The 56131-nt window shown below is 70.5% G+C and carries 56 protein-coding genes (2 of these 56 running past the window's edge); 33 read left to right on the forward strand and 23 right to left on the reverse strand.

Annotation, left to right across the window (positions count from 1 at the left end):
- Both OHT76_RS28170 and OHT76_RS28175 read right to left on the reverse strand, forming a co-directional pair.
- Positions 1–503, reverse strand: the 5' end (the start) of a protein-coding gene (locus OHT76_RS28170) for an ABC transporter substrate-binding protein (RefSeq protein ID WP_328873660.1). Its footprint begins 1255 nt before the window's first position; the window shows 503 of its 1758 coding nt (coding positions 1–503); the start codon lies at positions 501–503; its stop codon lies beyond the left edge, outside the window.
- 78 nt (positions 504–581) lie between these two features.
- Entirely contained in the window at positions 582–1610 is a 1029-nt protein-coding gene (locus tag OHT76_RS28175) for an ABC transporter permease (protein ID WP_328873661.1), read from the reverse strand.
- 472 nt (positions 1611–2082) lie between these two features.
- On the opposite strand from OHT76_RS28175, the gene OHT76_RS28180 reads away from it, so the two are divergent.
- The 5 genes from OHT76_RS28180 to OHT76_RS28200 all read left to right on the forward strand — a co-directional run bounded on the left by OHT76_RS28180 (position 2083) and on the right by OHT76_RS28200 (position 7723).
- A complete protein-coding gene (locus OHT76_RS28180; RefSeq protein ID WP_328873662.1) occupies positions 2083–3717 on the forward strand; it encodes a peptide ABC transporter substrate-binding protein in 1635 nt (544 codons plus the stop codon).
- A 6-nt stretch (positions 3718–3723) separates the two neighbouring features.
- Positions 3724–4647, forward strand: a complete 924-nt coding sequence (locus OHT76_RS28185; protein ID WP_328873663.1) for an ABC transporter permease — start codon at positions 3724–3726, stop codon at positions 4645–4647.
- Positions 4640–5617: an ABC transporter permease gene (locus OHT76_RS28190; protein WP_328873664.1), complete on the forward strand. Its 978-nt coding sequence runs from the start codon at positions 4640–4642 to the stop codon at positions 5615–5617. Before OHT76_RS28185 ends, OHT76_RS28190 begins: the two co-directional genes overlap by 8 nt.
- 101 nt (positions 5618–5718) lie before the next feature.
- Positions 5719–6693 carry an ABC transporter ATP-binding protein gene (locus OHT76_RS28195; RefSeq protein WP_328873665.1) on the forward strand — a complete coding sequence of 325 codons (975 nt, stop codon included), beginning with the start codon at positions 5719–5721 and terminating at the stop codon, positions 6691–6693.
- On the forward strand, positions 6686–7723 hold the full coding sequence (locus tag OHT76_RS28200) for an ABC transporter ATP-binding protein (protein ID WP_328873666.1): 1038 nt from the start codon (positions 6686–6688) through the stop codon (positions 7721–7723). The genes OHT76_RS28195 and OHT76_RS28200 overlap by 8 nt, the downstream gene beginning before the upstream one ends.
- 122 nt (positions 7724–7845) lie before the next feature.
- Here OHT76_RS28200 and OHT76_RS28205 read toward each other — a convergent pair whose 3' ends face one another.
- Positions 7846–9960 carry a S9 family peptidase gene (locus OHT76_RS28205; protein ID WP_328873667.1) on the reverse strand — a complete coding sequence of 705 codons (2115 nt, stop codon included), beginning with the start codon at positions 9958–9960 and terminating at the stop codon, positions 7846–7848.
- Positions 9961–10136: 176 nt separating this feature from the next.
- Between OHT76_RS28205 and OHT76_RS28210 the strand changes: the two genes are divergently transcribed.
- From OHT76_RS28210 to OHT76_RS28225, 4 genes are all read left to right on the forward strand, one after another.
- On the forward strand, positions 10137–10331 hold the full coding sequence (locus OHT76_RS28210; RefSeq protein ID WP_186280602.1) for a hypothetical protein: 195 nt from the start codon (positions 10137–10139) through the stop codon (positions 10329–10331).
- A gap of 22 nt (positions 10332–10353) precedes the next feature.
- On the forward strand, positions 10354–11217 hold the full coding sequence (mshB, locus tag OHT76_RS28215; protein WP_328873668.1) for an N-acetyl-1-D-myo-inositol-2-amino-2-deoxy-alpha-D-glucopyranoside deacetylase: 864 nt from the start codon (positions 10354–10356) through the stop codon (positions 11215–11217).
- Positions 11214–11627 carry a DUF6113 family protein gene (locus tag OHT76_RS28220; RefSeq protein ID WP_328873669.1) on the forward strand — a complete coding sequence of 138 codons (414 nt, stop codon included), beginning with the start codon at positions 11214–11216 and terminating at the stop codon, positions 11625–11627. The genes mshB and OHT76_RS28220 overlap by 4 nt, the downstream gene beginning before the upstream one ends.
- Positions 11628–11787: 160 nt before the next feature.
- The gene (locus OHT76_RS28225; RefSeq protein ID WP_328873670.1) at positions 11788–14031 is read left to right on the forward strand and encodes a hypothetical protein; all 2244 of its coding nucleotides are present in this window, start codon (positions 11788–11790) and stop codon (positions 14029–14031) included.
- Between the two features lie 49 nt (positions 14032–14080).
- Here OHT76_RS28225 and OHT76_RS28230 read toward each other — a convergent pair whose 3' ends face one another.
- Positions 14081–14932 (reverse strand): transglutaminase-like domain-containing protein, encoded by an 852-nt coding sequence (locus OHT76_RS28230; protein ID WP_328873671.1) that lies wholly within the window; start codon positions 14930–14932, stop codon positions 14081–14083.
- A gap of 17 nt (positions 14933–14949) precedes the next feature.
- Positions 14950–15969: a GNAT family N-acetyltransferase gene (locus tag OHT76_RS28235; protein WP_328873672.1), complete on the reverse strand. Its 1020-nt coding sequence runs from the start codon at positions 15967–15969 to the stop codon at positions 14950–14952.
- A gap of 140 nt (positions 15970–16109) precedes the next feature.
- Here OHT76_RS28235 and fdxA point away from each other — a divergent pair, with 140 nt between their 5' ends.
- Both fdxA and OHT76_RS28245 read left to right on the forward strand, forming a co-directional pair.
- On the forward strand, positions 16110–16430 hold the full coding sequence (fdxA, locus tag OHT76_RS28240; protein ID WP_003985062.1) for a ferredoxin: 321 nt from the start codon (positions 16110–16112) through the stop codon (positions 16428–16430).
- 108 nt (positions 16431–16538) lie between these two features.
- A complete protein-coding gene (locus tag OHT76_RS28245; protein WP_328873673.1) occupies positions 16539–17633 on the forward strand; it encodes a bifunctional succinyldiaminopimelate transaminase/glutamate-prephenate aminotransferase in 1095 nt (364 codons plus the stop codon).
- Between the two features lie 63 nt (positions 17634–17696).
- Here OHT76_RS28245 and OHT76_RS28250 read toward each other — a convergent pair whose 3' ends face one another.
- Positions 17697–18152, reverse strand: a complete 456-nt coding sequence (locus tag OHT76_RS28250) for an ATP-binding protein (RefSeq protein ID WP_328873674.1) — start codon at positions 18150–18152, stop codon at positions 17697–17699.
- Positions 18153–18464: 312 nt separating this feature from the next.
- On the reverse strand, positions 18465–19406 hold the full coding sequence (locus OHT76_RS28255; RefSeq protein ID WP_328873675.1) for a heavy metal transporter: 942 nt from the start codon (positions 19404–19406) through the stop codon (positions 18465–18467).
- Positions 19407–19490: 84 nt separating this feature from the next.
- Between OHT76_RS28255 and dapE the strand changes: the two genes are divergently transcribed.
- Positions 19491–20570, forward strand: a complete 1080-nt coding sequence (gene dapE, locus OHT76_RS28260) for a succinyl-diaminopimelate desuccinylase (protein ID WP_328873676.1) — start codon at positions 19491–19493, stop codon at positions 20568–20570.
- A 102-nt stretch (positions 20571–20672) separates the two neighbouring features.
- Positions 20673–21431 carry a TIGR00730 family Rossman fold protein gene (locus tag OHT76_RS28265; protein WP_328873677.1) on the forward strand — a complete coding sequence of 253 codons (759 nt, stop codon included), beginning with the start codon at positions 20673–20675 and terminating at the stop codon, positions 21429–21431.
- Positions 21432–21576: 145 nt separating this feature from the next.
- Here OHT76_RS28265 and folP read toward each other — a convergent pair whose 3' ends face one another.
- The gene (folP, locus tag OHT76_RS28270) at positions 21577–22437 is read right to left on the reverse strand and encodes a dihydropteroate synthase (protein WP_328873678.1); all 861 of its coding nucleotides are present in this window, start codon (positions 22435–22437) and stop codon (positions 21577–21579) included.
- 133 nt (positions 22438–22570) lie between these two features.
- On the opposite strand from folP, the gene OHT76_RS28275 reads away from it, so the two are divergent.
- Together OHT76_RS28275 and OHT76_RS28280 are read left to right on the forward strand one after the other, a co-directional pair.
- Complete coding sequence (locus OHT76_RS28275; protein WP_328876638.1) at positions 22571–22915, forward strand: DivIVA domain-containing protein; 345 nt, start codon at positions 22571–22573, stop codon at positions 22913–22915.
- Entirely contained in the window at positions 22912–23487 is a 576-nt protein-coding gene (locus tag OHT76_RS28280) for a DNA-3-methyladenine glycosylase I (protein ID WP_328873679.1), read from the forward strand. Before OHT76_RS28275 ends, OHT76_RS28280 begins: the two co-directional genes overlap by 4 nt.
- A 13-nt stretch (positions 23488–23500) precedes the next feature.
- Here the strand turns inward: OHT76_RS28280 and OHT76_RS28285 are convergent, their stop codons facing one another.
- On the reverse strand, positions 23501–24292 hold the full coding sequence (locus OHT76_RS28285) for an enoyl-CoA hydratase/isomerase family protein (protein WP_328873680.1): 792 nt from the start codon (positions 24290–24292) through the stop codon (positions 23501–23503).
- Positions 24293–24635: 343 nt separating this feature from the next.
- Here OHT76_RS28285 and OHT76_RS28290 point away from each other — a divergent pair, with 343 nt between their 5' ends.
- Positions 24636–24803, forward strand: a complete 168-nt coding sequence (locus tag OHT76_RS28290; protein ID WP_003966491.1) for a DUF3117 domain-containing protein — start codon at positions 24636–24638, stop codon at positions 24801–24803.
- Positions 24804–24889: 86 nt separating this feature from the next.
- On the opposite strand, the gene OHT76_RS28295 is transcribed toward OHT76_RS28290, so the two are convergent.
- Complete coding sequence (locus OHT76_RS28295) at positions 24890–25588, reverse strand: O-methyltransferase (protein WP_315884816.1); 699 nt, start codon at positions 25586–25588, stop codon at positions 24890–24892.
- 234 nt (positions 25589–25822) lie between these two features.
- Between OHT76_RS28295 and sigE the strand changes: the two genes are divergently transcribed.
- From sigE to OHT76_RS28320, 5 genes are all read left to right on the forward strand, one after another.
- Entirely contained in the window at positions 25823–26521 is a 699-nt protein-coding gene (gene sigE, locus OHT76_RS28300; RefSeq protein WP_328876639.1) for an RNA polymerase sigma factor SigE, read from the forward strand.
- The gene (locus OHT76_RS28305; RefSeq protein ID WP_328873681.1) at positions 26518–27501 is read left to right on the forward strand and encodes an anti-sigma factor family protein; all 984 of its coding nucleotides are present in this window, start codon (positions 26518–26520) and stop codon (positions 27499–27501) included. The genes sigE and OHT76_RS28305 overlap by 4 nt, the downstream gene beginning before the upstream one ends.
- 140 nt (positions 27502–27641) lie before the next feature.
- Positions 27642–29552 carry a trypsin-like peptidase domain-containing protein gene (locus OHT76_RS28310; RefSeq protein ID WP_328873682.1) on the forward strand — a complete coding sequence of 637 codons (1911 nt, stop codon included), beginning with the start codon at positions 27642–27644 and terminating at the stop codon, positions 29550–29552.
- A 154-nt stretch (positions 29553–29706) separates the two neighbouring features.
- Positions 29707–30147, forward strand: coding sequence for a sec-independent translocase (locus OHT76_RS28315; RefSeq protein ID WP_328873683.1), 441 nt, complete (start codon positions 29707–29709; stop codon positions 30145–30147).
- A 221-nt stretch (positions 30148–30368) separates the two neighbouring features.
- A complete protein-coding gene (locus OHT76_RS28320) occupies positions 30369–31025 on the forward strand; it encodes a hypothetical protein (RefSeq protein WP_328873684.1) in 657 nt (218 codons plus the stop codon).
- Positions 31026–31070: 45 nt separating this feature from the next.
- On the opposite strand, the gene OHT76_RS28325 is transcribed toward OHT76_RS28320, so the two are convergent.
- From OHT76_RS28325 to OHT76_RS28335, 3 genes are read right to left on the reverse strand one after another with little or no spacing between them, the layout of a single operon-like run.
- A complete protein-coding gene (locus OHT76_RS28325; RefSeq protein ID WP_328873685.1) occupies positions 31071–32204 on the reverse strand; it encodes an Mrp/NBP35 family ATP-binding protein in 1134 nt (377 codons plus the stop codon).
- A 43-nt stretch (positions 32205–32247) separates the two neighbouring features.
- Entirely contained in the window at positions 32248–32835 is a 588-nt protein-coding gene (locus OHT76_RS28330) for a DUF1003 domain-containing protein (protein WP_328876640.1), read from the reverse strand.
- Positions 32836–32842: 7 nt separating this feature from the next.
- Positions 32843–34192 (reverse strand): magnesium transporter MgtE N-terminal domain-containing protein, encoded by a 1350-nt coding sequence (locus OHT76_RS28335; RefSeq protein WP_328873686.1) that lies wholly within the window; start codon positions 34190–34192, stop codon positions 32843–32845.
- A 180-nt stretch (positions 34193–34372) separates the two neighbouring features.
- Between OHT76_RS28335 and OHT76_RS28340 the strand changes: the two genes are divergently transcribed.
- On the forward strand, positions 34373–35104 hold the full coding sequence (locus OHT76_RS28340) for a hypothetical protein (RefSeq protein ID WP_328873687.1): 732 nt from the start codon (positions 34373–34375) through the stop codon (positions 35102–35104).
- Positions 35105–35109: 5 nt separating this feature from the next.
- Here OHT76_RS28340 and OHT76_RS28345 read toward each other — a convergent pair whose 3' ends face one another.
- Positions 35110–35622 (reverse strand): hypothetical protein, encoded by a 513-nt coding sequence (locus OHT76_RS28345; protein WP_328873688.1) that lies wholly within the window; start codon positions 35620–35622, stop codon positions 35110–35112.
- 33 nt (positions 35623–35655) lie between these two features.
- Positions 35656–36783 (reverse strand): magnesium and cobalt transport protein CorA, encoded by a 1128-nt coding sequence (locus OHT76_RS28350; protein WP_328873689.1) that lies wholly within the window; start codon positions 36781–36783, stop codon positions 35656–35658.
- A gap of 464 nt (positions 36784–37247) precedes the next feature.
- On the opposite strand from OHT76_RS28350, the gene OHT76_RS28355 reads away from it, so the two are divergent.
- Positions 37248–37832: a suppressor of fused domain protein gene (locus OHT76_RS28355; RefSeq protein ID WP_328873690.1), complete on the forward strand. Its 585-nt coding sequence runs from the start codon at positions 37248–37250 to the stop codon at positions 37830–37832.
- A 30-nt stretch (positions 37833–37862) separates the two neighbouring features.
- Here OHT76_RS28355 and OHT76_RS28360 read toward each other — a convergent pair whose 3' ends face one another.
- Entirely contained in the window at positions 37863–39086 is a 1224-nt protein-coding gene (locus OHT76_RS28360) for an MFS transporter (protein ID WP_328873691.1), read from the reverse strand.
- Between the two features lie 161 nt (positions 39087–39247).
- Between OHT76_RS28360 and OHT76_RS28365 the strand changes: the two genes are divergently transcribed.
- From OHT76_RS28365 to OHT76_RS28375, 3 genes are all read left to right on the forward strand, one after another.
- Entirely contained in the window at positions 39248–39889 is a 642-nt protein-coding gene (locus OHT76_RS28365) for a DUF6758 family protein (RefSeq protein WP_328873692.1), read from the forward strand.
- A gap of 149 nt (positions 39890–40038) precedes the next feature.
- Entirely contained in the window at positions 40039–40896 is an 858-nt protein-coding gene (locus OHT76_RS28370) for a PHP domain-containing protein (RefSeq protein ID WP_328873693.1), read from the forward strand.
- 53 nt (positions 40897–40949) lie between these two features.
- Positions 40950–41555, forward strand: coding sequence for a MarC family protein (locus OHT76_RS28375; RefSeq protein WP_328873694.1), 606 nt, complete (start codon positions 40950–40952; stop codon positions 41553–41555).
- A 102-nt stretch (positions 41556–41657) separates the two neighbouring features.
- Here OHT76_RS28375 and OHT76_RS28380 read toward each other — a convergent pair whose 3' ends face one another.
- Positions 41658–41810 carry a hypothetical protein gene (locus OHT76_RS28380; RefSeq protein WP_018544351.1) on the reverse strand — a complete coding sequence of 51 codons (153 nt, stop codon included), beginning with the start codon at positions 41808–41810 and terminating at the stop codon, positions 41658–41660.
- Positions 41811–42038: 228 nt separating this feature from the next.
- Here OHT76_RS28380 and OHT76_RS28385 point away from each other — a divergent pair, with 228 nt between their 5' ends.
- Positions 42039–42929, forward strand: coding sequence for an NYN domain-containing protein (locus OHT76_RS28385; RefSeq protein ID WP_328873695.1), 891 nt, complete (start codon positions 42039–42041; stop codon positions 42927–42929).
- Here the strand turns inward: OHT76_RS28385 and OHT76_RS28390 are convergent.
- Together OHT76_RS28390 and OHT76_RS28395 are read right to left on the reverse strand one after the other, a co-directional pair.
- A complete protein-coding gene (locus OHT76_RS28390; protein WP_328873696.1) occupies positions 42926–43804 on the reverse strand; it encodes an alpha/beta fold hydrolase in 879 nt (292 codons plus the stop codon). The genes OHT76_RS28385 and OHT76_RS28390 overlap by 4 nt on opposite strands.
- A gap of 207 nt (positions 43805–44011) precedes the next feature.
- Entirely contained in the window at positions 44012–46639 is a 2628-nt protein-coding gene (locus tag OHT76_RS28395; protein WP_443049934.1) for a DEAD/DEAH box helicase, read from the reverse strand.
- 483 nt (positions 46640–47122) lie between these two features.
- Between OHT76_RS28395 and OHT76_RS28400 the strand changes: the two genes are divergently transcribed.
- Positions 47123–47887, forward strand: coding sequence for a ferritin-like fold-containing protein (locus OHT76_RS28400; RefSeq protein WP_328873698.1), 765 nt, complete (start codon positions 47123–47125; stop codon positions 47885–47887).
- A 40-nt stretch (positions 47888–47927) separates the two neighbouring features.
- Here the strand turns inward: OHT76_RS28400 and OHT76_RS28405 are convergent, their stop codons facing one another.
- The 4 genes from OHT76_RS28405 to OHT76_RS28420 form a co-directional block, all read right to left on the reverse strand.
- The gene (locus OHT76_RS28405; RefSeq protein WP_328873699.1) at positions 47928–48197 is read right to left on the reverse strand and encodes a hypothetical protein; all 270 of its coding nucleotides are present in this window, start codon (positions 48195–48197) and stop codon (positions 47928–47930) included.
- A gap of 195 nt (positions 48198–48392) precedes the next feature.
- Positions 48393–48620, reverse strand: coding sequence for a DUF3107 domain-containing protein (locus OHT76_RS28410; RefSeq protein ID WP_247468118.1), 228 nt, complete (start codon positions 48618–48620; stop codon positions 48393–48395).
- Between the two features lie 134 nt (positions 48621–48754).
- Positions 48755–49399 (reverse strand): TetR/AcrR family transcriptional regulator, encoded by a 645-nt coding sequence (locus OHT76_RS28415; RefSeq protein WP_328873700.1) that lies wholly within the window; start codon positions 49397–49399, stop codon positions 48755–48757.
- Positions 49400–49597: 198 nt separating this feature from the next.
- Positions 49598–49822 carry a hypothetical protein gene (locus OHT76_RS28420; RefSeq protein ID WP_328873701.1) on the reverse strand — a complete coding sequence of 75 codons (225 nt, stop codon included), beginning with the start codon at positions 49820–49822 and terminating at the stop codon, positions 49598–49600.
- Positions 49823–50063: 241 nt separating this feature from the next.
- On the opposite strand from OHT76_RS28420, the gene OHT76_RS28425 reads away from it, so the two are divergent.
- The 5 genes from OHT76_RS28425 to OHT76_RS28445 form a co-directional block, all read left to right on the forward strand.
- On the forward strand, positions 50064–51080 hold the full coding sequence (locus tag OHT76_RS28425; protein WP_328873702.1) for an alpha/beta fold hydrolase: 1017 nt from the start codon (positions 50064–50066) through the stop codon (positions 51078–51080).
- Positions 51081–51087: 7 nt separating this feature from the next.
- Complete coding sequence (locus tag OHT76_RS28430; protein WP_328873703.1) at positions 51088–52638, forward strand: DUF3152 domain-containing protein; 1551 nt, start codon at positions 51088–51090, stop codon at positions 52636–52638.
- Positions 52639–52858: 220 nt separating this feature from the next.
- Positions 52859–54565: a DUF3492 domain-containing protein gene (locus OHT76_RS28435; RefSeq protein WP_328873704.1), complete on the forward strand. Its 1707-nt coding sequence runs from the start codon at positions 52859–52861 to the stop codon at positions 54563–54565.
- Positions 54562–55818 carry a hypothetical protein gene (locus OHT76_RS28440; protein ID WP_328873705.1) on the forward strand — a complete coding sequence of 419 codons (1257 nt, stop codon included), beginning with the start codon at positions 54562–54564 and terminating at the stop codon, positions 55816–55818. The genes OHT76_RS28435 and OHT76_RS28440 overlap by 4 nt, the downstream gene beginning before the upstream one ends.
- A 130-nt stretch (positions 55819–55948) precedes the next feature.
- Positions 55949–56131, forward strand: partial view of an NAD-dependent epimerase/dehydratase family protein gene (locus tag OHT76_RS28445; protein ID WP_328873706.1) — the beginning only. Its footprint extends 777 nt past the window's final position; 183 of the gene's 960 nt are visible here — the first part of the coding sequence; its start codon is at positions 55949–55951; the stop codon falls past the right edge of the window.

The following is a 56131-nucleotide window of genomic DNA, read 5'->3' on the forward strand; positions in this document are numbered from 1 at the left end:
ACGAAGTCGGCGAAGAGGCGCTCGAAGGTGTGGCGGACGTCCTCGATGGTGACGACCTCGCCGTCCTCCCACTTGATGCCGTCCTTGAGCGTGAAGGACCAGGTCTTGCCGCCGTCCTTCATCGTGCCCGCGTCCGTGGCGAGGTCGCCGACCAGGGTCGTGTTGCCCTTGGAGTCGACCCGGTAGCCCGTCAGACCACGCAGGAACAGCACCGCACCGGCGCCGGTGTACGACGAGTAGATCTGCGCCGGGTCCAGGTGGTCGAAGTCGATCTGGTCCAGCGTGTAGATCGTGCCGCCCTTGACCGCGCCGGGCATCTCCGGGGCCGGGCCCGCGGAGTCCGCCTTGGTGCCGACCGCGATCTCGGCAGCCTTGCCCTCGGGGGCCTTCGTCGAGCTGCCGCCCGTACCACCGGCGTTGCCGCTGCTGCACGCGCTCAGGACGGTGGTGGCTCCCGCCGCCACACCGGTGGCGATCAGGAAGTTTCTACGGGAAAAGGACATGGTTTACCTGCCTAGACGTGATGGATGAGAGGGAAGGGCAACCAGCTTCCGGACGACGGCGACCGGGCCTGGGGTGGATCAGCGCTTGGACTTCGGGTCGAGTGCGTCGCGTACCGAGTCGCCGAGCAGATTGAAGGCGAGGACGAAGATGATCATCGATACGCCCGGGAAGATCATGAAGGTGATGTCTTCCGTGTAGAACTGCGCACCGCGCTGGATCATGACGCCCCAGTCCGGGGTCGGGTCGATGATGCCGACGCCGAGGAAGGCGAGGCCCGCCTCCGCGGTCACGAACGCCGGGAGAGCGAGCGTGGACTGGATCAGGATCGGAGTCCACAGGTTGGGCAGCAGTTCCTTGAAGATGACGCGGGCAGGCGAAGCCCCGGTCACCTTGGCCGCCTCGACGAACTCCCGCTCACGCAGGGCCAGTACCTGGCCGCGCAGCAGACGGGCGATGGACGCCCAGCCGAAGGCGGTCAGCACGAGGATCAGGCAGGTGGCCCGCAGCCAGGTCGGGATCTCCTCGTCGGGGGCGACGAAGACGCCGTAGACGACCGGCATGAAGGCGATGAAGAACAGCGTCGACGGGAACGACAGCAGGATGTCGATGACCCGGCCGATGAGGTAGTCGGTCTTGCCGCCGAGGTACCCGGCGGTGATGCCGACGGTCACGCCGATGAGGGTGACCAGGATCGTGGTGGCCGTCGCGATCAGCAGCGAGGTGCGGATGCCGTAGACCAGGAACGTGAAGACGTCGCGGCCCAGCTGCGGTTCGACGCCGAACCAGAAGTCGCCGTCGATACCGCCGTTCGCCTTGACCGGGAAGCCCGCCTCGTTGAGCAGGCCTGCCTGCTCCTGTCCGTACAGGGTGTACGGGTCCTTGCCGTAGAGCATCGAGATGAGCGGAGCGCATATCGCGACCAGGAAGAAGAAGATCACGATATAGGCGGATATGACGCCCGTGCGGTCCCGCTTGAAGCGACGCCAGGCGAGCTGTCCCGGGGACCTGCTCTCGTTGGCCGCCGGTGCGGGAGAAGTGATCGACTTCTCGACGCTCTCGTCGGTCGCCTCAAGCGGGGCAGCCGCTGATGGAGTTGGGGGGGTCATGGTGCTCCTGGCCCAGGGAGGGTCTGATGACTCCGCAGGGCACTCCCCTACGGGCTACGCCGGACTTTTTCAACGCAATTCATTCAAGGTCAATAAATTCTCGGTCGGCTTGGTTTTCTCTTTACTTTCTTTGCTCCCTCTTGACTGATCCGTAGCTACGCGGGTAGCGCAATGTGATCGAGTTGTGCCTTGACTCGGACCAACTGGACTATTCGGGCAAGGAGTTCGTTATGCGGACTCCCCAGTGCCGAAATGCGTACATCGGGGCGTTCAAATCCAACGGTTCGGCATCGGATGCCGAAGATCCATTGCATCGTGCATCGAAGATCCATTCATGCGAGCCCGAATGGGTCTGAGTGGCCCCCCAAAAGGTGGGGTGCGTGTGCGGATTGCCGTTTTTGCCTTGATATTTGCCGGTAACGGAACAGCGCCCCGGCGCTGGAGGCACAGCGCAGTCATGAGGAGGCACTCCATGCGTGGAGCCACGCACGCCAAATGGGCCGCTTGCGCGGCGGCGGTAGCGCTCGCGGCGACGGCCTGCGGAGGCGATGACGACGGCGGCGGCACCGGTGGCGACAGCGGCGCGGTGCTGAGTTCCTCCTGGGGTGACCCGCAGAACCCGCTGGAGCCCGCCAACACCAATGAGGTGCAGGGCGGCAAGGTCCTCGACATGATCTTCCGCGGGCTCAAGCGGTACGACCCGGAGACCGGCGAGGCCAACGACATGCTCGCCGAGAAGATCGACACCACCGACTCGCAGAACTTCACCATCACCATCAAGGACGGCTGGACCTTCAGCAACGGTGAGAAGGTCACCGCCAAGTCCTTCGTGGACGCCTGGAACTACGGTGCCAGCCTGAAGAACAACCAGAAGAACGCGTACTTCTTCGGCTACATCGAGGGCTACGACAAGACCCACCCGGCGGAAGGCAAGCAGACCGCCGACACCCTCTCCGGACTGAAGGTCGTCGACGACAGGACCTTCACCGTCAAGCTCAACCAGAAGTTCTCGTCCTTCCCCGAGACCCTGGGCTACGCCGCCTTCGCCCCGCTCCCGCAGTCGTTCTTCGACGACCACGACGCCTGGCTGAGCAAGCCCGTCGGCAACGGCCCGTACACCATCGACTCCTACGCCAAGGGCTCGCAGATGTCCCTGCGCGCCTGGGACGGCTACCCCGGCGAGGACAAGGCGCAGAACGGCGGCGTCGACCTCAAGGTCTACACCGACAACAACACCGCCTACACCGACCTGCTGGCAGGCAACCTAGACCTGGTCGACGACGTCCCGGCCGCCCAGCTCCAGAACGTCCAGGCCGACCTCGGCGACCGCTACCTCAACACCCCCGCCGGCATCATCCAGACGATCGCCTTCCCCTTCTACGACGACAACTGGAACAAGCCCGGGATGGAGAAGGTCCGCACGGGCCTGTCCCGGGCCATCAACCGGGAGCAGATCACCGAGACCATCTTCCAGAAGACCCGCACCCCGGCCACCGACTGGACCTCCCCGGTGCTCGGCGAGGAAGGCGGCTTCAAGGAAGGGCTGTGCGGCGACGCCTGCGAGTACGACGCCGAGGAGGCCAGGCGGCTCATCGAGGAGGGCGGCGGGCTCCCCGGCGGCCAGGTCAAGATCACGACCAACACGGACACCGGCTCGCACAAGGAGTGGGTGGACGCCGTCTGCAACTCCATCAACAACGCGCTCGACAACGAGCGCGCCTGCGTCGCCAACCCGGTCGGCACCTTCGCCGACTTCCGCAGCCAGATCACCGACCTGAAGATGAGCGGCCCGTTCCGTGCGGGCTGGCAAATGGACTACCCGCTCATCCAGAACTTCCTCCAGCCGCTCTACTACACCAACGCCTCCTCCAACGACGGCAAGTGGTCCAACAAGGAGTTCGACGACCTCGTCGACCAGGCCAACGCCGAGACCGACACCGCCAAGGCCGTCGCGACCTTCCAGCAGGCCGAGGAGGTCGTACGGGACAACATGGCCGCCATCCCGCTCTGGTACCAGAACGGCAGCGCCGGCTACTCGGAGCGGCTGTCCGACGTGAAGCTCAACCCCTTCAGCGTCCCCGTCTACAACGAGATCAAGGTCGGCTGAGCGCCCATGGGACGGTACGTCGTCCGGCGTCTGCTCCAGATGATCCCGGTCTTCATCGGGGCGACCCTGCTGATCTTCCTCATGGTGAACGTGATGGGCGACCCCATCGCCGGGCTGTGCGGAGACCGGCAGTGCGACCCGGCGACGGCCGCCCAGCTGGAGAAGGAGTTCGGCCTCGACAAGCCGGTGTGGCAGCAATACCTGACGTACATGGGGAACGTCTTCACCGGCGACTTCGGCACCGCGTTCAACGGGCAGGAGGTCACCGAGCTGATGGCGTCGGCGTTCCCGGTGACCATCCGGCTGACGATCGTCGCGATCCTCTTCGAGATCGTCATCGGCATCACCCTGGGCGTCATCACGGGCCTGCGCCGGGGCCGGCCCGTCGACACCGCCGTCCTGCTGGTCACCCTCGTGGTGATCTCCGTGCCGACCTTCGTCACCGGTCTGCTGCTCCAACTGCTGCTCGGCGTGGAGTGGGACTGGATCGACCCCTCTGTCTCCGCCGACGCCACCTTCGGCGAGCTGATCGTGCCGGGCCTGGTCCTCGCCTCGGTCTCCCTCGCCTACGTCACCCGGCTGACCCGGACCTCCATCGCGGAGAACAAGCGGTCCGACTACGTCCGTACGGCCGTCGCCAAGGGCCTGCCCCAGCACCGGGTGATCACCAGGCATCTGCTGCGCAACTCGCTGATCCCCGTCGTCACCTTCATCGGCACCGACATCGGGGCGCTCATGGGCGGCGCGATCGTCACCGAGCGGATCTTCAACATCCACGGCGTCGGCTACCAGCTCTACCAGGGCATCCTGCGGCAGAACACCCAGACCGTCGTCGGCTTCGTGACCGTCCTCGTCCTGGTCTTCCTGGTCGCCAATCTGCTCGTCGACCTTCTCTACGCCGTACTCGATCCGAGGATCCGCTATGCCTGAGCAGCCCCACGACGACGGAGCGATCGCCCCGACCGGCATGGGCGGCGCGATGGATCTCGCGACGGCCGAGGGGACGACCTTGGAGAAGACCCCGGGCGGGCCCGAGGGGACCGGCCCTCAGGAGAAGCCCCGCTCGCTGTGGTCCGACGCCTGGCGGGATCTGCGCCGCAACCCCGTCTTCATCATCGCCGGCCTGGTCATTCTCTTCCTGGTCTTCATCTCCCTGTGGCCGGGCGCCATCACCTGGATGAGCCCCCTCAAGTGCGACCTAGCCAAGGCGCAGCAGGGCTCCCAGCCGGGACACCCCTTCGGCTTCAACGGCCAGGGCTGCGACGTCTACACCCGTACGGTCTACGGCGCCCGTACGTCCGTCGCCGTCGGCGTCTGCGCCACGCTCGGCGTCGCCCTCCTCGGCAGCGTCCTCGGCGGGCTCGCCGGCTTCTTCGGCGGGGCGTGGGACTCGGTGCTGTCCCGGATCACCGACATCTTCTTCGCCATCCCCGTCGTCCTCGGCGGGCTCGTCCTGCTGTCGGTGGTCACCAACAACAACATCTGGCCGGTCATCGGGTTCATGGTGCTGCTGGGCTGGCCGCAGATCTCCCGGATCGCCAGAGGCTCGGTCATCACCATCAAGCAGAACGACTACGTCCACGCGGCCCGCGCGCTCGGCGCCTCCAACTCCCGCATGCTGCTGAGGCACATCCTGCCCAACGCGGTCGCCCCGGTGATCGTCGTGGCGACCATCGCGCTCGGCACCTACATCGCGCTGGAGGCGACCCTGTCCTACCTCGGCGTCGGACTGAAGCCGCCGAGCGTCTCCTGGGGCATCGACATCTCGGCCGCCTCCCCCTACATCCGCAACGCCCCGCACGCCCTGCTCTGGCCCTCGGGCGCCCTGGCGATCACCGTCCTGGCCTTCATCATGCTCGGCGACGCGGTCCGCGACGCCCTCGACCCGAAGCTGAGGTGAGGGTGTCATGCCCCGAAAAGTGCGTGGCGGGCTCGTGACCCGCACGGCGGCCGGCCTCGGCTCGTCGCGGCCCCGCCCTCGACCCGAAGCTGAGGTGAGTCGTGCTCCTCGAAGTGCGTGATCTGCACGTGGAGTTCCGGACCAGGGACGGCATCGCCAAGGCGGTCAACGGCGTCACCTACGGGGTCGACGCGGTCGAGACCCTCGCCGTGCTCGGCGAGTCCGGCTCCGGCAAGTCGGTCACCGCGCAGACCGTCATGGGCATCCTCGACGTGCCGCCGGGGCGGATCACCGCGGGCGAGATCCTCTTCCAGGGCAAGGACCTGCTGAAGCTGAAGGAGGAGGAGCGCCGGAAGATCCGCGGCGCCGAGATGGCGATGATCTTCCAGGACGCGCTGTCCTCGCTGAACCCCGTGCTGAGCGTCGGCGACCAGCTCGGCGAGATGTTCACCGTGCACCGGGGGATGTCCAGGAAGGACGCGCGCGCCAAGGCCGTGGAGCTGATGGAACGGGTCCGCATCCCCGGCGCCAAGGAGCGGGTCAAGCAGTACCCGCACCAGTTCTCCGGCGGTATGCGCCAGCGCATCATGATCGCGATGGCGCTGGCCCTGGAGCCCGCCCTGATCATCGCCGACGAGCCGACCACCGCCCTGGACGTCACGGTCCAGGCCCAGGTCATGGATCTGCTCGCGGAGCTGCAGCGCGAGTACAACATGGGCCTGATCCTCATCACCCACGACCTCGGCGTGGTCGCGGACGTCGCCGACCGGATCGCCGTGATGTACGCGGGCCGGATCGTGGAGTCGGCCCCCGTGCACGACATCTACAAGGCGCCGGCCCACCCCTACACCCGGGGCCTGCTCGACTCCATCCCGCGTCTGGACCAGAAGGGCCAGGAGCTCTACGCCATCAAGGGCCTGCCGCCGAACCTGATGCACATCCCGCCCGGCTGCGCCTTCCACCCCCGCTGCCCCATGGCCCAGGACGTCTGCCGCACGGACGAGCCCCCGCTGTACGAGGTCTCCGAAGACCGGGGCAGCGCCTGCCACTTCTGGAGGGAGTGCCTCCATGGCTGAGCCGATCCTCGAGGTGACCGGGCTGTTCAAGCACTACCCGCTGACCACGGGCATCCTCTTCAAGAAGCAGGTCGGCGCGGTCAAGGCCGTCGACGGCGTGGACTTCCACCTGGACCAGGGCGAGACCCTCGGCATCGTCGGGGAGTCCGGGTGCGGCAAGTCGACGGTCGCCAAGATGCTGGTCAACCTGGAACGGCCGACGGCCGGTTCGATCACGTACAAGGGCGAGGACATCACCCAACTCTCCGGCCGGGCGCTGAAATCGGTCCGCCGCAACATCCAGATGGTCTTCCAGGACCCCTACACCTCGCTCAACCCCCGGATGACGGTCGGCGACATCATCGGGGAGCCCTACGACATCCACCCCGAGGTGGCCCCGAAGGGCGACCGGCGCCGCAAGGTCCAGGATCTGCTGGACGTCGTCGGCCTCAACCCCGAGTACATCAACCGCTATCCGCACCAGTTCTCCGGCGGCCAGCGCCAACGCATCGGCATCGCACGGGGGTTGGCGCTGCGCCCCGAGGTCATCGTCGCCGACGAACCGGTCTCGGCCCTGGACGTCTCGGTCCAGGCCCAGGTCATCAATCTGATGGACCGCCTCCAGAACGACTTCGACCTCTCCTACATCTTCATCGCCCACGACCTGTCGATCGTCCGGCACATCTCCGACCGGGTCGGCGTGATGTATCTGGGCCGCATCGTCGAGATCGGCAAGGACGCCGAGATCTACGACCATCCGACGCACCCCTACACCCAGGCGCTCCTGTCCGCGGTCCCGGTCCCCGACCCGGAGGCCCGGGAGCACCGCGAGCGCATCATCCTCGCGGGCGACGTCCCGTCCCCGACGAACATCCCCTCCGGCTGCCGCTTCCGCACCCGCTGCTGGAAGGCCCAGGAGCGCTGTGCCGTGGAGGTCCCCCTTCTCGCGGTCCCACCCCACCTGCGTCTGCTGGAGGGACCCGCGGCGCACGACTCGGCGTGCCACTTCGCGGAGGAGAAGCAGGTGGTGCCGCCGGAGGAGCCGGAGTAACAAGGAGGCAACTCCCCTGACCCGATTCCGATATACGGACGCGTCAGTCTGAACAACGTACGGCCGTGCGGGTGCCGTAAACGGGCCGGGGCGCGCCATGTCGCCCCGGCCCGTTGCCGTACCTACAGACCCAGGGACCGCTTCAGGAAGTCCACCTGGAGCAGCAGCAGATTCTCGGCGACCTGTTCCTGAGGCGTCATGTGCGTCACCCCCGACAGCGGCAGGACCTCGTGCGGGCGGCCCGCCGACAGGAGTGCCGAGGACAGGCGGAGGGCGTGCGCGAACACCACGTTGTCGTCAGCCGTGCCGTGGACGATCATCAGCGGGCGGTGGGGGTCGGCGGGGGACGACAGACCCTCGTCCGTCACCAGGGAGCTCAGCGCGTACGACTCCGGCTGCGCGGCCGGGTCGCCCAGGTACCGCTCCGTGTAGTGGGTGTCGTACAGCCGCCAGTCGGTGACCGGCGCGCCCGCGATGCCGGCGTGGAAGACGTCCGGGCGGCGCAGTACCGCGAGTCCCGCCAGCCAGCCGCCGAAGGACCAGCCGCGGATCGCGACCCGGTTCAGGTCGAGCGGGTGGGTCTTCGCGAGGTCCTGGAGGGCGTCGATCTGGTCGTCCAGCGCGACGGTCAGGTCGTGGTGGATCTCCTTCTCCCACGCGGGCGAGCGTCCCGGCGTACCCCGGCCGTCCGCCACGACCACCGCGAACCCCTGGTCGGCGAACCACTGCGAGGTCAGCAGCGCGTTGTGCGCGGCGACCACCCGCGGCCCGTGCGGACCGCCGTAGGGGTCCAGCAGCACCGGCAGGGAGGTGTCACCGCGGTAGTCCGTTGGCATAAGCACGGCGCACGGGACACTGCGTGCGCCCCCCTGGGTGAGCGTCACGCGCGGGGACAGACCGGGATCTTCGGCGTACGAGGGGATGGTCGCCGTCTGCTTCCCGTCCCGGAACACCCGCACTCGCGCCCCCGGCCGGTCCAGCGACGCGGACACCAATACGGTCACGCCCCCGGCGCGCACCGCCGAGTGCACGCCGGGCTCCTGCGAGACGCGCTCCACCCCGAGCTCGTTGACCCGGTACACATGCACCTCGCCGATCTCCGGCTCCGCCGTGCTCTCCCCGGCGGACGCCGAGACCAGCACGTCGTCGTCCGAGACATCGAGCACTGCACGGACGTGCAACTGCGCTCCCGTCAGCGGGCGTTCACCCACCGCGAGCACCCGCGCGCCGCCCTCGTCGGCGATCCGCACCAGTTGCCCGGAGGGGCTCCAGCACGGCACCCCAGGGAAAAGTTCCAGCCAAATTGGATCTTCGTCCGCGTGCACCATCCGGGTCGTCCCGGACTCCGGGTCCACGGCCAGGAAGAGCTGGCTGCGCTGGTCGCGCGCCTGGACGAGCAGCAGCGGCGCACCCGCCGCTGACCAGTGCACATGCGCCAGATACGGATAGCGGGCCCGGTCCCACAGCACCTCCGTGCGCCCCCCGTCGAGCCCGATCACGAACAGCCGTACCTCCGCGTTGGCGGTCCCGGCCGCCGGATACGCCACCCGCTGCGGCTCACGTTCCGGATGGGCCGGATCGGAGATCCACCACCGGCTGACCGGTGTGTCGTCCACCCGCGCCACCAGCAGCCGATCCGACTCCGGACCCCACCAAAAGCCCCGCGAACGCCCCATCTCCTCGGCCGCGATGAACTCCGCCAGACCGTAGGAGACCTGTTCCGACTCCCCTTCGGCGAGGGTCCGTTCGCCCTCGCCCTCGGCGCCCACGACATGCAGGGCGCCCTGGGCGACGTAGGCGACCTGGCGTCCGTCGGGGGAGGGGCGCGGGTCGATCACCGGTCCCCGGACGGGGAGTTCGCGTGCCGTCCCGGCCCGTAGCTCCGCCACGAAAAGGCGGCCTGACAAGGCGAAAGACGCCAACTCCAGGGCCTCGTCGGTGGCGTAGCCGACGATGCCGGCGCCGCCCTCGCGGCTGCGCTCGCGCCGGGCGCGCTCCTGCGGGGAGAGGTGTTCCGCCCTGCCGTCGAGGAGGGCGCGCGGGTCCGCCGCCACGCGCTCCCGGCCGTCCCCGGGATCGAGCACCCACAGCGCGTTCGCCCGGTCCGTACCGGAGGAGGAGCGCAGGAACGCGACCCGCGAACCGTCGGGTGCCACGGTGAACGCGCGCGGCGCGCCGAGCGTGAACCGCTGGGTACGCGCGTGCCGTCGGGGGAAGGAATCAGACCTCGTCGTCATGGACCGACCATATTGGCCATGCGCCCCCTTGTGCGGCCGTGCGCCATCCGATGCGCACGTACGGATAGTTATGATCAATAGCGCATAGTGGGTATGAACCCGCTGGCTGCCTTATGGATTTATCTGCCCCCTAAGTCCGACCCCCGCGCTCTTGGGATCTTTGGAGGTGAGCCGCCGTGGCACTCTCGATTTCGGCGGTGGTGCTGCTGGCGATCATCGTCTTCTTGCTGATCAAGAAGTCGGGACTGAAGGGCGGGCATGCCGTCGTCTGCATCCTGCTCGGCTTCTATCTCGCCTCCTCGACCATGGCGCCCACGATCAGCGATCTGACCACGAGCGTGGCCAGCATGATCGGCAGCATCAAGTTCTGAGCTCGCGTTTAGGGTGGTCCCCATGACGGAACTGCCCGCCCGGCGCCTGCTGCTGGTCCATGCGCACCCGGACGACGAGTCGATCAACAACGGCGCGACGATGGCCGCGTATGCCGCCGAGGGTGCCCACGTGACGCTGGTCACCTGCACGCTCGGCGAACGGGGCGAGGTCATCCCGCCCGAGCTCGCCCAGCTGTCCGGCCCCGCCCTCGGCGAGTACCGCCTCGGCGAGCTCACCGCCGCCATGCGCGAGCTCGGCATCGACGACTTCCGTCTGCTCGGCGGCCCCGGCCGCTACCGCGACTCCGGGATGATGGGCCTGCCCGACAACGACGACCCCGACTGCTTCTGGCAGGCCGACGTCGACGAGGCCGCAGGACATCTTCTCGAGGTGATCCGCGAGGTCCGCCCCCAGGTCCTGATCACCTACGACGACAACGGCGGCTACGGCCACCCCGACCACATCCAGGCCCACCGCGTCGCCATGCGCGCCGCCGAGCTCGCGGCCGACGCGGGCTGCCCGATCGCCAAGGTCTACTGGAACCGGGTCCCGCGCACCGTCGGCGAGCAGGCCTTTGCCCGCCTCCTGGACGCCCTGCCGGAGCTGCCGTTCACCAAGACGGCCACCCTCGACGACGTCCCCGGAGTGGTCGGCGACGAGCGGATCACCACCGTGATCGACGGCACCGCGCACACGGCCGCCAAGACCGCCGCGATGGCCGCGCACGCCACCCAGATCGAGGTGTCCGGCGAGTACTTCGTCCTCTCCAACGAGCTCGCCCAGCCCGTCTTCACGACGGAGTACTACGAGTTGGTGCGCGGCGAGGCGTCCGGGGCGCCGGAGACCGAGCTGTTCGAGGGTGTGCGATTCGAGGGTGTGCGATGAAGAACGACCGGACCTCCATGCTCGCCCAGCCCCTGGGGCTGCCCTCCTTCGCCCGGTTCGTCCTCCTGCTCGGGCTCTTCGTGCTCGGCGCGGTCGTCGCGGCCGCCGGTGCGCTGATCCAGGGCGCCTGGTTCCCGGGCGGGCTGCTGCTCGCGCTCGCCGGTGAGATCGGGCTCTGTCTCGGCGGCGCGCTGATCGCCCGCGGCCGGGGCGGGGCCGTCGCGCCGGCCGCCGGCTGGATGCTCGCCGTCATCCTGCTCACCGCCAGCCGCCCGGAGGGCGACTTCGTCTTCTCCGCGGACGGCGGCTCGTATGTCTTCCTGCTCGGCGGGATGGCCACGGCTGTGATGTGCGCCACCCTCGCACCGACGCGGCAACCGGACGGCGACGGCGTCCGACTTGGCAAGTGACGTACTACTTCTCCACGCCGCGCACGTGCGAGTCCCGTGTGGGTTTCCCTGGCGGTCGTGGGATACGGGCCAGAAGTGGCCAGTATGGTGGTGCGCGCCGCCGAGCCGCCCGGAGCAGTGAGGTCGAGTCGGGCGGCGGAGCCAACCGGGAGAACCTGCCTTGAGTCGTGAAACTGACAGTCCGTCCTCCGGGCCCAACGGGCGCGGCGGAGCCGCTTACCCTTCGGGCACGCCGCCTTACGGGACGCCTGCGGTTCCCGACGGCGGTCCGGATGCGGGCCGTTCGGCCGCGCGGCCGGAGGAACGCAAGACCGAGACCACGCTGACGACCCGGATCCGGATCAACATCCCCGGGTCGCGGCCCATTCCGCCGGTCGTCGTGCGCAAGCCCGTGGGGGACGCCGAGAGCGCCGACACGGAGACGCCGGTGCCGGCCCCCGCGCCCACGCCCGAGCCTCCCGTCGAGCCCTCGGCTCCGGCCGAGGAGAAGCCGACGAGCGAGTGGTTCGCCCCGCGCAAGTCCGCGGCCCCGAAGGCCGGTCCGGGCGGCGGGCAGAGCAATGGCGCCGGGGTGCCTGGGGGTTCGGGGCCTGCGGGCGCGCCTTCGGGTGCTGCGCCCTCGGGGCAGCGGCCCGGCGCGGGTGCGGCCGGTGCGTCGCGGCCCGGCGGTGTCGTCGGCTCCATGAACATGCAGGGCGGGTCCCGCCCCGGCGCGACCAACGGGTCGGGCATGCCGGGCGGCGCGACCGGCGGACCCGTGGCGCCCGGACACGGTGGCGGCACCGGCTCCTTCGACGTCACCGAGGCGCTGGCCGCGGGCCCGCTCGGCGGCGGCCCCCGTCCCGGCGACGAACCGCGCCGCGACGATCTGCCGTACTTCTCCGACAACGGCCACGGCACGCACGAGGGCCAGAGCGGCTACGGCGGCCAGGGCATCCCCGGCGGCGGCCCGGGCGGGCCCAACGGCCCCAGCGGCTTCAACGGCCCGGGCGGCCCCGGCGGCCCCGGCGGCCGTGGCGGACAGCAGGGCCCCGCGGGGCCGACGACCGGTCCGGTGACCGGGGACGGCCCCTTGGTCCCGCCGGTGGGCGGCGGTCCGGGCGGCTTCAACGGCCCGGGTGCTCCCGGTGGTCCCGGCGCTCCCGGTGGCTTCAACAGCCCCGGCGGACCCGCCCCGATGGGCGCCCCCGGCATGCACGCCCCCGGCGGCGGTCTGAGCGACGACACCGCCATCCTCACCCCGCAGAAGCCGGCCCCCGAGCCCGGCACCCCCGGCTACGGCAACCCCGCCGACAACGTCTCCGGGCACACCGTCACCAGCGGCATCCCCGTCGTACCGCCCGGCGCCCAGAACGCCCCGTTCGGTCCGGGCGCACACACCGACGGACCGCTCCCGCACACGCCCCCGAAGCTGCCCGAGCCCGTCGCCCCGGTGCCCTCGGCGTCCACGCCGAAGAAAAAGAAGGGCCGCGGCAAGCTGGGCCTGCTCACCGGTGGTGCGATCGTCCTGGCCGGTGGCGTCTACGGCGCCGGCCTGCTGATGAACCACTCCGACGTGCCCAAGGGCACCACCGTGCTCGGCGTCGACATCGGCGGCGGCACCCGTGACGACGCGGTCAAGAAGCTCGACGACGCCTTCGACGACCGCGTGAACAAGGAGCTCAAGCTCACGGTGGGTGGCAAGACCGTCACCCTCGAGCCGGACCAGGCGGGGCTCCAGTTCGACGCCGCTGCCACCGTCAGCGAGGCCGCGCAGAGCGACTACAACCCGGTCTCCGTGGTCGGCTCGCTCTTCGGCCAGGAACGCGTGGTCGAGCCGGTCATGCCGGTCGACGAGGAGAAGCTGCAGGCCGCGCTGGAGAACGCCGCCGGCGGCTCCGGCTCGGTGTCCGACGGGACGATCAAGTTCCAGTCGGGCAAGGCCGTCGCCGTGTACGGCAAGGCGGGCCAGGGCATCGACGTCGCCAAGTCGACCGACGCGGTCGAGGAGGCGTACCGCACCCAGGTGGAGACCGGCACGGCGCCCGCGGTGCAGGTCGCGACCACCGCCAAGGAGCCGACGGTCTCGAAGGCGGAGGTCGACCGGATGATGAAGGAGTACGCGCAGCCGGCGATGTCGGCCAACGTCATCGTGCGGACGGACGCCACCCGCTTCATCGAGTTCAGCCCGGAGAACTCCCTGTGGAAGTTCCTCAGGGTCAAGGCCGTGGACGGCAAGCTCGTCGACAACCCCGACCTGAATGCACTCAAGGAGCTCTACGGCCAGACCTTCGACGGCGTGCTGATCACCCGGGGCACCGGCAAGAAGACGGCCGTCACACCCCAGGACGTCTACGTCGCCCTGCGCCAGGCCCTGCTGAGCAAGTCCGACCGGGACGCCACGATCGAGACGAACCCCAGCTGACGCACCCGGAGTGCCGTACGACCGAGGTCCTACGGCACTCCGGACCCCGTCAGTTGAGCATCGCCCGCGCCGCCTGTGCCTGCTGCCGCACGCGAGCGGCCGCCGGCTCGTCCACCGCGGCCACTACTTCGGCGTACGCCTCCAGCTCCGCCGCCCCCTTGACGAAGTCCCCCCGCTGCACCAGCAGCTGAGCCCGCTCGTACCGCAACCGGGCCGGATGCGAGGGCAGCAGCAGCGCCAACTCGACGGCCCACAAGCCCACATCGGACCGTTCGGGCCGAGCCGCGGCCCAGGCCCGGACGTTGTTGAGGATCCGCGAGACCACCTCGAGGGGCGTCGCGGGCACCAGCATCGACGGATGCAGGGCCGTCCCCGTGGCCCCCGCCACCAGCAACTCCGCATCCGCCCCGGTCAAGGCCCGGCCCCCGTTGAACGGATCGGCGAGCACCTGCTCGTCCGGCTCCCCGAACCCGACGATGAAGTGCCCGGGCAGAGCCAGCCCGTACACCGGCGCCCCCGCCCTGCGAGCCACCTCCAGCCACACCACCGACAGCAGAATCGGCAGCCCGCGCCTGCGCCGCAGCACCTCGTGCAGCAGCGAGGACTCCAGCCGCTGATAGTCGCCGGGCGCGCCCCGGAAGCCGAGCCGGTCGCCGAGCAGCTCCCGCAGGGACACGGCCCAGGAGCGCGGCCCGCCGGGCCGGAACGGCAGCTGCCCGGCCAGCCGGTCCAGTTCCATCTGGGCCGCGTCCATGCCCGCCTCGTCCAGCGCGCCGTCCGCCTCGGCGCCCACCAGCAGACACAGGGTCGACAGATCGGGCCGCTCGCAGCGGGCCTCCTCGGCGAACCGCCGGCGCAGTTCGGTCGAGCGTTCGGGGGACGGGGGATAGGGGGGAGGCATAGCAGGCTCGTGCCCTCTCACGGCGATCGGTTACCGGACGGCGCCGGAGTTCCCGGCTCGCGGTAGTGGTGGTACGCGTGATGCGCCGAGAAGCCCATCCCGGCGTACAGCTCCCGTGCCCCCGCATTGTCCGTCTCGACCTGCAGCCAGGCCGCCGACGCCCCCTCCTCCAGGGCCCGCCCGGCCAGCGCGGCCATCACGGCGGAGGCGAGCCCCCGACGCCGTAGCGCCGGATCCACCTCGACGGCGGCGAAGCCCGCCCAGCGCCCGTCCACGACACACCGCCCGATGGCCGCGGGCGCCTCCTCGCCGGGCACGGTCGCGAACCACACCGAGGGCCCGCTGCCCAGCACCTTCAGGGCGACCTCGCTCAGCCCCTTGCGCTGGTAGCGGGCGAGCCACGCCTCGTCCGCCTCCCGGGACAGCACGACCTCGGCCGGCTCTTCCCGGTCGGCGAGCGGCGCCAGCGCTCCGATCCACAGCTCGGCGGTCACCTCACGCGTCCAGCCCCGCCTCTCCAGCTCCGCGCACAGCAGCTCCTGAGTGCCCTCGGCGCCGGTCGCGGTCTGTATGTAAGCGGGCAGCCCGCGCTCGCCGTACCACCGCCGTACGACGGACAGCGCGTCGTCGAGCGGCAGGCCCGGGTCGCCCAGCGGGAGCACGGAGTTGGCGCGGCGGGTGAATCCGGCGGCGGCCCTCAGCTCCCACTCGCCGAGCCGCTCGCTCTCCACCGGCCGCCACGCGCGTGTGGAGACGTGCGCCAGCTCCTCGTACGAGGCGGCGGGCCCCCGGCGACGGGCCGGGGCGCTGGGCACCACCTTGCCCGCGACCAGCGACGATTCCGGAATGCGGACGGTTTCGCCACTCTTCCGTGTGATCACCAGCACACCGTCGTCCCAGGATGCGAGAACACCCACCGTGTCGGTGAACTTCTCACCCGGGCGCGCAGGATCGTTCAGGCGTCGCACGGAGACCCGTTTACCCACGTCAGCAGCGGTGATACGGACCTCAAGGCGCCCCGTCGCAGAGATTTCCACAGGTCAGTTCACCCCTCCTGTTCGGATCATGCCCAAGAACGGAGATACTAGAGGCGGGCATCGACGACGCCGCGCTCCCGCGCGCCAGGCGGCGGAGCCTGAGGAGGCCCGCCAGCGCCCTATCGAGGAGGAACGACAGCGTGACCTACGTCATCGCGCAGCCTTGTGTCGACGTAAAGGACAAGGCGTGCATCGAGGAGTGCCCGGTCGACTGCATCTACGAGGGCTCCCGGTCCTTGTACATCCACCCGGACGAATGCGTCGACTGCGGAGCCTGTGAGCCGGTCTGCCCGGTCGAGGCGATCTTCTACGAAGACGACACTCCGGAGGAGTGGAAGGACTACTACAAGGCGAACGTCGAGTTCTTCGACGAGCTCGGCTCCCCGGGCGGCGCCAGCAAGCTGGGTCTGATCGAGCGGGACCACCCCTTCATCGCCGCGCTGCCGCCGCAGAACGGCTGAGAGCGGCCGGCCCGCATCACCGCGCCGCCTCGGTCCCGTACGGCCTGATCGCCTTGATCGCCGTACGGGGCCGAGGCGTTTGCCGTACCAGAAAGTGAGCCAGAACTCGTGTCCGCAGTCTCCGACCGCCTGCCCACCTTCCCCTGGGACAAGCTCGCGCCGTACAAAAAGACGGCCGTGGCCCACCCGGACGGCATCGTCGACCTGTCCGTCGGCACCCCGGTCGACCCGGTCCCCGAGCTGATCCAGAAAGCGCTGATCGCGGCGGCCGACTCGCCGGGCTATCCGACGGTCTGGGGCACGCCGGAGCTGCGTGACGCGATCACCGGCTGGGTGGAGCGCCGCCTGGGCGCCCGCGAGGTGACCCACCGGCACGTCCTGCCGATCCTCGGCTCCAAGGAACTGGTCGCCTGGCTCCCCACCCAGCTGGGCCTCGGCCCCGGCGACCGCGTCGCCTACCCGCGCCTGGCCTACCCGACCTACGAGGTCGGCGCCCGCCTCGCCCGCGCCGAGTACGAGGTCTACGACGACCCGACCGAGCTGGACCCGAAGGGCCTGAAGCTCCTGTGGCTCAACTCCCCGTCGAACCCGACGGGCAAGGTGCTGAGCAAGGAAGAACTCACCCGGATCGTGGCCTGGGCCCGCGAGAACGACGTGTTGCTCTTCTCCGACGAGTGCTACCTGGAGCTGGGCTGGGAGGCCGACCCGGTCTCGGTGCTGCACCCGGACGTGAACGGCGGTTCGTACGAGGGCATCGTGGCCGTCCACTCGCTCTCCAAGCGCTCGAACCTGGCGGGTTACCGAGCGGCCTTCCTGGCCGGCGACCCGGAGGTCCTCGCCCCGCTCCTGGAGATCCGCAAGCACGGCGGCATGATGACCTCCGCGCCGACCCAGGCGGCCGCGATCGCGGCCCTGGGCGACGACGAGCACGTCCGCGTCCAGCGCGACCGCTACGCCGCCCGCCGCGAGGCGCTCCGCGCGGCCCTCGTGAACCACGGCTTCCGCATCGAACACAGCGAGGCCAGCCTCTACCTCTGGGCCACACGGGGAGAGTCCTGCTGGGACACGGTGGCCCACCTGGCCGACCTCGGCATCCTGGTGGCGCCGGGGGACTTCTACGGCGAGGCGGGCGAGAGGTACGTACGGGTGGCGTTCACGGCGACGGACGAGAGGGTCCGGGAGGCCGTGAAGAGGCTCGGCTGACAAACGGCGACGGGACCCGGGGCTGTGAAGCCCCGGGTCCCGTCGCCATTTCCGGTCAGGCGCTCAGCCGCCCAGCGGGAGGCCCTGCACCGGCAGGGAGTCCGCCGCCGGCAGGCCCCCGCCCTGGGTCAGGGACTCGGTCGGCAGGCCGCCCTTCGTCGCGGTGGACGTCGTGTCACCCAGGATGTCGCCGGCCGAACCGGCCGCGTCACCCGCGGTCTTCTGCGCGGCGGGGGCCGCCTTCTTGACGGCCTTGCCGCCGGTCTTGCCCGCGGCCGGCACCGACTTCTTGACCGCCTTGCCGCCGGTTTCGCCCGCGAGCCCGGTGACGTTCTGCGCCGCACCGTCGACCGTGTTGCCGACGCTCGCCCCGTCCAGGGCGGTCAGACCGCCGAGGTTCGGGGTTGCGGGCAATTCGGGGGCCGCACTGGCGGAGCCGGCCGCACCGACCCCGGCGGCCGCTCCCGCAGCGACGAGCAGCGCGGCACGGGCGATCCGACGGGTCAGGGGGAGGGTCATGATGCTCCTTCGACGGGTCTGTCTGGTGAGAACGGTGATGTGTCCGTCCGGACTTGATCTCCGGCCTCGGACGCAGTGACTACCGCTCGAAGTCCGCGAAGGTTGCGGCGGAGTAACGTAAAGACTTGGTAATGCGTCGCATTATCGGCTGTGGATAAAAACGGGCAAAGAGTCCGTGGTCCGAAAGTCTGCCGAATCCTTACAGCCCTTTGATTTCAAGGGGTTTGCAGGATTCGGGGCTGTCGGCGCCAAAACCCCCGCACCTCATGAACCCGCGTCCCGGGCGGTAACCCGCGCGGGTGACTCGGGGCACTACTGTGCGGTCACGATACGGACCGAGCCCGTGCCCTTCTCGGCGCCCGCGGCGCCCTCGGACCCGACCGCGCGCCACTGACTGTCGGTGTTCCCGGCGGTCCACTCCCGCCCGGCGTACGACACGCGTTCGATGCGCAGGGCGGAGGCGTTGGCCACGGCCCAGTGCGCGAGCTGCCAGCCCTCGGCGTTCTCGGCCACGGGCAGCGTGAGGGTCCGCCCGCCGCTCTCGGCGCTCGGGGCGGCGGACGCGGAGTCCGCGCCGCCGACCACGGCACCGGCAGGTTCCAGCACATCCCGGCCGAAGTCCCGCGCGAGCGCGGTCCGTACCGGATCGGTCCCCGCCACCCGGGTCGTGTCGGGGCGGCCCTCGCAGGTCAGCGTGGCGGCCGAGCGGCCGGTCAGGGCGGCGGCGAGCAGTGCGGCGTCCGGCTCGTGCTTGGCGTACGCGTCCGGGAAGCCGCTGCGCTGCACACGCTGCGCGGCGACGGTGAGCGGCAGCTTCGTGTAGTCGTCCACCTTCACCAGGTGGTCGTAGAAGATCCCCGCCGAGTAGGTCGGGTCCATGATCTCCTTCTCGGTGCCCCAGCCCATCGAGGGCCGCTGCTGGAACAGGCCGAGCGAGTCACGGTCGCCGTGGTCGATGTTGCGCAGCGCCGACTCCTGGAGCGCGGTGGCGAGCGCTATGGTCACGGCCCGCTCCGGGAGGTCCCGCCCGGTGCCGACGGCGGCGATCGTCGCCGCGTTCACGGCCTGCTCCGGCGTGAACTCGTACGCCGCCCCGTCGTCCTCGGCCGAGACGACCTTGCAGCCCGGCGCTCCCGCGCCTCCGGTGACGTACTGGACGACGAGATACCCCGCTACGGCGAGCAGGACCACGAAGGCCGCCCCGAAACGGAGGAGGCGGCCACGGCGTCTGGGAGTGGGGGACGGCTCTGGCACGCGTACAAGGTACTGGAGAGTAGAGCGGCGCCCGAGACCGGTGTGAAAAGCAGCCGCAAGGCAGGGGGCGCTAGGGTCGAGGGCATGCCCGAGACCCCGCTTGACCTCACGCTGGACGCCGCGCGGCTCACCGCGCAGCTCGTCGACTTCCCCTCCGAGAGCGGCACCGAGAAGCCCCTCGCGGACGCGATCGAGACCGCTCTGAGGGCCCTGCCGCACCTGACGGTCGACCGGTACGGCAACAACGTCGTGGCACGCACGAACCTCGGCCGCCCCGAGCGCGTGATCCTCGCCGGACACATCGACACCGTCCCGATCGCGGACAACGTCCCGTCCCGGCTGGACGACGACGGCATCCTCTGGGGCTGCGGCACCTGCGACATGAAGTCCGGGGTGGCGGTGCAGCTGCGCATCGCCGCGACGGTCCCCGCCCCCAACCGCGACCTGACCTTCGTCTTCTACGACCAGGAAGAGGTCGCCGCACACCTCAACGGCCTGCGTCATGTGGCCGAGACACACCCCGAGTGGCTGGCCGGCGACTTCGCGGTGCTGCTGGAGCCGTCCGACGGCCAGGTGGAGGGCGGCTGCCAGGGCACCCTGAGGGTGCTGCTGAGGACGAAGGGCGAGCGGGCGCACTCGGCGCGCGGCTGGATGGGCTCCAACGCGATCCACGCCGCCGCCCCGATCCTGGCCCGCCTGGCCTCGTACGAGCCCCGCTGGCCGGTGATCGACGGTCTGGAGTACCGGGAGGGCCTGAACGCGGTGGGCATCTCGGGCGGGGTCGCGGGCAACGTCATCCCCGACGAGTGCGTGGTCACGGTCAACTTCCGATACGCCCCCGACCGCACGGAGGAGGAGGCGCTGGCCCACGTCCACGAGGTGTTCGCGGACTGCGGGGTGGAGGAGTTCGTGGTGGACGACCACAGCCCCGGGGCGCTGCCGGGGCTCTCCCACCCGGCGGCGGCCGCCTTCATCGAAGCGGTGGGCGGGAAGCCGCTGCCGAAGTACGGCTGGACGGACGTGTCCCGTTTCTCCGCCCTCGGCATCCCGGCGGTCAATTACGGTCCCGGGAACCCGCACCTGGCGCACAAGCGGGACGAGCGGGTGGAGACGGCGAAGATCCTCGCGGGCGAGGAACGCCTGCGGACGTGGCTGACGGCGTGACCACGTGCGGGATCGGGGGATGCCGGACATGCCGATGTCCCCCGTCCGTAACCCGCGTAGATCTACGCTGAGGTGGAAACACCGCAAGCGGAGGGAGCGCACATGGCTACCGGGAACCCTGAGGGCAAGAAGCAGCCGCCGGAGGAGCAGCGCCTGGGACCGGTCCTCCGACGGCGGGGGCAGGTCACGGCGAGCACGACGGACCAGCGGCTGCTGGACGCGGGCGGCCCTTCCGACTGGGTCCACACGGACCCGTGGCGCGTCCTGCGCATTCAGTCGGAATTCATCGAGGGCTTCGGCACGCTGGCCGAACTTCCGCCCGCGATCAGTGTGTTCGGTTCGGCGCGGACGCCGGTGGACTCGGTGGAGTACGAGGCGGGTGTGCGGCTGGGCCGGGGCCTGGTCGAGGCGGGCTTCGCGGTGATCACGGGCGGTGGGCCGGGGGCCATGGAGGCGGCCAACAAGGGCGCCTGCGAGGCGAACGGCATCTCGGTCGGCCTGGGTATCGAGCTCCCCTTCGAACAGGGGCTGAACCCTTACGTCGACATCGGCCTGAACTTCCGCTACTTCTTCGTCCGCAAGATGATGTTCGTGAAGTACGCCCAGGGCTTCGTGGTCCTGCCCGGCGGCCTCGGCACCCTCGACGAACTCTTCGAGGCCCTGACCCTGGTCCAGACCCAGAAGGTCACCCGCTTCCCGATCGTCCTCTTCGGCTCGGAGTACTGGGGCGGCCTGGTCGACTGGCTGCGCAACACCCTGGTCGCCCAGGGCAAGGCATCGGAGAAGGACCTGCTGCTCTTCCACGTCACGGACGACGTGGACGAGGCGGTGGCGTTGGTGTCGAAGGAGGCGGGCCGCTAGGGCCTGTCCGGCGGATCATGCCGGCGTCGCGGGGTCTGGCACGCGCAGCTGCGGCGTTGGCGTCAGTCGGCCTGATCCGCCGGACAGGCCCTAGCGCGGGGCTCGGGGCCAGCGGTTTCTCGCCCCGGCGGGGGCGCGGCAGGTTCTACGCCAGCCCCCGTCGGGCCACCGCCGGCGGACGGTGGCCCGCGATCGACGCCACCATGTCCACCACCTGCCGCGTCTCCGCGACCTCATGGACCCGGTAGACCTGCGCCCCCAGCCACGCCGACACAGCCGTCGTCGCCAGCGTCCCCACCACCCGTTCCTTCACCGGCTTGTCCAGCGTCTCCCCGACGAAGTCCTTGTTGGAGAGGGAAACCAGCACCGGCCACCCCGTCGCGACCATCTCCCCCAACCGCCGCGTCGCCTCCAGACTGTGCCGCGTGTTCTTCCCGAAGTCATGCCCGGGATCGATCATCACCGACTCCCGAGGCACCCCCAGCGCCACCGCCCGCTCGGCCAACCCCACGGTCACCCGAAGAATGTCGGCCATGACATCGTCGTACGTCACCCGATGCGGCCGCGTACGAGGCTCCGCACCCCCCGCATGCGTACACACCAGCCCCACCCGATAGCGAGCGGCCACCTCGGCCAGCCGAGGATCAACCCCACCCCACGCGTCGTTCAGCACATCCGCCCCGGCCTCGCAGACGGCCTCCCCGACCTCGGCCCGCCAGGTGTCCACCGAGATGACTACGTCAGGGAACCGCCGCCGCACCTCCGCCACGAACCCCACCGTCCGCCGCGCCTCTTCCGCCGCGGACACCTCTTCCCCCGGCCCGGCCTTCACCCCACCGATGTCGATGATGGCCGCCCCCTCCGCCACGGCCTGCTCCACGCGCGCGAGGGCCGGCTCGTCGCGGAACGTCGCCCCTTGGTCGTAGAAGGAGTCCGGGGTCCGGTTCACGATCGCCATGATCACCGGCTCATGCGTGTCGAACTCACGCCTGCCCAGCCTGAGCATCCCCTGTGAACCTCTCCCGTACGTCCTGATCATCGCCGCCTGCGACCCTAACTGTCACAGTCGCATGGCACGATCGGACCCTGACACACTCGACCGCACAATCGCACCGACCGTGGGGACCTCAGCGATGGTTATGTTCTTGTTCCTGGTCGTCGCGCTCGCCGTCGTGGTCGCCGCTGTGACCCTCGCGGTGGTGGGCGGCGGCGAGGGCGGCGGCCCGCTGCCGGAGGCCGCCCCCGAGCGGCTCCAGGACCCGCTGCCGTACGACCGTCCGGTCAACCGCGCCGACGTCGACAGCCTCCGCTTCCCCCTCGCCGCCCGCGGCTACCGCATGGCGGACGTCGACGACGCCCTGACCCGTCTCGGCGCCGAACTCGCCGAGCGTGACGCCCGCATCGCCGACCTGGAGTCCGCCCTGGCCGGTGCCCAGGCCGGCGCCCGTCCCTCCATGGAGAAGCCGACCCGGGAGGACCAGTGACCACGGCCCTCGCCGGCCCCGACGGCGTCCTGCGCTGCCCCTGGGCCCTGTCCACCCCGGACTATGTGACGTACCACGACGAGGAGTGGGGCCGTCCGGTCCACGGCGACGACGCCCTCTTCGAACGCCTCTCGCTGGAGGCCTTCCAGTCCGGCCTCTCCTGGATCACGATCCTCCGCCGCCGCCCCGGCTTCCGCGCGGCCTTCGCCGACTTCAGCATCGAGAAGGTGGCGGCCTTCACGGAGGAGGATCGCGAGCGGCTGCTGGCCGACGCGGGCATCATCCGCAACCGAGCCAAGATCGACGCCACCCTGGCCAACGCCCGCGCACTGGCCGACTGGGCCCCGGGCGACCTGGACGACCTGATCTGGGCCCACGCCCCGGAGCCGGGTCCGGCCCCCAAAACCCTGGCCGACGTCCCGGCAATAACTCCGGAATCAACAGCCCTCTCCAAGGCCTTGAAGAAGAGGGGCCTGAGATTCGTGGGCCCGACGACGGCGTACGCCTTGATGCAGGCGTGTGGCTTGGTGGACGACCACTTGGAAGCCTGCGTGGCCAGGAGCGCCCCGTAATCAGCCCCGAGCCCTACCGGCCCAAGTACTTGGGCTGCTCCTTGTTCACAAAGGCCTGCACAGCAATCGCATGGTCCTCCGACGCCCCGGCCCGGGTCTGCAGCTCATCCTCCTTCTCCAACGTCTCCGCCAGAGAGTGCGAGAACCCGTAAGCCACGGCCTCCTTGATCGCCGCATAGGCAACCGTCGGCCCCGAGGCCAACGCCCGAGCCACCTTCTCGGCCTCCTCGCGGAGCGACTCCGCAGGTACGACCCGATTCGCGATCCCCAACTCGTACGCCTCCTGAGCCTTGACGCTCCGAGGGAAAAGCAGCAGATCAGCAGCGCGCCCCGGCCCGACAACCCGAGGCAGCGTCCACGAGATCCCGGAGTCCGCGGTCAACGCCACCCCCGCGAACGACGTATTGAAGGCAGCCGAGTCGGCCACGACTCGATAATCCGCGGCGAGAGCGAACCCGAACCCCGCCCCGGCCGCGACACCGTTCACCCCCGCCACCACCGGCTTGGCCATCTCCGTCAGTGCCAGAGCGATCGGGTTGTAATGCTCCCGCACCGTGCTCATCACCTGACCGGACCCCTCGGCCAGCAGCCCGATGTGCTCTTTCAGATCCTGCCCCACACAGAACGCCCGATCCCCGGCGGCAGTGAGCAGCACGGCCCGCACGGAGGAATCGGCCCCCGCCTCGGTCACCGCCTCCCGCAGCGCGACCTTCGTCTCGATGTTCAGCGCGTTCATCGCCTCGGGGCGGTTCAGCGTGATCGTCGCGAGTCCGTCGCTCACCTCGTAGAGCACGGTGTCGGCCATGGCGTATCCCCTCCGGTGTCGCGGCTCATGTCTGAGGACAGCATGGCGGAGATCGCCGGGACCGCACGTGTGACCTGCGTCAAAGAAATCGGGTCCGTTTCCGTTCGGCGGACACGCGTGCGGCGGCGCAGTATCGCAGTCACATCGCCGAATTGAGTGGTTTTGCTCGCGCGCGTTGCCCAAGCGATGCCGACCGATGTTGGTCATCGGGTCCTGCGATGCGGGATAATGGCTGGGAAGCAATGTGTTCGATGCCGGTGTCGCGAGTCCTGCCAGGACCGCGCATGCCCTCCGTGGGGCCGTCGGCTTTGACGATGAGCTGGTTTCAGGAAGGGGAACGAGCATGGCGGCCATGAAGCCGCGGACGGGCGATGGCCCGCTCGAGGTGACCAAGGAGGGGCGGGGCATCGTCATGCGCGTTCCGCTCGAAGGCGGCGGTCGACTCGTCGTCGAGCTGACCCCTGACGAGGCCGACGCACTGGGCGATGCCCTCAAGAAGGTCGTCGGCTGACGCGCAAGCGACCATACCCTTTCAGCTGCCCCGGCATCCCATGAGGTGCCGGGGCAGTTGTTTTCACGGCCGTACGCGGTGATGCCTCAGCGCTTGACGGCGCACAGCAGGCCGTCGCCCACCGGCAGCAGCGAGGGCACCAGGTCCTGGCTCTCGCGCACCGCGCGCAGCAGCTCACGCAGGCGCAGCACCTCCGTCGGCTGCGGGCCCGAGTCGACCGTACGGCCGTTGGCGAAGACGCCCTCGAAGACCACCAGGCCACCCGGACGCAGCAGGCGCAACGATTCAGCGAGGTAGTCCAGGAACTCCAGACGGTCGCCGTCGCAGAAGACGAGGTCGTAGCCGGCGTCCGCGAGCCGGGGCAGTACGTCCAGCGCGCGGCCGGGGATGAAGCGCGCCCGGTTGCTGGCGAACCCGGAGGCGCGGAAGGCCTGCCGGGCGAACTGCTGGTGTTCCGGCTCGGGGTCCACGGTGGTCAGGACGCCGTCGGGGCGCATGCCGTGCAGCAGATGGATGCCGGAGACGCCGGTCCCGGTGCCGATCTCCGCGACCGCTTTCGCGTCCACGGTGGCGGCGAGCAACCGCAGCGCAGCGCCCGTGCCGGGCGACACCGAGCGCAGGCCGGCCTCGCGGGCCCGGTCGCGGGCCCAGCGCAGCGCGTCGTCCTCGGCGACATAGGCGTCGGCGAACGCCCAGCTCGTCTGCCGGTTGCCGGTAATGACCCTCTCCTGTCCCCGTGGTTGCCTGGGCGTGACTGTATCCGTTGCGGCCGGGAACCCGCAGATGGGACCGGGCGTTTAGAAGGGTGGGAGACGACAGGGGGGACACGGTTGGATCACGATGACGGGCCAGAGGTCGAGCACATGCTGACGCAGCCGCATGAGCCGTATCAGCCCAGATCAATTTCTCGTAAAACCGCTTATCCGGAGCTAACGGGCGAGGTGGCTATGGTAGGGGCTCCACTGGACACCACCAGAGCCGACAGGGGAGGTGCGGCTGCGCCTGTGGATCGGGGAGGAGTGCTACGGCGCTTTCTCGGGTCGGCGGGCAGGCCGAAATCCGTGAACGACACCGCTGCTGACCATCACGCCGACGCCTACGCCCAGACCGCGACCTTCTCCACCGACGCGGACGGGCAGGCGTGGACTCCGCCCACGTGGGAGGAGATCGTCAGCACGCACAGCGGCCGCGTCTACCGCCTCGCGTACCGGCTCACCGGCAACCAGCACGACGCCGAGGATCTCACCCAGGAAGTCTTCGTCCGCGTCTTCCGCTCGCTGTCCACCTACACTCCGGGCACTTTCGAGGGTTGGCTGCACCGCATCACCACCAACCTCTTCCTGGACATGGTCCGCCGCAAGCAGCGCATCCGCTTCGACGCCCTCGGCGAGGACGCGGCCGAGCGCCTGCCCAGTCGCGAGCCGTCCCCGCAGCAGGTCTTCAACGACGCGCACTTCGACGCCGATGTCCAGCAGGCCCTGGACACCCTCGCGCCCGAGTTCCGCGCCGCGGTCGTCCTGTGCGACATCGAGGGGCTGTCCTACGAGGAGATCGCCGCGACTCTCGGCGTGAAGCTCGGCACCGTCCGGTCCCGTATCCACCGCGGCCGCTCGCAGCTGCGCAAGGCCCTCGCGCACCGTTCCCCGGAGGCCCGGGCCGAGCGCCGGTCCTTCGTGCCGCGTGTGCCCGCCCTCGGGGGAGGGGGCGCGACCGCGTGAATGGATCCCGGCCCGATGCCGGCGAGCGCCGCCTCGCCGAGCAGCATCTTGGAGACCGACTCTCCGCCTTGGTGGACGGGGAGCTCGGTCATGACTCGCGCGAGCGGGTCCTCGCCCACCTGGCCACCTGCGCCAAGTGCAAGGCGGAGGCCGACGCCCAGCGCCGGCTGAAGAACGTCTTCGCGGAGGCGGCACCCCCGCCTCCCTCCGAGAGCTTCCTCGCCCGCCTCCAGGGCCTGCCGGGAGGTGACCCGGGCAGCGGCTCGTCGCTGGGCGGGGGAGCCTTCGGCGGTTTCTCCGACGGGCCCACCGGCGGCGCGTTCGGCATGAAGCGGGGCGAGCGCTTCGAGTTCGGCTACGTCCCCGCCCGGCCGCACGCCTCCGCGCTCACCGGCTCCTCGGCAGGCGGCTTCCGGGTGCACCCCGTCGGCCGCCCCGACGCCGACCGGCAGTCCTCGCGCGGGCTGCGGTTCGCCTTCGTCGCCGCCGGAGCGGTGTCGCTGGCCGCCATCGCACTCGGCGGTGTCACGACCAGCGTCCCGCCCGAGACGGAGGCCCGCGGGTCCGGCTCCGGCAGCAATGTCACCCCGGCGCGCACCCAGGGCACCGGAGCGGCGACGGCACCCGAGAACCAGCGCCGCCGTGGCGTCGGGCCCCTGTTCGTTCAGGGCCAGGGCCAGCGGGCGCTCGGCGACACCCCAGTCGCCCCGACCGCGGTGTCCGCGCCGCTGCTGCCCGGGGTGCCCGCGCCGGGCGCCGGTCAGGTCCAGGGGTCCGAGGACGCGCTGACCACCCCGGTGGTTGCGGGCGCGGCCGCCATGTCCCCGCTCATACGCCCGCTCAGCGCCACCCCGCCGCTCACCCTGACCACCTGGCACACCGCCCCGGAGGTCTCCACTCCGGGCCTGCTCGCCGCACCCGTCCCCGACGCGACCTCCTCCCCGTCCGCTTCCGCCACCTCTTCCACCACCAGCCGCTGACCGGCCTCTGCGCGGCGGCCCACGAACCTGGTTGAATCCAGGGTGGGCCGCGCTCATGGCAGGCAGCCGGGCGCGGAGGCGGAGTTCGAGGAGCCGCGGCCACCGCCGATGTGCGTGCCGCGGCCGGCTGTGGGGAGAGCATGAACGAGGGGAAGCCCACGAAGGCGAAATGGTGGAGCCGTCCTCGGCTCCAGGGGCCTTCGGACCAGACGGAAGGCGCGACCGAGGCGCCGCCCGGCCCGACCCCGGTTCCGAACGCGGACGGCGACTTCGAGCTGGAGCGACCCGCGACACCGGATCCCACCGAGGGCGACTACGAGCTGAGCCGACCCGCGGGGAAGGCGGCTCCGGCGGCTGAGGGCGTGCCGCCGGGCGGTCCCGCTGCCGTGGGTGCGGTCGCACGGAGTGGCTCCACCTCTGCGGAAGGCGTCCCTTCGCGTGGCTCCGGTGCCGCGGACACAGTCGCGCCGCGTGACTCCACCCCCTCGGACGTCGTGCCCTCGGCCGAGGCCGACACAGTCGCGTCCGGTGCTTCCGCCACCGCAGCGGTTGCCGCGGCCGCCGACACCGCCGTAGCGCCCACCGAAGAGCGCCCCCGCCCCTTGCACGACCCCGACCCCTACAGCACCCCGCCCTACGGCGAGCCAGGCCCCTGGGCGCCCGCCCCTCCCGTGCAGCACCCGGCAACGACTCCGGCGCACGGCACGGCCGTACCGGCCCCGGCGCCCGCCCAGGCCCACGGCACGGCCGTACCAGCCCCAGCCCCGGCGCCCGCCCAGGCGCACGGCACCCCTGCACCGGCCCCCGGCACCCCCCTCCCACCCCCTCTGCACACCGCCGCCCCCACCCCCTGGCAGAACTACGACCCCTGGGCCGCGGCCCCCCTCACCGGCCCCCTCCAGCAGAACGGTGCCGCTGTTCCCAGCAAGGATCAGCGGCGTAAGAAGGCCAAGCGGCTGTTGCTCACCGGTGCGCTGCTGCTCGCGCTCGTCTCCGGGGGTGTTGGAGGGGCCGTAGGGGCGTATCTGGAGCGGAATGGGGGTGTGGGGGAGGTCGAGCTGCCGCAGGCCGGTAACGAGCCCACCGGGCGGGCTCCCGACAGTGTTGCCGGGATTGCCGCTCGGGCGCTGCCCAGTGTCGTGACCCTGCATGTGTCCGGGGCCGAGGAGCAGGGCACCGGTACCGGGTTCGTGCTGGACGGCCGGGGGCACATCCTCACCAACAACCACGTCGTGCAGCCCGCCGGATCCGGCGGCGAGATCACGGTGACCTTCCACAGCGGCGACACCGCCAAGGCCACCGTCGTCGGACGGGACAGCGGATACGACCTCGCCGTCGTGAAGGTGACCGGCGTCAGCGGGCTGTCCCCGATGACCCTCGGCAACTCCGACAACGTCCAGGTCGGCGACCCCGTCGTCGCCATCGGCGCCCCCTTCGACCTGGCGGGCACCGTCACCTCCGGCATCATCAGCGCCAAGGAACGGCCCATCACGGCCGGCGGCGAGAGCGGTGACGCCAGCGATGTGTCCTATGTCGACGCCCTGCAGACCGACGCCCCCATCAACCCCGGCAACTCCGGCGGGCCCCTGCTCGACGCCAAGGCCCGGGTCATCGGCATCAACTCCGCCATCCGGTCCGCCGACAGCGGCTCGGACCTGGACGGCGGCCAGGCCGGTTCGATAGGGCTCGGGTTCGCCATCCCGATCAACCAGGGCAAGCGTGTGGCCGAGGAGCTGATCAACACCGGCCGGGCCACCCACCCGGTCATCGGCGTCACCCTCGACATGGACTACTCGGGCGACGGCGCGCGCGTCGGCATCAAGGGCAGCGACGGCGGCTCGGCGGTCACCGCGGGCGGACCCGGCGACAAGGCCGGTATCGAGCCCGGCGACGTCATCACCGAGGTCGACGGCCAGCGCGTGCACTCCGGCGAGGAACTGATCGTCAAGACCCGCGCCCACCGCCCCGGAGACCGTCTTGAGCTGACCCTGAAACGGGACGGCGAGGAGATCACCCTCTCCCTGACCCTCGGTTCCTCGGACGGCGATTGACAGAAACCTCACAGGTGAGGGCGCGCACCCCCTCCCACAAGGCAAACAACCCGGAAAACCCGCGATCCGCACACACTCGGAACCGACGGGACAGTACCGGTCGTACGGGAACGGCAGGTACCGTGGACCCGGCCCGGATCGCAAGGAGCTTCAGGTGTTCAATGACATAGGTGCGCTCGAGCTGGTGACGCTCATCGTCCTTGCCGTGCTCGTCTTCGGTCCGGACAAGCTCCCGAAGGTCATCCAGGACGTCATGCGGACGGTTCGTAAGATCCGTGAGTTCTCGGAGAGCGCCAAGCAGGACATCCGGCAGGAACTCGGCCCGGAGTTCAAGGACTTCGAGTTCGAGGATCTCAACCCCAAGACGTTCATCCGCAAGCAGTTGGACAATGACGACCTGGGGATCAAGGAGATCCGTAACGGCTTCGACCTGAAGAAGGAGATGGCCGAGGTCACGGACGCGGTCCACGGCCGCGACTCCGACTCGTCCGCCGCTTCCTCGGGTTCCTCGGGTTCCTCGGGTTCGTCCGGCGACCGCGTCGACATGACGAAGAAGCCCGACGAGCGCCCGCCCTACGACGCGGACGCCACCTGAGCCGTACGCGCGCGTACGTGATGCGTTTCATACCTCTCCCAGGCGCTCGCGCGGCCTGAACACGCCGCCCGGGCGCCTCGCGCGCCGGGCGGTTTCCCGGTTGCCCACAGCAGTGTGGATATGCTGCCGAGTTGTTGTGCGGGCCGTACGCCAAAAAGCGAGGCCGCCCGAAGGGGGGCGGGCCGCCCCGGTCCGCCGAGAGCGAGGAGGCGTCCGGGCACATGGAGACGACGAGTCGGGCAGTCGCGCAGGCGCCGGCCGCGGAGGGCGGACAACAGGTCCCCTCCGCCCGGCGCACGGTCGACGGCTACCTGCTGGCGCCCTTCCCGTGGTACGGCCTCGACGAGGCGTTCACGGGGCCGCGCTGGCTGATGCAGGTGGGAACGGCGGCCGACGGGGCCGTCGAGCACGGGTCGATCGGACACGGCGACGAGCCCTCAGTACGCAATGAGGCGACGGAGGACCGGGAGAAGTTCGCGGTCGTGGTGACCGTCGCGGCGAGTCCGTCCCGTCGGAGTGCGGACGGTACGGGGCTGCTCGAGGCCACGTCGGTTTCGTCCGCGGCCTGGCTGGCGGGGGTGGGGCTGCTGTCCTTCACCTGGCCCGGGCAGATGGACCACAGCCTGCGTGATGACTGGCTGGACCAGCAGACGGAGACCGCGTGGGCGCTCGCCGATGATCTGGAAGGGTCCGAGTGGTCGACCCTCTCCCTGCCGGTGGACGGGGTGCCTACGCCCTTCCACTACCGGGAGTCCGAGTTCGGGTGGGTGCTCGCCGGGTCCACGCAGGAGGGGGTGCATGTGGGGGCGTACGGCAGAGGTATGAGTGCCTATGGTCTCGGCTTCGCCATGATCAAGGACATCAGCGAGTACGCATGACAAAGGGGCGCCGTCGCAATGCGGCGCCCCTTCCCCGTAGGCCGGTCAGAACTTGTTCTTGGGCGTGATCCCCAGGGACAGTCCCGAAAGGCCGCGCTGCCGTCCTCCGAGCTTCCCCGCGATCGCCCTCAGCGCCGCGCCCGCCGGGCTGTCCGGGTCCGTCAGGACCACCGGCTTGCCCTCGTCGCCGCCCTCGCGGAGGCGGACGTCGATCGGGATGGCGCCCAGGACCGGGACCGTGGCGCCGGTCGTGCGGGTCAGGCCCTCGGCGACCGTCTGGCCGCCGCCGGTGCCGAAGACGTCGACCATCTCGTCGCAGTGCGGGCACGGCAGCCCGGACATGTTCTCGACCACGCCGACGATCTTCTGGTGGGTCTGGACGGCGATGGAACCCGCCCGCTCGGCCACCTCGGCGGCCGCCTGCTGCGGGGTCGTGACGACCAGGATCTCGGCGTTCGGGACCAGCTGGGCGACCGAGATCGCGATGTCACCGGTGCCCGGCGGCAGGTCCAGGAGCAGCACGTCCAGGTCGCCCCAGTACACGTCCGCGAGGAACTGCTGGAGCGCCCGGTGCAGCATCGGGCCACGCCATACGACCGGGGCGTTGCCCGGCGTGAACATGCCGATGGAGATCACCTTCACGCCGTGCGCGGACGGCGGCATGATCATGTTCTCGACCTGGGTCGGACGGCCGTCGGCGCCCAGCATGCGCGGCACGGAGTGGCCGTAGATGTCGGCGTCCACGACACCGACCTTCAGACCGTCCGCCGCCATCGCCGCCGCCAGGTTCACCGTCACCGACGACTTGCCGACACCGCCCTTGCCGGAGGCGACCGCGTACACGCGGGTGAGCGAGCCCGGCTTGGCGAAGGGGACCTCGCGCTCGGTCTGGCCGCCGCGCAGCGCGGTCGCCAGCTCCTTGCGCTGCTCGTCGCTCATGACGTCGAGCGTGACGTCGACGTGGGTGACTCCCTCGATCCGGGAGACCGCCTCCGTGACGCGCTGCGTGATCGTGTCCCGCATCGGGCAGCCGGACACCGTCAGGTACACGGTGACCGCGACCGCTCCGTCCGCGCCGATCTCGACCGACTTGACCATCCCGAGTTCGGTGATGGGGCGGTTGATCTCGGGGTCGTTCACCGTCGACAGTGCTTCGCGCACCGCGTCTTCCGTAACCATAAGGACGATGGTACGGCGATTCGTGGTGGCCCCGGGATGCCCGTCACCGGTCGTCTACGTCACGTCCGTGCGACCGTTCTGCCGGGAATACGACATGGCCGTCCCCGCGATGGCCGTCCAGCTCCCTCAGCACGTCCTGGAGCTCGGAGCGGATCCAGTCGCGGGTGGCGACCTCGCCGAGGCCGATACGCAGGGCCGCGATCTCCCGGGTGAGGTACTCGGTGTCCGCGATCGACCGCTCGTTCTGCTTGCGGTCCTGTTCGAGGTTGACCCGGTCGCGGTCGTCCTGCCGGTTCTGCGCGAGCAGGATCAGCGGGGCCGCGTAGGAGGCCTGGAGCGAGAGCATCAGGGTCAGGAAGATGAACGGGTACCCGTCGAACTTCAGGTCGCTGGGCGCGAAGATGTTCCACAGCACCCACATGATGATGACGACCGTCATCCAGACGAGGAACCGCCCGGTGCCGATGAAGCGCGCGATGCGCTCGGAGAACCGCCCGAAGGCATCCGGGTCCCATTCGGGCAGGAACCGGCGGCGTGGCGCCCGTGGCTGGTCCAGACGGGCGCGCGGCCGGGTGGTCGCGGTCGCCCCGGCGGGTGTGCGCTCACGGCCGCCCTCGCGCTCAGGAGCCATGCGCCGCTCAGGAGCCATGCGCCGCCCCCTCGGCCTCGTTCTCGTCCTCGTCGAGGTGGAACTCGGTCTCCCGCCAGTCCTCGGGCAGCATGTGGTCCAGGACATCGTCCACGGTGATCGCGCCCAGCAGCGACCCGGACTCGTCGACGACGGGCGCCGCGACCATGTCGTACGTGGCGAAGAACCCGGCGACGACGGGCAGTGCGGCGTCCGGGTCCAGCGGTTGCAGATCGTCGTCGAGCAGCGAGCTGACGAGCGTGTACGGCGGATCGCGCAGCAGGCGCTGGAAGTGGACGGTGCCGAGGTACTTGCCGGTCGGGGTCTCGTCGGGCGGGCGGCAGACGTAGACCTGGGCGGCGAGCGCGGGGGAGAGGTCGGCGTTGCGGACCCGGGCCAGGGCGTCGGCGACGGTGGCGTCGGGCCGCAGCACGATCGGCTCGGTCGTCATCAGACCGCCGGCCGTGTGCTCCTCGTACGCCATCAGCCGCCGCATGTCGGCCGCGTCGTCGGGCTGCATCAGGCTCAGCAGCCGCTCCTTGTCCTCCTCCGGCAGCTCGGAGAGCAGGTCGGCCGCGTCGTCGGGGTCCATGGCCTCCAGGACGTCGGCGGCCCGTTCCTCCTTGAGCTTGCCGAGGATCTCGATCTGGTCGTCCTCCGGCAGCTCTTCGAGTACGTCGGCCAGCCGGTCGTCGTCGAGGGCGGCGGCGACTTCGGCGCGCCGTTTGGGGGAGAGGTGGTGCAGCACGTTGGCGAGGTCGGCGGGGCGCAGCTGCTCAAAGGTCGCGAGCAGGCTCTCGGCGCCCTGGCCCTTCTCCTCCAGGGTGAATCCGGTGACGGCGGACCACTCGACGGTCAGCGACTCGCCCGCCCGTCTCCCACCACCACCCTTCCAAGGAAGCGCTTCGCGCCCTCTTTCTCTGGCCCGCCTGAGCGGCCCGCTCTTGCCGCCCTTGCGCACGAACACCCGGTCGATCTCCCAGTCCCGCCGGGCCGGCAACTGCTGCACCGACAGATCCAGGACGGTGACCTGTTCTCCGGTCTCAACGAGCGTGACCGTGCGGTCCAGCAGCTCACCGAAGACCAGCCGCTCGGTGGGCCGCTGTTCGAAGCGGCGGACGTTGAGCACGCCGGTGGTGATGACCTGGCCGGACTCGATGCTGGTCACCCGGGTCATGGGCAGGAAGATGCGGCGCCGGGTGGACAGTTCGACGACCAGGCCGAGCAGCCGTGGGGGACGTCGGCCGACGCGCAGCATGACGACCAGGTCGCGCACCCGGCCGACCTGGTCGCCGGTCGGGTCGAAGGCGGCGATGTCGGCGAGGTGCGAGACAAAAACCCGGGGGGTGCCCCCTGCCATGGCCGCACCTCCTCAATACGGAACTGTCTGTTATGTCCGCTCGGATGGGCTTCAGGCTAGCCCGTCCCGTTCGGATACGCCCTGGTGAGCGGTCCGGACGGACTGGCTCCGTCTGGCTTCCACGACCCCGGTACGCTGCCGTACGCCGATCAGGACCCCGTCAGAAAGGCAGCCCCACCTGTGACTGCGAATCCCCAGGGCCGCACCCGCCGGGCCGCGCTACTGAGCGCGCTGTGTGCCCTGGTCGTGACGGGGCTGACGGGATGCAGCAGTGAGGACCCCGACGCGGGGACGAACGGGGTCGGCAAGCTGCCCCCCGACCAGATCCAGCGCAAGACCGTCAACGCCGCAGAGTCGGCCGACGCGGTACGCCTCTCCGGGAACGTGGTCACCAGCGGGCGCACCTACAAACTCGACATGCGGTTGAAAGCCGACGGCGGCATGGGTTCGGTCACCGCCGAAGGGGCGACCTTCCGGCTGCTCAGGATCGACGAGCAGTTGTTCCTGATGGCGGACTCCGACTTCTGGAGCGGCGGCGACGCGGACGCCGCGGCGGCCGCCAAGCTCAACGGCAAGTACGTCAAGGTGCCGCAGGGCGATCCCTCGTACAAGAAGTTCAGCGGCTTCACGGACATGGATGTGCTCCTGGAGGGCCTGCTGACCCTGCACGGCAAGGTCGAGACCGACGGCCGGCACGAGCAGTCCGGCACCCGCACGGTCCGCATCACCGGCGACGGCGGTTCCGGCGGCACCCTGGACGTCTCCCTGGAGGGCAAGCCGTACCCCGTCCGCCTGGTCCGGGCCGGCGACGCGGGCAGCCTGACCTTCTCCTCCTGGGGCGAGAACTTCACCCTGGAGGAGCCGAAGAAGGACGAGACGGTGGACTACGGCAAGCAGCTGCCGACGTCCTAGCCGCGCTACTTGCGCTTACGCCGCTTCATGAGCAGCTTCGGCAGCCCCGCCGGGATCGGCTGACGCGTGGTCGCCGGGGACGGCAGGGGGACCGCGGACAGGTCGCCGTCCGGCAGCGGCGCGGTCGTCCCCGTCGGTACCAGCCGCAGCACCCGGCACTCCCGCCCCCAGCGCTCCGGCATAGCCTCGCCGTCCGGGGCGTTCAGCCGCTTGCCCTTGAGCTCGGCGACCGTCGCCTCCCACTGCTCGGACCCCGAGGTCAGCTCCACGACCTTCGCCGTCCAGGAGACCAGCCGGCCACCCTTGTCCTTGCTGCGGACCGTCACCTCGGCCTCGCCCCCGTCGGCGAGCCCCGGCAGCGGCTGCTCGCCGGGCCCGTCGCCGACGACACACGCAGCGCCCTCGTGCCACACATGCCACAGCGCCCGGGCCGGGACACCGGGACCCTTGACCCAGATCAGCCCGGACTTCTTCGTGGCCTCCTCGACGAGGGCCTGATCGAGCAGCTCACTTGTCATGAGCCCAGCCTAGTCAGCCCCGCCGGACGGTCCCTAGAGCCAGCCGTTGCGCTTGAGCGTGCGGTGGATGCCCAGACAGATACCCACCGTCACCCCCAGCACCAGCGGGTAGCCGAACTTCCAGTGGGTCTCCGGCATGTAGTCGAAGTTCATGCCGTACACGCCACAGACCATCGTCGGTACGGCGATGATCGCCGCCCAGGAGGTGATCTTCCGCATGTCCTCGTTCTGCGCCACGGACGCCTGCGCGAGGTTGGCCTGGAGGATGGAGTTCAGGAGCTCGTCGAACCCGACGACCTGCTCCTGCACCCGGGCGAGGTGGTCGGCGACGTCCCGGAAGTACTTCTGGATGTCCGGGTCGATCAGCCGCATCGGCCGCTCGCTCAGCAGCTGCATCGGCCGCAGCAGCGGCGACACCGCCCGCTTGAACTCCAGGATCTCGCGCTTGAGTTGGTAGATCCGGCCGGCGTCCGTGCCGCGCGGCGTGCCCTTGCGGCCCGGCGAGAAGACGTCCGTCTCCACGTCGTCGATGTCGTCCTGGAGCGCGTCGGCCACCGCGATGTACCCGTCGACGACATGGTCGGCGATGGCGTGCAGCACGGCCGAGGGCCCCTTGGCGAGCAGCTCCGGGTCGTCCTGCAGCCGGTGCCGAAGCGCCCGCAACGAGCCCTGCCCGCCGTGCCGGACGGTGATGAAGAAGTCCCGTCCGGTGAAGCACATGACCTCGCCGGTCTCCACCACCTCGCTGGTGGCGGTGAGTTCGTCGTGCTCGACGTAGTGGACCGTCTTGAAGACGGTGAACAGCGAGTCGTCGTACCGCTCCAGCTTGGGCCGCTGGTGGGCCTGTACGGCGTCCTCCACGGCCAGCGGGTGCAGCCCGAACTCGGTGGCGATACCGGCGAATTCGGCCTCGGTCGGCTCGTGCAGACCGATCCACACGAACCCTCCGTCGCGCCGCACCCGGCGCATCGCCTCGTGCGGGCTCAGCTGCCCTCCGCTCTCGACGCGCGCGCCGTCACGGTAGACGGCGCAGTCGACGACGGCGGAGGGCGTCGCGGGGTCACGGGTGGTGTCGTAGGCACCGCTGTCCATGCGCATGCTCTTGCTGAGCGAGGGACGGGACGGGCGGACCGCTTCACGCAGGTCACGGATCATCGACATGGCAGGCTCCTTCGCGAGCAGGCAACGAAAGGCCGCTACAACGGGTGGAACTACCCGGAATGGGGACGTCCTGACTTCAGATGTTTGGCACGTCCACAAAGCGGGGAGCACCGCACCGTCGCGGTGGCGAACTTCGCTGCTGGTTCAGCTACTGCTGCTGACTGACAGATCAGGCAAAACGAAACGAAGGCTCTTCCGCGGTGAAAGGCAGGCGAGAGGTGGCAGCCGGCTAGAAAGCAGAGCAGCTACGTCAGCGGCGGGAAGAGCGGGTGCTACTGCACGGTCGACTTCGATCCATTGCAGCCCCACCTCCTCCGGCCGGTCCCTCGTAAGGGAGTGTCGTCGGCGTCGGGGCTTGACTGCGACGCTTCCGCGTGCTGCCCCGAACCTCGGGCAAGAGTATCAGCCGACTGAAGTGTCAAGCCGCTGCTTTGCCCGGTACTGACGAGTTCTATGCTCGCGGCATGGCTGATGTTCTTCCTCTGGTCGAAGCCCGGTTGCGCTCCGCGCTGGGCGAACCGGACGCCCGCGCCGCGGTCACCTTCCTCGGTACGGACCGCATCGAGGTGCTGCGCTTCCACGAGGACGACATCGTCCGCTACGCCACCCTCGGCATGTCCGCACACCCCATGACCGACCCCACCGCGGTGCTCGCCGACCCGGTCAAGGGACCGCGTGCCGAGCTGGTCCTCTCCGTCCGCGCGGGCCTCGCCGACACCGACAAGGTGCTCCGCGCCCTCGCCGTGCTGGCCGCGTCCCCGCAGGTCGAGGGTGTGGTCGTGGCCCCTGGCGCCTCGCTGGACGTCGGCGAACCGCTGTGGCCCGGCGCCCCGTTCAGCTCGGTCCTGGTCGCCGAGCCGGGCGGTCTGGTCGAGGACCTGGAACTGGACGAGCCCATGGACCCGGTCCACTTCCTGCCGCTGCTCCCCATGACCCCGAACGAGGCCGCCTGGAAGCGCGTGCACGGCGCCGGCGCCCTCCAGGAGCGCTGGCTGACGAACGGGACGGACCTCAGGGATCCGTCCCGCACATCCGTCTCGCTGACGTGAGCAAGGTCACCAACCGGCGCCAGGGGTAAGTCAGTTGGCGAACACGGTGACGCTGTCCTCGGCGGCGTGCTTCGTCTCCAGCGCCTCCGCCTCGTGGGTGAGCGCCTTCCGTCGTACGACGACCACGACCGCGCCCAGTACGGCGGTGAGCGCCGCCACCACGAACGGGATGTGGATGTCGGTCCACTCCTCGATCTTCGGCGCGAAGTAGGGAGCGGCGGCGGCCGCGAACCAGCGCACGAAGTTGTAGCCCGCGCTCGCCACGGGACGCGGGGCGTCCGAGACGCCGAGCGCCAGCTCCGTGTAGACGGTGTTGTTCACGCCGATGAAGGCGCCGGACAGGATCGTGCACACGACGGCGGTGGTGTGGTCGCCGTAACCGAGGACCAGTACGTCGGCCGCGAGCAGCACGAGTGAGCCGCCGAGCACCTTCAGCGAACCGAACCGCTTCTGCAGCCGCGGCGCCACGAGGACCGAGAAGACGGCGAGCAGCACACCCCAGGCGAAGAACACGGCACCCGACTTGTAGGGGGTCATGTCCAGCACGAACGGGGTGAAGGCCAGCACGGTGAAGAACGTGTAGTTGTAGAAGAACGACGAGACGGCGGCCGAGGCCAGACCGCCGTGGCCGAGCGCCTTGATCGGGTCCAGCAGCGAGATCTTCCGCGCCGGCTTCGGCTGCTCCTTCAGGAACGCCGTGATGCAGAGGAAGCCGACGGCCATCAGGAAGGCCGTACCGAAGAAGGGGTAGCGCCAGCTCGCGTCGCCGAGCAGGGCGCCCAGGAGCGGGCCGCAGGCCATGCCGAGGCCGAGGGCGGATTCGTAGAGCAGGATCGCCGCTGCGCTGCCTCCCGCCGCCGCGCCGACGATGACCGCGAGCGCGGTGGAGACGAAGAGGGCGTTGCCGAGGCCCCAGCCCGCGCGGAAGCCGACCAGTTCGGCGACCGAGCCCGAGGTGCCGGCGAGCCCTGCGAAGACCACCACGAGGGCGAGGCCGAGCAGCAGGGTCCTGCGGCCGCCGATCCGGCTGGAGACGTAGCCGGTGACCAGCATCGCCACGGCCGTGATCAGGAAGTACGAGGTGAAGAGCAGGGAGACCTGGCTCGCCGAGGCGTCCAGACCCTGGGCGATCGACGGCAGGATCGGGTCGACGAGGCCGATGCCCATGAAGGCGACGACGGATGCGCCGGCCGTCGCCCATACGGCCTTGGGCTGTCGGAGGAGACCGCCGGCTCCCGCGTCGAAGGGGTCCATGGTGACTCCAATCCCGTGGCCGAGGTAGTTGGTATTTACATATACTAAGTTAGCTCTGCTAATTAATGCAAGCTACATCTAACTTCGACCGGTGAAGCGGTTCCGTCCGGACGGGTGATCGTCCTTGACGTGGCGGAGAAGGGGTAGGACCGTGGAGCCCTATGAGGGGCGAACCCAGTTGCCCGAAGTGTGGTGGCCGGGTCAGGGCTCCCGGACTCTTCGCCGATTCCTGGCAGTGCGATGTGCACGGCACCGTGCATCCGCTGCAGCCCGTGATCCCGCCCAGCGTCGAGGCACTCAGCGTCGTCGTGCATCGCACCCAGGTGCCGGTGTGGATGCCATGGCCGCTGCCGGTCGGCTGGCTGTTCACGGGCGTGGCCTGCGCGGGGGACGACCGCAGTGGCGGACGTGCGACAGCCGTTGCCTGCACCGGTCCGGGGCCGCTGGGCGGCATGGGCGAGCTGATCCTGGTCGCCGAGGAGCTGGGAGTCGGGCTCGGGGCGCGGTACGCGGGGATCGACGGGCCGGATCCGGGGCCGTACATGCACGTCGAGAAGCCGGCGCAGGCGAAGGTGTTGGCGGCGGGGCGGCCGACTCCGCTGTGGCATGTCACCAAGACGCCGGACGACCGGGCCGTGTTCGCGGGCGAGGCCCTGGGGCTGTGGCTGTGGGCCGTGGTGTGGCCCGAGCAGACGGGGTTGCTGATGTACGACGAGCTGGTGCTGACGGATTTGCGGGATGCGGGGGCGGAGGTCGACCTGGTGCCTTGCGGAGCCTTGTCGCCGCGCTTGCTTGAGCCGTAGCGCCTAGTGGGGTGGGGGGGGAGTTGCAGAGGCCGCTCGTCAGGCCGTTCGTAAGAAGTGAACCTGGGTAGCGGGTGTGACATGAGCGGCTCGTTTTGCCGCTATCCTTGGCGTGTCCCCATACCGTCCCGTCCCGTTGGAGCTCGCGCGTGCGTATCGATCTGCACACCCACTCCACCGCTTCCGACGGTACGGACAGCCCCGCTGAGCTGGTGCGTAATGCCGCCGCTGCCGGGCTTGACGTTGTGGCGCTCACCGATCACGACACCACCCGTGGGTACGGCGAGGCCATTGCCGCGTTGCCCGAGGGGCTCACGCTCGTCACCGGTGCCGAGCTGTCCTGTCGTATCGACGGGATCAGCATGCACATGTTGGCCTACCTCTTCGATCCCGAGGAGCCGGCGCTGCTCGCCGAGCGGGAGCTGGTGCGGGACGACCGGGTGCCGAGGGCCCAGGGGATGGTTGCCAGGCTGAACGGGCTGGGTGTGCCGGTGACCTGGGAGCAGGTGCTGCGGATCGCCGGGGACGGGTCCGTCGGGCGGCCGCATGTCGCGTCCGCGCTGGTCGAGCTCGGGGTCGTGCCGAGCGTGGGTGACGCCTTCACGCAGGACTGGCTGGCCGACGGCGGGCGGGCCTTCGTGGAGAAGCACGAGACGGATCCCTTCGAGGCGATCCGGCTGATCAAGGGCGCGGGCGGAGTCGCCGTGTTCGCCCATCCCGCGGCCGCCAAGCGGGGCCGTACCGTGCCCGAGTCGGCCATCGCGGAGCTCGCCGCGGCCGGACTCGACGGCATCGAGGTCGACCACATGGACCACGACCCGGACACCCGGGCACGGCTGCGCGGCCTCGGCAAGGAGCTCGGCCTCCTGATGACCGGCTCCAGCGACTACCACGGCAGCCGCAAGACCTGTGTGCTCGGCGAGTACACGACCGACCCCGAGGTCTACGGCGAGATCACGCGGCGCGCGACCGGGGCGTTCCCGGTCCCCGGGACCGGCGGAGCCTGAGGCATCGCCCTCACGCTCACCCCCATTCGCTTCTTCGCAAGGCCTCTTCACTGATGTTCGACGTTGCCGTCTTCGGCTCTCTTTTTCTGACCCTTTTTGTCATCATGGATCCCCCTGGGATCACCCCGATCTTCCTGGCGCTGACCTCCGGCCGCCCGGCCAAGGTGCAGAGGCGGATGGCCTTCCAGGCCGTCTGTGTGGCCGGCGGTGTGATCACCGTGTTCGGGCTGCTCGGGCATCAGATCCTGAACTATCTGCATGTGTCCGTGCCCGCGCTGATGATCGCGGGCGGGCTGCTGCTCCTGCTCATCGCGCTGGACCTGCTCACCGGCAAGACGGACGAGCCGAAGCAGACCAAGGACGTCAATGTCGCCCTCGTACCGCTGGGCATGCCGCTGCTGGCGGGCCCCGGTGCGATCGTGTCCGTCATCCTGGCCGTGCAGAAGGCCGACAGTGTGGCCACGCAGGTCTCGGTGTGGACGGCGATCCTCGCCATCCATGTCGTGCTGTGGCTGGTGATGCGGTACTCGCTGCTGATCATCCGGGTCATCAAGGACGGCGGTGTCGTGCTGGTGACCCGGCTCGCGGGCATGATGCTCTCCGCCATCGCCGTGCAGCAGATCATCAACGGTGTCACCCAGGTCATCCAGTCGTCCTGAGGCATCCAGTCGTCCTGAGCGACGACGCGGACACGAACAGGGCCCCCTCCGGCACAGCTGCCGGAGGGGGCCCTGAAGTCGTATGAGGATCCCGCGTCGGTGTTACGAGGCCGTGGTGTCGGCCGGGCGGATCCAAAGGCGCTGCCCGATGGCGGCGGCCTGCTGAACGATCCGGTTGACGGAGGCGGCGTCCACGACGGTGGTGTCCACGGTGGTGCCGTCGACCTCGTCGAGTCGCATGATTTCGAAGCGCATGGCTTCTCCCTTCGTCTGGTCATCCTCCTGAGGAGAACTACTTGGTGAGTGGCACGCGCGGGTCATCGGTGTCCCGGCTGCCATACGTATTCAACGGCTTGCGTGTTACAAACATTCCCTACGCTAAAGAAATTTTTCGAACGTCTAACTACTGACCGGTAAGAGGTCTGACGTGGACCGACCGGGACCGGTTGTGTTCGCTGCGTGACCGCCGGGACAATGGAGGCGATGAACGACGACCTCGCGGCGCTCGGCGCCCGTATCGACCGCACCAACGAGTTGCTCCAGCGCATGCTCGCCGAGGTGGCGAAGACGCCCTCGACCCATGCGATCTTCGTCGACGCGGGGTATCTGTACGCGGCCGCGGGCCGGCTGGTCGCCGGGACGGAGGACCGACGCGCCTTCGACCTCGACGCCGAGGGACTGATCGAGGCGCTCATCGACCGCGCCCGGACGATCTTCGCGGACAGCAGACTGCTGCGCGTCTACTGGTACGACGGCGCCCGGCGCCGTATCCACACCGCCGAGCAGCAGTCGATCGCCGAGCTGCCGGATGTGAAGGTACGGCTCGGCAACCTCAACGCCAACAACCAGCAGAAGGGCGTCGACTCCCTGATCCGCACCGACCTGGAGTCACTCGCCCGACATCGCGCCATCAGCGACGCGGCACTGCTCGGCGGCGACGAAGACCTGGTCTCCGCGGTGGAGGCGGCGCAGGGGTACGGCGCCCGGGTCCATCTATGGGGCATCGAGGCGCCGGAGGGCCGCAACCAGGCGGAGCCCCTCCTCTGGGAGGTCGACAGCCAGCGCACCTTCGACCTCGACTTCTTCAAGCCGTACGTCTCACGGCGCACCGCCGCCTACGAGGGGACGGCGGCCCGTCCCACCCGCGAGGACGTCCGTTTCGTGGGCGCGCAGATCGCGGCGAAGTGGTTGGCGGCGCGGGGCAGGGAGTCACTGGTGGAGCTGCTGCCCGGGCACCCGTACCTACCCGGCTCCGTCGACCAGGATCTGCTCGTGGAGGCGGAGGGGCTGCTGCAGTATTCGCTGCGCGGGCAGGCGGATCTGCGGCGGGCGTTGCGGGATGGGTTTTGGGGGCATTTGCAGGGGCAGTACTAGCCGTCCGCTTCGGTAAGGCTGTCCCAGAAGTCGGCGAGGGCGTCGGCCGTGGGGAGGGGCTGCTCGGCGTTGGGGGAGTGTTCGGCGCCGGGGACGATCGTGCGGTGGGCGTGCAGGCGTACCGCCATGTCGTCCAGCAGCGGCACTGGCCAGGTGTCGTCCTTCTCGCCGGACAGGACATGGAACGGCAGCGGTACGGCGGCGAGTTCGGCGACCCGGTCCGGCTCGGTGCACAACTGGCCGCCTGTCGCGGCGAGTTGGGCGGGCTTGTTGCCGAGCCAGCGGCGGCGCAGATGATCGAGGCCCCCGATCCCGCGGGCCGGTCCGCCGACCTCCTCCGGCGGTCCCATGGCCAGGATCGCGTCCCACACCTCCGGCATCGTCATCACGGCGAGCGCGTCGCGGAGCAGTTTGACGCGCTGCTGCTGGGAGGTGGAGATCTGGGCAGGTCCGGACGCGACGAGCGTCAGCGACCGGAAAGGTGAGTGGTCGAGGATGACGGCGGCACGGGCGATCTGGCCGCCGAGGGAGTGCCCGACCAGGTGTACGGGGGCGCCGGCGGCTTCCGCCTGTGCGAGGACGTCCCTTGCCAACTCGCCCTGCGCGTAAGCGGATTCGTCGTCCGCGGGCCCGTCCGACTCGTACTGTCCCCGCCCATCGATGGCGACGCTGCGGTATCCGCGTGCGGCTAGCGGTGCGTGCAGGAGGCTGAAGTCCTCCTTGCTGCCCGTGAAACCTGGGAGAAGCAGGGCGACACCACGCTGGTCCACCCCTGGGGGTACCTGCAAATCGACCACGGCGAAGTCTCCGCGCGCGGTGCGGAGGGGGTAGGCGCGGGCGCCGGGGGGTGGGGGCAGGGGGGCGGGGGTCGTCACGGGGGTGAGGGTAGCGGGGTTTGGGGGCGTGGTTCTTTCGTGGGTGGGGCGGGGGGATGAGGCGGGGATGGTGGCTGTGGGGGCGGGTCCGGGCCGGGGGAGCGGAGGGTGGGGTGGCTCGGGGCCGGGGGTTCCCTGGCGGGTGGGCTCGGGAATGCGAACGGCCCGGTCCCACTCGAGGTGGGACCGGGCCGTTCGGGTGGGAGATCAGCTCTCCGTGGGCTCTGCGGCGACCGTGGCCTTGCGGGTGCGGCGGGCCTTGGGCTTGGCCTCGGTGGCCTCTGCGGTGTCGACCGCCGTCTCCGCCGCTGCCGTTGCCTTGCGGGTCCGGCGGCGCGGGGTCGTCGGCTCCTCGGCGGCCTGGGCCGGGATCTCGGCAGGCTCGGTGGCCTTCCGCGTGCGGCGTACCTTCGGCTTGGCTTCGGTGGCCTCGGCGGTGTCAACCGCGGCCTCGGCTGCTGCCGTTGCCTTGCGGGTGCGGCGCGGCTTGGCCTCGGCGGTCGCCCCCTGCTCGGGCGCCGTCTCGGCGGCCTTACGGGTGCGGCGTACCTTCGGCTTCGCCTCGGTGGCCTCCGTGGTGTCGACCGCCGTCTCTGCCGCTGCCTTGCGGGTGCGGCGGCGCGGGGTCGTCGGCTCCTCGGCGGCCTGGGCCGGGATATCGGCAGGCTCGGTGGCCTTACGGGTGCGGCGTACCTTCGGCTTCGCCTCGGTGGCTTCGGCGGTGTCGACCGCCGTCTCCGCCGCAACTGTCGCCTTGCGGGTGCGCCGGGCCGCGGGCTTCGCCTCGGTGGCCTCGGCCGTGTCAACCGCGGCCTCGGCGGCTGCCGTTGCCTTGCGGGTGCGGCGCGGCTTGGCCTCGGTCGTCGCCTCCGGCTCGGGCGCCGTCTCGGCGGCCTTGCGGGTGCGGCGTACCTTCGGCTTCGCCTCGGTGGCTTCGGCGGTGTCGACCGCCGTCTCCGCTGCAGCGGTCGCCTTGCGGGTCCGGCGCGGCTTCGCCTCTGCCGTCTCCGCCGTGTCGACCGCGGCCTCGGCGGCCGGCTCGGCCGTCTTGCGGGTGCGGCGCCGCGGCGTCGTGGCCTCGGGCTCGGAAGCGGTGGGCTCCGTGAGCGGTGCCGGGATCTCCACGACCGTCTGCTCCGCCGAAGTCGCCGTCGCCTCCGCGGACTTGCGGGTGCGGCGGCGCGGCGTGGTCGCCTTGGGCTCGGAAGCCGTCGGCTCCGTGAGCGGTGCCGGGGTTTCTACGGCCGTCTGCTCCGGCGAGATCGACGTCGGTTCCGCCGTCTTGCGCGTGCGGCGGCGGCGATTGGCCTGGGGCTCCGTGGTCGCCTCGGCCGTGTCGAGTGCGGCTTCTGCCGAGTTCGTCGCGGTGGACGTGGTCGGCGCCGACTCCGGTGCACCGTTACGGGTGCGGCGACGGCGGCGCGGCGTGCGGGTCGCGGTGGCCTCATCGGCCGCCGGGATCGCCTCGGGCGCATCCGTGCCGGTCGGTGCCGGAGCCGCGGTCGGGTCCAGCGCTGCCCCGCCGCGGGTACGGCGGCGACGGCGCGGCGTACGTGCCGAACGCTCGCGGTCGGCGGAACGGGACTCGTCCCGGCCGTCACCACGACCGCCCCGGCCACCACGCCCACGCGCACCACGACCGCCGGTCTCGCCGAGGTCCTCGACTTCCTCCGCCGCAAGACCCGCGCGCGTACGCTCCGAGCGCGGCAGGACACCCTTGGTGCCCGCGGGGATGCTCAGTTCCTCGAAGAGGTGCGGGGACGTGGAGTACGTCTCCGGCGGGTCGTTGAAACCGAGGTCCAGCGCCTTGTTGATGAGCTGCCAGCGCGGGATGTCGTCCCAGTCGACGAGGGTGATCGCGATGCCCTTGGCGCCCGCGCGGCCCGTACGGCCGATGCGGTGCAGGTACGTCTTCTCGTCCTCGGGGGACTGGTAGTTGATGACGTGCGTGACGCCCTCGACGTCGATACCGCGCGCGGCGACATCGGTGCAGACGAGGACGTCGACCTTGCCGTTGCGGAAGGCGCGCAGCGCCTGCTCGCGCGCGCCCTGGCCGAGGTCGCCGTGGACCGCGCCGGAGGCGAAACCGCGCTGCTGCAGCTGGTCGGCGAGGTCCGCCGCCGTCCGCTTCGTACGGCAGAAGACCATCACGAGACCGCGGCCGTCGGCCTGCAGTATGCGCGCGACCATCTCCGGCTTGTCCATGTTGTGCGCGCGGTAGACGAACTGCGCGGTGTTGCGGACCGTCTGGCCCTCGTCGTCCGGCGCCGTGGCGCGGATGTGCGTGGGCTGCGACATGTAGCGGCGCGCGAGACCGATGACCGCGCCCGGCATGGTCGCCGAGAACAGCATCGTCTGACGACGGGCCGGCAGCATGTTGATGATCTTCTCGACGTCGGGCAGGAAGCCCAGGTCGAGCATCTCGTCGGCCTCGTCGAGGACGAGCGCCTTGATGTGCTTGAGGTTCAGCTTCTTCTGGCCCGCGAGGTCCAGCAGCCGGCCCGGGGTGCCGACGATGACGTCGACGCCCTTCTTCAGGGCCTCGACCTGAGGCTCGTAGGCGCGGCCGCCGTAGATCGCGAGAACGCGGACGTTACGCACCTTGCCGGCGGTCAGCAGGTCGTTGGTGACCTGCGTGCACAGCTCGCGGGTGGGGACGACGACGAGCGCCTGGGGGGCGTCGGTGAGGTCCTCGGGCTTGGCGCGCCCGGCCTCGACGTCGGCGGGGACGGTGACGCGCTCGAGAAGCGGAAGGCCGAAGCCCAGCGTCTTGCCGGTGCCGGTCTTGGCCTGGCCGATGACGTCGGTGCCCGAGAGGGCAACGGGGAGCGTCATCTCCTGGATGGGGAAGGGGTTGATGATGCCGACGGCTTCGAGGGCCTCGGCCGTCTCGGTGAGAATCCCGAGATCGCGGAAAGTCGTAGTCAGGGTGCTGCCTCTTCTGTGTACGCGGTGCGAGGCGAGCGCGGGGGTCGTTGACGGACCGTGCCGGGGGACGTCGGCTGCCATACGGTCGGGCCGTAAGGCACGGGACCACTGCCGACGCTCTAGCGCTCGTACCACTGAGGGTGTCCCCCCGGGAATCCGTACGCACTGTGCCGTACGGACGAGGGGCTGTCGGGTCGGAGCCGATCGGGCCACCGACCGGGCATCCTCATACGTGCGGCCCGTCGAGACAGCGTCGAATTACGTCGACGTACTCAGCAGGCGCATTACCACCATACCCCGGAATCGCGCACATGCGATGGCCGAATTGGTCACGTAGTCGTCGTCACACTGATTGACCAGGGACTTCCCCCGCGCGACGAGCGGGCTATTGTGCGCTTCATGACCACCTCTGACAAGCCTGACCCCGCCAAGGACAGCTCGGAAGCCCCCGTCGAACACACCGGTGTCGCCGCCCAGGACTGGGCCACGGCCTCCGCCGACCCGCAGTACCGCGCCGCGGTCGTCGATCTGCTCGGCGCGCTCGCCTACGGGGAGCTGGCGGCGTTCGAACGGCTCGCGGAGGACGCCAAGCTGGCGCCGACGCTCGCGGACAAGGCGGAGCTGGCGAAGATGGCGTCGGCCGAGTTCCACCACTTCGAGCAGTTGCGCGACCGGCTGACCTCGATCGGCGAGGAGCCGACGCGGGCGATGGAGCCGTTCGTCGCCGCGCTGGACGGGTTCCACAAGCAGACGGCGCCGTCGGACTGGCTGGAGGGGCTCGTCAAGGCGTACGTCGGTGACTCGATCGCCTCTGACTTCTATCGGGAGGTCGCGGCTCGGCTCGACTCGGACACGCGCGAGCTGGTGCTGGCGGTGCTGGACGACACGGGGCATGCGGGGTTCGCCGTGGAGAAGGTGCGGGCTGCCATCGATGCCGATCCGCGCGTGGGTGGGCGTCTTGCGCTGTGGGCTCGGCGGTTGATGGGGGAGGCGTTGTCGCAGTCCCAGCGGGTGGTCGCGGATCGGGATGCGCTGTCGACCATGCTGGTGGGCGGGGTGGCCGACGGGTTCGATCTCGCGGAGGTCGGGCGGATGTTCTCTCGGATTACTGAGGCGCACACCAAGCGGATGGCTGCGCTTGGGTTGGCGGCGTAGCGCTGGGGAACTACCCGTAGCGGAGTTTCGATCTACCGCTTCACGCCGTTGCTGAGCGGCCCACTCTTCTTCCCGACGGGCGCACCAGTAGCGAGAGCGATGCCACCGAGACCGCCGCCGCCCCCACCAGGATCAGGAACAGGTTCCCCAGATCCAGAGCCGTGTGTGTGATGAAGGCGCCGAAGAGGGCGCCTGCCACGCCGGTCGACAGGACCAGGGTGCGGGCGGGCAGGCGGTGTGGCAGGCGGTGGGCTGCCGCCCATGACAGGGCCAGGCCGAGGATCGCGGAGCTCAGCGCTTCCAAGAGCATGTTGGGGTCCCTCCCACATGGCCGGCCTGCTCGATACGGTCGTAGCCCGTCATACCCCTGACCTGCGGAATCCAATCCTCCCCTGTGGTCGAACTGTGCTCCATCCGTGAAGGAGAACGGGTGGGGGAGCGGTGCAGGAACGACGGAGGGCCCGGCGGTTTCGGAAACCGCCGGGCCCTCCTGTGCAGCTGCTGTTTACAGCGCGCCGAAGCCCACCTTGCGCGGGGCCGGCTCGCCGAGCTCGACGTACGCGAGACGGTCGGCCGGGACGAGGACCTTGCGGCCGTGCTCGTCCACGAGGCTCAGCAGCGCCGACTTGCCGGCCAGCGCCTCGGACACCGCCCGCTCGACCTCCTCGGCAGTCTGACCGCTCTCCAGAACGATCTCGCGGGGCGCGTGCTGCACGCCGATCTTGACCTCCACGGCTTTGTCCCTCCGACGGTCAGTGAAGTGCGCGACCTTCCGCGCCGTACCCAGCACACATTAGCCCGGTGAGGGGACGTACACGCTCCGCCCAAGAACGCCAGGAGCGAACAGTGGGTGGGAACAAGTTGTCGTCAGTGGTGCTGGTCGGTGCCGTGCAGCGGGAAGCCCGCGATGCCTCGCCAGGCGAGCGAGGTCAGTAGCTGCACCGCCTGGTCGCGCGGGACGCTGCGGTCGCTGTGCAGCCAGGAGCGGGCCACGACCTGGGCGAGGCCGCCCAGACCGGAGGCCAGCAGCATCGACTCCGCGCGGGAGAGGCCCGTGTCCTCCGCGATGACGTCGCAGATCGCCTCCGCGCACTCGTTCGTGACCTTGTCCACGCGCTCGCGGACCGCGGGCTCATTGGTCAGGTCCGACTCGAAGACCAGCCGGAAGGCGCCGCCGTCGTCCTCGACGTACGCGAAATACGCGTCCATGGTCGCCCGTACGCGCTGCTTGTTGTCGGTCGTCGACGCGAGCGCGTGGCGTACGGACTGGATCAGGGACTCGCAGTGCTGGTCCAGCAGGGCGAGATAGAGGTCGAGCTTGCCCGGGAAGTGCTGGTAGAGCACCGGCTTGCTGACGCCGGCGCGCTCGGCGATGTCGTCCATCGCGGCCGCGTGGTAGCCCTGCGCCACGAAGACTTCCTGCGCGGCGCCCAGCAGCTGGTTGCGTCGGGCACGGCGCGGCAGGCGCGTCCCTCGCGGGCGCGCCGCCTCTGTCTGCTCGATGGCTGTCACGCCGCCTCCCAAAGTCGTCCACATGCGGTGTGCGCCGCGCCGCCATCGTACTTTTCGGTAACCCTGGTGTGCGCGGTGCGAGCGCAGAATTTCACGGACCGGACGGTGGCGAAAGCCGTGCGGAAGGTTTCAAAGCGGGGTGAGCGGGGCAAAAATCCGCCTCCCCTCCTGCTCAGTCGTGCCCTCCGGCATCGACGGTCACCGATAGTCGTCCTCGTCGTGCGAGACCACCCGGGCCTGTTCCGCCAGGTCGGCGACGTTGGCGCGGTCCTGGTCGGCTTCATTGACCGGATCGTCGCGGTCGGGTGAGACGACGGCCTGCTGCTCGGCCGCGTCGGCCGCGGGGGCCTCGACGTCGAACTCCTGGGCTTCCTGGGCGTCCTCGTCCTCGAATGTCTCGGGATCGCTGGGGTCTACGGCCATGGTGGGCTCCCTTCCTACGAACGTCCCTGAGAAAAGCAGGGGCCACACGCGGGTGCCCTCTGTACGAGCCTAGGAGACACCCGATCCGGACGCTATGCGATCCGCGTCCGTGAGGTCACTCCATGCGCACTCGGATCCTCATTCGGACGCGTTTTCGGGGCGGTGGTGCCGATGGGACACTCCGGCCTCTTGTGACGGCGAACACATGAACCACTGCGTGATCGTCTCGTAACATTGCCGCATGTCTTCGACCGAGCTGCCGTCCGCCGCCCCGGCGGCCAACGTACTGCCGAAGGTGTCGACCGTCAGGGTCGCGGAGGGCGAGCGGCTGCGATCGGTCGGGCTGCCGGGAATCACGCTGACGGTACGGTCCAGGCCGCCGGCCCGCGCGGGGCTGCCGCCGGCGTTGTACGTCCATGGGCTCGGCGGTTCCTCGCAGAACTGGTCGGACCTGATGCGGGAGCTGGAGGCGGACGTCGACGGCGAGGCCGTGGACCTGCCCGGATTCGGCGATTCGCCGCCGCCGGACGACGGCGACTACTCGATCACCGCCCACGCGCGGGCGGTCATCCGTTACCTCGACGCCTCGGGTCGCGGGCCCGTGCATCTCTTCGGCAATTCGCTCGGCGGCGCGGTCGCCACGCGCGTCTCCGCCGTACGACCCGATCTCGTCCGTACGCTCACGCTCGTGTCGCCCGCCCTTCCCGAGATCCGAGTCCAGCGGTCCGCCGTGCCCACCGCGCTGCTGGCGGTGCCCGGAGTGGTCGCGCTCTTCACCCGGATCACCAGGGAGTGGTCGGCGGAGCAGCGGGTGCGCGGGGTCCTGGGCCTTTGTTACGGCGATCCCGGGCGGGTGAGCCCGGAGGGGTTCCGCAACGCCGTGGAGGAGATGGAGCGGCGGCTGCAACTGCCGTACTTCTGGGACGCGATGGCGCGTTCCGCGCGCGGGATCGTCAACGCCTACACGCTCGGCGGCCAGCACGCGCTCTGGCGCCAGGCCGAGCGAGTCCTCGCCCCGACGCTCCTCGTCTACGGCGGCCGCGACCAGCTCGTCGGCTACCGCATGGCCCGGCGTGCGGCCCGCGCCTTCCGTGAATCCCGGTTGCTGAGCCTGCCTGAGGCGGGGCACGTGGCGATGATGGAGTATCCGGGCGTGGTGGCCCGGGCGTTCCGTGAACTGCTCGCCGATGTCGAGGGCGGTGGTGCCGACGCGGCCTCGGACGACGGTGAGCCACTGACCGAGACCGCGGGGAGCTGAGGCGCGCGTGGGACGCCACAGCCGGCGGGGGCCTGCGCCCAAGGGAGACGCAGCGGACAGGACGGGACGGCGGGGGGCTCCTCAGGGGGCGCCGCCGGGGGGTCCCCGCGTCTCTGACGGGACACCTCCGCGCGGTGTGCCGCGGTTTCCTGATGGGACTCCGGCTCATGGTGTGCCGCGGTTTCCTGATGGGACTCCGGCGCATGGTGTGCCGCGGTTTCCTGACGGGACTCCGGCGCATGGTGTGCCGCGGTTTCCTGATGGGACTCCGGCTCATGGGATGCCTGGCCTTCCTGACGGGACTCCGGCGCATGGTGTGCCGCGGTTTCCTGATGGGACTCCGGCTCATGGGATGCCTCGCCTCCCTGACGGCACTCCGGCTCATGGTGTGCCGCGCTACCCCGACGGCACCCCGGCTCATGGCACCCCCCGCTACCCCGACGGCACCCCCGCGCATGGCGTCCCCCGAGTTCGTGGTGGGCATCCCGAGCATCTTGAAGCCGGTGGTGGCTGGGGTGAGTTGAGGAGCGGGTCGGTTGCGAGCGGGGTCGGGATACCGCAGCAGCGGCCCGCGCCTGTGCGTCGTGGGCCTCGGCAGGAGTACGTCGATGCCTTCGAGGACGTCGACGTCTTTACGCCGCGGACCTCCGCCGACCCGTACGCCGCCGTCACCGACTGGTCCGCCGAGGTCGGCGTACGGAGCGAGACCGAGGACGACTACCCGCCGCCCACCGGCGAGCCCGCCTCCGCCAAGGGCTCCAAGGGGCGTGCCTTCACCGGTATCGCGGCCGCCGCCGTCACCACCGTGCTCGCGATCGTGGTCGCCGGCCAGGTCACGGACCGGGGCGAGGACTCCGACGTACAGTCGCAGTCGGCCACCGACCAGGCGCGGGACGCGCGGGACTCCGCCTCGCGCAGTGACGGGCGGCCGACGCCGTCGGAGTCGGCGGTGGCGCCGCTGACGTACGAGCAGAAGATGGGCAAGACGTACGCGCTGAGCGCCACGCTCGACGGGTCGGGGAAGTTCGACGCCGTACAGGGCATCGACAAGGCGCCCGGCGAGGGGCAGAAGTTCACCTACCGCGTGGACGTGGAACAGGGGCTCGGTCTTGACGGCGAGCTCTTCGCGCAGGCCGTGCAGAAGACGCTGAACGACGACCGGAGTTGGGCGCACAACGGCGCACGCACCTTCGAGCGTGTCTACTCCGGCAAGCCCGATTTCGTGATCACCCTGGCCAGCCCGGGCACGACCGCCGACTGGTGTGCCAAGTCGGGCCTGGACACCACCGTGGACAACGTGTCCTGCGACTCGGCCGCCACCGAGCGCGTGATGATCAACGCCTATCGATGGGCGCAGGGGTCGGAGACCTACGGCGATCGGATCCACGCCTACCGGCAGATGCTGATCAACCACGAGGTCGGCCACCGGCTCGGCTACCACCACGTCACCTGCGACAAGGACGGCGACCTCGCCCCGGTCATGCAGCAGCAGACCAAGTTCCTGGAGCATGACGGGATCAGCTGCCGCCCCAACGCCTGGGCGTATCCGGGGAGCTGAGTGTCCCGCGGGGAGTTGGCCCAGGCCTGACGAAGCGTAGCTGCGTGATTTCTTAGCGCGACCAAACGCTACCCGCACGGGAAAGTTACGACCGTTCACCCCTTTTGGTGGCGCGATGGACAACCGTCCGTCGCGCCACCGCCTTGTCCGCATACGTTCGTCCCGCTGCGAGCCGTCGGGTCAACGGCGGCTCCCCTTACGGGAGATCGGGGGTGCACTCGTGCGCATCGGACTGCTTACGGAGGGTGGCTATCCGTATGTGAGCGGTGACGCCAGGCTCTGGTGCGACCGGCTCGTGCGCGGGCTCGGGCAGCACGAGTTCGACGTCTACGCGCTCAGCCGCAGCGAGCGCCAGGAGGACGAGGGCTGGGTCCCGCTGCCACCGCAGGTCAGACGGGTCCGGACGGCGCCGCTGTGGAGTGCGGAGGATGACGGGGTGGCGCACGGGCGGCGTGCGCGCCGGCGCTTCTCCGAGCACTACGGCGCGCTGGCCGCGGCGGTGTGTGCCGGAGCCGATCCTCAGGACGCAGACTCCGGGAGGTCGTCGGATGTTGTGGCGGACCGTTTCGGCAACGCGCTGTACGGGCTCGCCGAACTCGCCCGCGACGAGGGCGGCCTGGCCGGCGCCCTCCGGTCCGAGACCGCCGTACGCGCCCTGGAACGCGCCTGTCGCGCGCCGGGCGCCCTCCGCACGGCCCGCGAGGCGCGCGTCCCCGATCTGCTCACCGTCGCCGCCCACCTGGAGCGCGCGCTACGCCCCCTCTCGCTCGACTGGTACGAGGACGAAGGGCTGGGCTCGGTCGACCTGTGCCACGCCGCCTCCGGTGGCGCGGCGGCCCTGCCCGGACTGCTCGCCCGGCACTTCGCGGGTGTACCGCTGCTGGTGACCGAGTACGGCGTGCGGCTGCGTACGCACTACCTCGCCGCCACCGACGCCCCGCCCGCCGTACGCGCGCTGCTCGCCGCCTTCCACGGCCGGCTCGCCGCCGAGATCTACGGCCGGGCCGAGATCGTCACGCCCGGCAACGCGCACGCCCGCCGCTGGCAGGAGCACTGCGGCGCCGACCGCGCCAAACTGCGCACGGTCTACCCCGGCATGGACGCATCCCGCTTCGCGGAGGTCGGCGAGGCACCGGAGCGCGCCGGTCCCGACACCCTCGTCTGGGTCGGCCGGGTGGAACCCGCCAAGGACCTGGTCTCCCTGCTCCACGCCTTCGCCGAGATCCGCAAGGAGGAGCCGAAGACGCGGCTGCGGATCGTCGGCGCCCCGGCCGGTTCCGAGGGCGCGGCCTATCTCGGCCACTGCAAGGCGCTGGCCGCGCAGCTCTTCCCCGACGAGGCGGACGGACTGCACGCCGTCGGCGACAACCCCGTGTCCTTCGAGGAGATCGGCGGCCCGGAGCTGCCGACGCTCGCCGACGCGTACGCCGCGGGCGCCGTGACCGTGCTGTCCAGCGTCGTCGAGGGCTTTCCGATCAGCCTCGTCGAGGCCATGTTCTGCGGCCGCGCGACCGTGTCCACGGATGTGGGCGCGGTGGTCGAGGTCATCGGCGGCACCGGACTCGTCGTACCCCCGCGCAATCCGCGGGCGCTCGCCGAGGCGTGCGTGGCGCTGCTGCGCGACCCGGAGCGCCGCGAGCGCCTGGGCGCCGCCGCACGCGCGCGTGCCCTCGAACTGTTCACGGTCGAGCAGAACATCAGGGCATTTCACGGCATTTACCTGGAGATCGTCGCGCGCTGCCCGGTCCGCCGCGTCGTCCTCGACGCGACCGGCGAACCCCTGCCGTTCGCCGTGCCCGCCGAGGCCCATGTCCCCGGCCGCTGGACCGGCCCCGCCGCACGTCTCATGGCGAGGGGCGGACCCGGCTGGGCGGCGGGCCCGCCCGTACGGGCCACTGCGCAGGTGGCCGCGGAGGGGGCGCGATGAGCGGGCTCGGCGAACTGGACCACCCCGGGACACCGACCAGCCCCGGGGCCTGGGACGCACGGTCGGAGGAGTCGCTGGTGGCGGAGACGGACGTACCGGACCCCGGCGTGGCGGACCCCGATGTGCCGGGCTCCGCGCCCGCGACGGAGCGCCGCCACAGCACCGCGCGCCGCACCGCGGTCGACCCGGTGAAGGCGCTGATGCACCGGCACCGCGAGCTGTGCGAACGGGCCGTGGATCCCCTGGAGATCGCGGCGGGCCTGGAGGCACACGGCGTCACCGACCGCACCGCGGCCCGCTTCCGTCACCGGGACGTCTTCTCCCTCGCGGAGGAGATGTACGCGCGCGTGCCCCGTGACGGGGACGCACCGGCGCGCACCACGACCCCGAGCGTCCTGCGGGTACGGGCCGACTGGGCCCTCCTCGCGCTGCTCCCCGGGGCGTTGTGCGCGGCCGCGGTGACCGCCCTGCGGCTCGCCGAGGGGCAAGCACGCCTGATCGTTGCCGTGGTGGGCGCCCTGGCCGTGGCCGTGGTGCTGCGCGTCGCCGTGTCCCGCGGCCCGCTGCGCATCGGGGACCGCCGCCCACGTCCCACCGCACCATGGGTCTGCTGGCTGATTGCGTACGCGGCCCTCGGCGACGGACTCCTCCGGGCGGCCCTCGCCGACGGTCCCCACGCCCTGCCCACGGGCTCCCCGGACGGCGCCTGGCCCCTGGCCGCCGCCGGTGTCCTCGCGCTCGCCCTGTCCTGCGCCCCCGCGGCCGGGTGCGCCCACCTCTTCGCCGCCCGCGCCCGCCGCAGACTCGCCGCCAGCCGGGGCCTGGAGGAGTACGCCACCTCCGTACAGCCCTTGCTGCTCGGCACCTTCGCCCTGTTCCTGGCCTCCCTCGCCGCCCTTGCGGCCCTGTCCGGCGCCGCCCTGGACGAGCCCGCCACCTACCCCCAAGTCCTCGCCCTGGGCGCGCTCCTGCTGCTCGCCCGCCTCCTCGCCGCGCACGGCTTCACCCACGCCCCCGTGGCGGTCCTCGGCGCCGCCGCGACCGCCGAGGCCGTGGCCCTCGCCTCGGTGTTCGCCGCCCGCCTCCCCGGCTGCGGCTTCCTGGCCACCCCCGTGGACTCCCTCGTCACCGCATGGGGACCGGGCGCCGTTCCCACGCTCGTCTGCGGCGTTGGCGCCCTGACCCTGCTCATCCACTCCTCCCGCACCCTGACCCGGGCCTCGGCCCACGCCACGCCGGACGCACCGTGCTGACGCGACGTGTGCGAGCGAGCGCGTGTTCCCTCCACGCGCGCAGGCCGCCGCAGGCACCGGACCATCCCTCCGAAGGAGAACCGCACATGATCACCTCCCGACCCGAGCCCTCGGCCCCGGGAGCCGCGCGATGAGAGTCCTGCTGATCGGGGCCAACGGCTACCTGGGCCGCTACGTCGCCGACCGTCTGCTCGCCGACCCGGCCGTCCAGCTCACCGCTCTCGGCCGCGGCGACGACGCCGACGTCCGCTTCGACCTCGCGTCCGGCAGCCCCGGTGCCCTCACCCGCTTCCTCGACGCGGTCCACCCGGGC

Origin of the sequence: Streptomyces sp. NBC_00287, assembly GCF_036173105.1 — a bacterium.
In the GTDB taxonomy this organism is placed as follows: Bacteria; Actinomycetota; Actinomycetes; order Streptomycetales; family Streptomycetaceae; genus Streptomyces.

Excerpts from the sequence above, each read along its gene's own strand:
- OHT76_RS28425 (WP_328873702.1), top strand. The coding sequence starts at position 50,064 with ATGTCTTCGACCGAGCTGCCGTCCGCCGCCCCGGCGGCCAACGTACTG.
- OHT76_RS28220 (WP_328873669.1), top strand. The coding sequence starts at position 11,214 with ATGAAGAACGACCGGACCTCCATGCTCGCCCAGCCCCTGGGGCTGCCC.
- OHT76_RS28185 (WP_328873663.1), top strand. The coding sequence starts at position 3,724 with ATGGGACGGTACGTCGTCCGGCGTCTGCTCCAGATGATCCCGGTCTTC.
- OHT76_RS28205 (WP_328873667.1), bottom strand. The coding sequence starts at position 9,960 with ATGACGACGAGGTCTGATTCCTTCCCCCGACGGCACGCGCGTACCCAG.
- OHT76_RS28275 (WP_328876638.1), top strand. The coding sequence starts at position 22,571 with ATGTTCTTGTTCCTGGTCGTCGCGCTCGCCGTCGTGGTCGCCGCTGTG.
- OHT76_RS28345 (WP_328873688.1), bottom strand. The coding sequence starts at position 35,622 with ATGACAAGTGAGCTGCTCGATCAGGCCCTCGTCGAGGAGGCCACGAAG.
- OHT76_RS28335 (WP_328873686.1), bottom strand. The coding sequence starts at position 34,192 with ATGGCAGGGGGCACCCCCCGGGTTTTTGTCTCGCACCTCGCCGACATC.
- OHT76_RS28290 (WP_003966491.1), top strand. The coding sequence starts at position 24,636 with ATGGCGGCCATGAAGCCGCGGACGGGCGATGGCCCGCTCGAGGTGACC.
- OHT76_RS28325 (WP_328873685.1), bottom strand. The coding sequence starts at position 32,204 with ATGGTTACGGAAGACGCGGTGCGCGAAGCACTGTCGACGGTGAACGAC.
- OHT76_RS28180 (WP_328873662.1), top strand. The coding sequence starts at position 2,083 with ATGCGTGGAGCCACGCACGCCAAATGGGCCGCTTGCGCGGCGGCGGTA.
- OHT76_RS28285 (WP_328873680.1), bottom strand. The coding sequence starts at position 24,292 with ATGGCCGACACCGTGCTCTACGAGGTGAGCGACGGACTCGCGACGATC.
- OHT76_RS28310 (WP_328873682.1), top strand. The coding sequence starts at position 27,642 with ATGAACGAGGGGAAGCCCACGAAGGCGAAATGGTGGAGCCGTCCTCGG.
- OHT76_RS28360 (WP_328873691.1), bottom strand. The coding sequence starts at position 39,086 with ATGGACCCCTTCGACGCGGGAGCCGGCGGTCTCCTCCGACAGCCCAAG.
- dapE (WP_328873676.1), top strand. The coding sequence starts at position 19,491 with ATGCCCGAGACCCCGCTTGACCTCACGCTGGACGCCGCGCGGCTCACC.
- OHT76_RS28350 (WP_328873689.1), bottom strand. The coding sequence starts at position 36,783 with ATGTCGATGATCCGTGACCTGCGTGAAGCGGTCCGCCCGTCCCGTCCC.
- OHT76_RS28230 (WP_328873671.1), bottom strand. The coding sequence starts at position 14,932 with ATGCCTCCCCCCTATCCCCCGTCCCCCGAACGCTCGACCGAACTGCGC.
- OHT76_RS28380 (WP_018544351.1), bottom strand. The coding sequence starts at position 41,810 with ATGCGCTTCGAAATCATGCGACTCGACGAGGTCGACGGCACCACCGTG.
- OHT76_RS28365 (WP_328873692.1), top strand. The coding sequence starts at position 39,248 with ATGAGGGGCGAACCCAGTTGCCCGAAGTGTGGTGGCCGGGTCAGGGCT.
- OHT76_RS28440 (WP_328873705.1), top strand. The coding sequence starts at position 54,562 with ATGAGCGGGCTCGGCGAACTGGACCACCCCGGGACACCGACCAGCCCC.
- mshB (WP_328873668.1), top strand. The coding sequence starts at position 10,354 with ATGACGGAACTGCCCGCCCGGCGCCTGCTGCTGGTCCATGCGCACCCG.
- OHT76_RS28190 (WP_328873664.1), top strand. The coding sequence starts at position 4,640 with ATGCCTGAGCAGCCCCACGACGACGGAGCGATCGCCCCGACCGGCATG.
- OHT76_RS28375 (WP_328873694.1), top strand. The coding sequence starts at position 40,950 with ATGTTCGACGTTGCCGTCTTCGGCTCTCTTTTTCTGACCCTTTTTGTC.
- OHT76_RS28405 (WP_328873699.1), bottom strand. The coding sequence starts at position 48,197 with ATGCTCTTGGAAGCGCTGAGCTCCGCGATCCTCGGCCTGGCCCTGTCA.
- OHT76_RS28265 (WP_328873677.1), top strand. The coding sequence starts at position 20,673 with ATGGCTACCGGGAACCCTGAGGGCAAGAAGCAGCCGCCGGAGGAGCAG.
- OHT76_RS28420 (WP_328873701.1), bottom strand. The coding sequence starts at position 49,822 with ATGGCCGTAGACCCCAGCGATCCCGAGACATTCGAGGACGAGGACGCC.
- OHT76_RS28250 (WP_328873674.1), bottom strand. The coding sequence starts at position 18,152 with ATGACCCTCCCCCTGACCCGTCGGATCGCCCGTGCCGCGCTGCTCGTC.
- OHT76_RS28320 (WP_328873684.1), top strand. The coding sequence starts at position 30,369 with ATGGAGACGACGAGTCGGGCAGTCGCGCAGGCGCCGGCCGCGGAGGGC.
- OHT76_RS28175 (WP_328873661.1), bottom strand. The coding sequence starts at position 1,610 with ATGACCCCCCCAACTCCATCAGCGGCTGCCCCGCTTGAGGCGACCGAC.
- OHT76_RS28385 (WP_328873695.1), top strand. The coding sequence starts at position 42,039 with ATGAACGACGACCTCGCGGCGCTCGGCGCCCGTATCGACCGCACCAAC.
- OHT76_RS28330 (WP_328876640.1), bottom strand. The coding sequence starts at position 32,835 with ATGGCTCCTGAGCGCGAGGGCGGCCGTGAGCGCACACCCGCCGGGGCG.
- OHT76_RS28200 (WP_328873666.1), top strand. The coding sequence starts at position 6,686 with ATGGCTGAGCCGATCCTCGAGGTGACCGGGCTGTTCAAGCACTACCCG.
- OHT76_RS28395 (WP_443049934.1), bottom strand. The coding sequence starts at position 46,639 with ATGACGCTCCCCGTTGCCCTCTCGGGCACCGACGTCATCGGCCAGGCC.
- OHT76_RS28355 (WP_328873690.1), top strand. The coding sequence starts at position 37,248 with ATGGCTGATGTTCTTCCTCTGGTCGAAGCCCGGTTGCGCTCCGCGCTG.
- folP (WP_328873678.1), bottom strand. The coding sequence starts at position 22,437 with ATGCTCAGGCTGGGCAGGCGTGAGTTCGACACGCATGAGCCGGTGATC.